Origin of the sequence: Reyranella sp. CPCC 100927 (genome assembly GCF_007859315.1) — a bacterium.
Taxonomy (GTDB): domain Bacteria; phylum Pseudomonadota; class Alphaproteobacteria; order Reyranellales; family Reyranellaceae; genus Vineibacter.
In genome coordinates, this window is sequence record NZ_VOHA01000018.1 from 1 (window position 1) to 57,671 (window position 57,671).

48 protein-coding genes and 1 pseudogene (1 of these 49 running past the window's edge) are annotated in these 57,671 nt (G+C 66.1%); 24 read left to right on the forward strand and 25 right to left on the reverse strand.

The features are described 5' to 3' along the window. Positions 1-235 (reverse strand): annotated as a pseudogene (locus FQU96_RS31575) (hypothetical protein); the annotation flags it as partial. 264 nt (positions 236-499) lie between these two features. Here FQU96_RS31575 and FQU96_RS31580 point away from each other — a divergent pair. Further along, entirely contained in the window at positions 500-1,186 is a 687-nt protein-coding gene (locus tag FQU96_RS31580; RefSeq protein ID WP_146545374.1) for an alpha/beta fold hydrolase, read from the forward strand. 151 nt (positions 1,187-1,337) lie between these two features. On the opposite strand, the gene FQU96_RS31585 is transcribed toward FQU96_RS31580, so the two are convergent. The 7 genes from FQU96_RS31585 to FQU96_RS31615 form a co-directional block, all read right to left on the reverse strand. Beyond that, positions 1,338-1,757: an iron-sulfur cluster assembly scaffold protein gene (locus FQU96_RS31585; protein WP_146545375.1), complete on the reverse strand. Its 420-nt coding sequence runs from the start codon at positions 1,755-1,757 to the stop codon at positions 1,338-1,340. Beyond that, a complete protein-coding gene (locus FQU96_RS31590) occupies positions 1,754-2,974 on the reverse strand; it encodes an aminotransferase class V-fold PLP-dependent enzyme (RefSeq protein ID WP_146545376.1) in 1,221 nt (406 codons plus the stop codon). The genes FQU96_RS31585 and FQU96_RS31590 overlap by 4 nt, the downstream gene beginning before the upstream one ends. Positions 2,975-3,137: 163 nt before the next feature. Then, positions 3,138-4,802: an NTP transferase domain-containing protein gene (locus FQU96_RS31595; RefSeq protein WP_146545377.1), complete on the reverse strand. Its 1,665-nt coding sequence runs from the start codon at positions 4,800-4,802 to the stop codon at positions 3,138-3,140. A 136-nt stretch (positions 4,803-4,938) separates the two neighbouring features. Beyond that, complete coding sequence (locus FQU96_RS31600) at positions 4,939-5,664, reverse strand: XdhC family protein (RefSeq protein WP_146545378.1); 726 nt, start codon at positions 5,662-5,664, stop codon at positions 4,939-4,941. Between the two features lie 6 nt (positions 5,665-5,670). After that, positions 5,671-5,997 (reverse strand): XdhC family protein, encoded by a 327-nt coding sequence (locus tag FQU96_RS31605; RefSeq protein ID WP_146545379.1) that lies wholly within the window; start codon positions 5,995-5,997, stop codon positions 5,671-5,673. A gap of 95 nt (positions 5,998-6,092) precedes the next feature. Beyond that, entirely contained in the window at positions 6,093-7,334 is a 1,242-nt protein-coding gene (locus FQU96_RS31610) for a VWA domain-containing protein (protein WP_146545380.1), read from the reverse strand. 142 nt (positions 7,335-7,476) lie between these two features. Next, the gene (locus FQU96_RS31615) at positions 7,477-8,403 is read right to left on the reverse strand and encodes a MoxR family ATPase (protein ID WP_146545381.1); all 927 of its coding nucleotides are present in this window, start codon (positions 8,401-8,403) and stop codon (positions 7,477-7,479) included. Positions 8,404-8,561: 158 nt separating this feature from the next. Between FQU96_RS31615 and FQU96_RS31620 the strand changes: the two genes are divergently transcribed. Next, the gene (locus FQU96_RS31620; RefSeq protein ID WP_370461542.1) at positions 8,562-9,305 is read left to right on the forward strand and encodes an SDR family NAD(P)-dependent oxidoreductase; all 744 of its coding nucleotides are present in this window, start codon (positions 8,562-8,564) and stop codon (positions 9,303-9,305) included. An 18-nt stretch (positions 9,306-9,323) separates the two neighbouring features. Here the strand turns inward: FQU96_RS31620 and FQU96_RS31625 are convergent, their stop codons facing one another. Then, positions 9,324-10,022 carry a TetR/AcrR family transcriptional regulator gene (locus FQU96_RS31625; protein ID WP_178130818.1) on the reverse strand — a complete coding sequence of 233 codons (699 nt, stop codon included), beginning with the start codon at positions 10,020-10,022 and terminating at the stop codon, positions 9,324-9,326. Positions 10,023-10,195: 173 nt separating this feature from the next. Between FQU96_RS31625 and FQU96_RS31630 the strand changes: the two genes are divergently transcribed. Beyond that, positions 10,196-11,353, forward strand: coding sequence for an efflux RND transporter periplasmic adaptor subunit (locus FQU96_RS31630; RefSeq protein WP_146545384.1), 1,158 nt, complete (start codon positions 10,196-10,198; stop codon positions 11,351-11,353). A 38-nt stretch (positions 11,354-11,391) separates the two neighbouring features. Next, on the forward strand, positions 11,392-14,589 hold the full coding sequence (locus tag FQU96_RS31635) for an efflux RND transporter permease subunit (RefSeq protein WP_146545385.1): 3,198 nt from the start codon (positions 11,392-11,394) through the stop codon (positions 14,587-14,589). Here FQU96_RS31635 and FQU96_RS31640 read toward each other — a convergent pair whose 3' ends face one another. After that, on the reverse strand, positions 14,590-16,527 hold the full coding sequence (locus tag FQU96_RS31640; RefSeq protein ID WP_146545386.1) for a sigma-54-dependent Fis family transcriptional regulator: 1,938 nt from the start codon (positions 16,525-16,527) through the stop codon (positions 14,590-14,592). A gap of 148 nt (positions 16,528-16,675) precedes the next feature. Beyond that, positions 16,676-16,915 carry a hypothetical protein gene (locus FQU96_RS42310; RefSeq protein ID WP_178130819.1) on the reverse strand — a complete coding sequence of 80 codons (240 nt, stop codon included), beginning with the start codon at positions 16,913-16,915 and terminating at the stop codon, positions 16,676-16,678. Here FQU96_RS42310 and FQU96_RS31645 point away from each other — a divergent pair. The 18 genes from FQU96_RS31645 to FQU96_RS31730 all read left to right on the forward strand — a co-directional run bounded on the left by FQU96_RS31645 (position 16,914) and on the right by FQU96_RS31730 (position 30,276). Beyond that, complete coding sequence (locus FQU96_RS31645; RefSeq protein WP_178130820.1) at positions 16,914-17,750, forward strand: alpha/beta hydrolase; 837 nt, start codon at positions 16,914-16,916, stop codon at positions 17,748-17,750. The genes FQU96_RS42310 and FQU96_RS31645 overlap by 2 nt on opposite strands. 152 nt (positions 17,751-17,902) lie before the next feature. Next, positions 17,903-19,192, forward strand: coding sequence for an LLM class flavin-dependent oxidoreductase (locus FQU96_RS31650; protein ID WP_146545388.1), 1,290 nt, complete (start codon positions 17,903-17,905; stop codon positions 19,190-19,192). Positions 19,193-19,340: 148 nt separating this feature from the next. Next, entirely contained in the window at positions 19,341-19,709 is a 369-nt protein-coding gene (locus tag FQU96_RS31655; RefSeq protein ID WP_146545389.1) for a YciI family protein, read from the forward strand. Beyond that, complete coding sequence (locus FQU96_RS31660; protein ID WP_146545390.1) at positions 19,706-20,983, forward strand: RNA polymerase sigma factor; 1,278 nt, start codon at positions 19,706-19,708, stop codon at positions 20,981-20,983. The genes FQU96_RS31655 and FQU96_RS31660 overlap by 4 nt, the downstream gene beginning before the upstream one ends. Positions 20,984-21,082: 99 nt before the next feature. Beyond that, positions 21,083-21,784: a thioredoxin family protein gene (locus tag FQU96_RS31665; protein ID WP_146545391.1), complete on the forward strand. Its 702-nt coding sequence runs from the start codon at positions 21,083-21,085 to the stop codon at positions 21,782-21,784. Between the two features lie 16 nt (positions 21,785-21,800). Next, entirely contained in the window at positions 21,801-22,202 is a 402-nt protein-coding gene (locus tag FQU96_RS31670; RefSeq protein WP_146545392.1) for a GFA family protein, read from the forward strand. Positions 22,203-22,216: 14 nt separating this feature from the next. Further along, the gene (locus FQU96_RS31675; protein ID WP_146545393.1) at positions 22,217-23,404 is read left to right on the forward strand and encodes a serine hydrolase; all 1,188 of its coding nucleotides are present in this window, start codon (positions 22,217-22,219) and stop codon (positions 23,402-23,404) included. Between the two features lie 37 nt (positions 23,405-23,441). Continuing rightward, on the forward strand, positions 23,442-23,807 hold the full coding sequence (locus tag FQU96_RS31680; RefSeq protein ID WP_146545394.1) for a YciI family protein: 366 nt from the start codon (positions 23,442-23,444) through the stop codon (positions 23,805-23,807). A gap of 122 nt (positions 23,808-23,929) precedes the next feature. Beyond that, entirely contained in the window at positions 23,930-24,634 is a 705-nt protein-coding gene (locus FQU96_RS31685) for a thioredoxin family protein (protein ID WP_146545395.1), read from the forward strand. A 46-nt stretch (positions 24,635-24,680) separates the two neighbouring features. After that, positions 24,681-25,040 carry a YciI family protein gene (locus FQU96_RS31690; protein WP_146545396.1) on the forward strand — a complete coding sequence of 120 codons (360 nt, stop codon included), beginning with the start codon at positions 24,681-24,683 and terminating at the stop codon, positions 25,038-25,040. An 80-nt stretch (positions 25,041-25,120) separates the two neighbouring features. Beyond that, complete coding sequence (locus tag FQU96_RS31695) at positions 25,121-26,392, forward strand: epoxide hydrolase family protein (RefSeq protein WP_218574955.1); 1,272 nt, start codon at positions 25,121-25,123, stop codon at positions 26,390-26,392. An 87-nt stretch (positions 26,393-26,479) separates the two neighbouring features. After that, positions 26,480-26,761, forward strand: a complete 282-nt coding sequence (locus FQU96_RS31700) for a DUF427 domain-containing protein (RefSeq protein WP_146545398.1) — start codon at positions 26,480-26,482, stop codon at positions 26,759-26,761. 34 nt (positions 26,762-26,795) lie between these two features. Next, positions 26,796-27,380 (forward strand): GNAT family N-acetyltransferase, encoded by a 585-nt coding sequence (locus tag FQU96_RS31705; RefSeq protein WP_370461571.1) that lies wholly within the window; start codon positions 26,796-26,798, stop codon positions 27,378-27,380. Between the two features lie 100 nt (positions 27,381-27,480). Further along, complete coding sequence (locus FQU96_RS31710) at positions 27,481-27,897, forward strand: DoxX family membrane protein (RefSeq protein WP_178130821.1); 417 nt, start codon at positions 27,481-27,483, stop codon at positions 27,895-27,897. Between the two features lie 93 nt (positions 27,898-27,990). After that, positions 27,991-28,437: a VOC family protein gene (locus FQU96_RS31715; protein WP_255468648.1), complete on the forward strand. Its 447-nt coding sequence runs from the start codon at positions 27,991-27,993 to the stop codon at positions 28,435-28,437. Further along, on the forward strand, positions 28,434-28,775 hold the full coding sequence (locus FQU96_RS31720; RefSeq protein ID WP_146545402.1) for a helix-turn-helix transcriptional regulator: 342 nt from the start codon (positions 28,434-28,436) through the stop codon (positions 28,773-28,775). The genes FQU96_RS31715 and FQU96_RS31720 overlap by 4 nt, the downstream gene beginning before the upstream one ends. Then, on the forward strand, positions 28,772-29,254 hold the full coding sequence (locus FQU96_RS31725) for an SRPBCC domain-containing protein (protein WP_146545403.1): 483 nt from the start codon (positions 28,772-28,774) through the stop codon (positions 29,252-29,254). The genes FQU96_RS31720 and FQU96_RS31725 overlap by 4 nt, the downstream gene beginning before the upstream one ends. Next, positions 29,251-30,276 carry a methyltransferase gene (locus FQU96_RS31730; protein WP_146545404.1) on the forward strand — a complete coding sequence of 342 codons (1,026 nt, stop codon included), beginning with the start codon at positions 29,251-29,253 and terminating at the stop codon, positions 30,274-30,276. The genes FQU96_RS31725 and FQU96_RS31730 overlap by 4 nt, the downstream gene beginning before the upstream one ends. A gap of 50 nt (positions 30,277-30,326) precedes the next feature. Here the strand turns inward: FQU96_RS31730 and FQU96_RS31735 are convergent, their stop codons facing one another. The 12 genes from FQU96_RS31735 to FQU96_RS31790 all read right to left on the reverse strand — a co-directional run bounded on the left by FQU96_RS31735 (position 30,327) and on the right by FQU96_RS31790 (position 53,238). After that, positions 30,327-31,121 carry a xanthine dehydrogenase family protein subunit M gene (locus FQU96_RS31735; protein WP_146545405.1) on the reverse strand — a complete coding sequence of 265 codons (795 nt, stop codon included), beginning with the start codon at positions 31,119-31,121 and terminating at the stop codon, positions 30,327-30,329. Between the two features lie 27 nt (positions 31,122-31,148). Continuing rightward, positions 31,149-33,509 carry a xanthine dehydrogenase family protein molybdopterin-binding subunit gene (locus tag FQU96_RS31740; protein ID WP_146545406.1) on the reverse strand — a complete coding sequence of 787 codons (2,361 nt, stop codon included), beginning with the start codon at positions 33,507-33,509 and terminating at the stop codon, positions 31,149-31,151. Positions 33,510-33,564: 55 nt separating this feature from the next. After that, the gene (locus FQU96_RS31745) at positions 33,565-34,044 is read right to left on the reverse strand and encodes a (2Fe-2S)-binding protein (protein ID WP_370461572.1); all 480 of its coding nucleotides are present in this window, start codon (positions 34,042-34,044) and stop codon (positions 33,565-33,567) included. A gap of 227 nt (positions 34,045-34,271) precedes the next feature. Continuing rightward, entirely contained in the window at positions 34,272-34,952 is a 681-nt protein-coding gene (locus FQU96_RS31750; RefSeq protein ID WP_146545408.1) for a carbon monoxide dehydrogenase subunit G, read from the reverse strand. Positions 34,953-35,031: 79 nt separating this feature from the next. Beyond that, positions 35,032-36,987: a hypothetical protein gene (locus tag FQU96_RS31755; protein ID WP_146545409.1), complete on the reverse strand. Its 1,956-nt coding sequence runs from the start codon at positions 36,985-36,987 to the stop codon at positions 35,032-35,034. A 121-nt stretch (positions 36,988-37,108) separates the two neighbouring features. Further along, positions 37,109-38,635 carry a M81 family metallopeptidase gene (locus FQU96_RS31760; protein ID WP_146545410.1) on the reverse strand — a complete coding sequence of 509 codons (1,527 nt, stop codon included), beginning with the start codon at positions 38,633-38,635 and terminating at the stop codon, positions 37,109-37,111. Between the two features lie 170 nt (positions 38,636-38,805). Then, entirely contained in the window at positions 38,806-39,960 is a 1,155-nt protein-coding gene (locus tag FQU96_RS31765; protein ID WP_146545411.1) for an AAA family ATPase, read from the reverse strand. 212 nt (positions 39,961-40,172) lie between these two features. After that, the gene (locus FQU96_RS31770; protein ID WP_146545412.1) at positions 40,173-41,261 is read right to left on the reverse strand and encodes a M14 family metallopeptidase; all 1,089 of its coding nucleotides are present in this window, start codon (positions 41,259-41,261) and stop codon (positions 40,173-40,175) included. Between the two features lie 530 nt (positions 41,262-41,791). After that, positions 41,792-43,168, reverse strand: coding sequence for an HlyD family type I secretion periplasmic adaptor subunit (locus tag FQU96_RS31775; RefSeq protein ID WP_146545413.1), 1,377 nt, complete (start codon positions 43,166-43,168; stop codon positions 41,792-41,794). Then, the gene (locus FQU96_RS31780) at positions 43,165-44,940 is read right to left on the reverse strand and encodes a type I secretion system permease/ATPase (RefSeq protein ID WP_146545414.1); all 1,776 of its coding nucleotides are present in this window, start codon (positions 44,938-44,940) and stop codon (positions 43,165-43,167) included. Before FQU96_RS31780 ends, FQU96_RS31775 begins: the two co-directional genes overlap by 4 nt. Positions 44,941-45,145: 205 nt before the next feature. Then, positions 45,146-45,694: a toxin-activating lysine-acyltransferase gene (locus FQU96_RS31785; protein WP_178130822.1), complete on the reverse strand. Its 549-nt coding sequence runs from the start codon at positions 45,692-45,694 to the stop codon at positions 45,146-45,148. Between the two features lie 224 nt (positions 45,695-45,918). Beyond that, a complete protein-coding gene (locus FQU96_RS31790) occupies positions 45,919-53,238 on the reverse strand; it encodes a peroxidase family protein (RefSeq protein WP_146545416.1) in 7,320 nt (2,439 codons plus the stop codon). A gap of 601 nt (positions 53,239-53,839) precedes the next feature. Between FQU96_RS31790 and FQU96_RS31795 the strand changes: the two genes are divergently transcribed. Next, the gene (locus FQU96_RS31795) at positions 53,840-55,291 is read left to right on the forward strand and encodes a GH1 family beta-glucosidase (protein ID WP_146545417.1); all 1,452 of its coding nucleotides are present in this window, start codon (positions 53,840-53,842) and stop codon (positions 55,289-55,291) included. A 162-nt stretch (positions 55,292-55,453) separates the two neighbouring features. Here FQU96_RS31795 and FQU96_RS31800 read toward each other — a convergent pair whose 3' ends face one another. After that, entirely contained in the window at positions 55,454-56,368 is a 915-nt protein-coding gene (locus FQU96_RS31800; RefSeq protein WP_178130823.1) for a DUF4375 domain-containing protein, read from the reverse strand. Positions 56,369-56,582: 214 nt separating this feature from the next. Between FQU96_RS31800 and FQU96_RS42510 the strand changes: the two genes are divergently transcribed. Beyond that, entirely contained in the window at positions 56,583-57,089 is a 507-nt protein-coding gene (locus FQU96_RS42510) for a hypothetical protein (protein ID WP_146545419.1), read from the forward strand. Positions 57,090-57,228: 139 nt separating this feature from the next. On the opposite strand, the gene FQU96_RS31810 is transcribed toward FQU96_RS42510, so the two are convergent. Beyond that, positions 57,229-57,671, reverse strand: the 3' portion of a protein-coding gene (locus FQU96_RS31810) for a hypothetical protein (RefSeq protein WP_146545420.1). Its footprint extends 106 nt past the window's final position; the window shows 443 of its 549 coding nt (coding positions 107-549); its start codon lies off the right edge, out of view; it ends in the stop codon at positions 57,229-57,231.

The following is a 57,671-nucleotide window of genomic DNA, read 5'->3' on the forward strand; positions in this document are numbered from 1 at the left end:
ACACCACCAGGCTCTTCAGCACGTCGTCCACCTGGTCCAGGTTGACGGTCAGCTTCAAGGTGGCGTCATTCTCGACCGACGCTTCGTACTCGAAATAACCCACGCCACCCGACGACAGCATCACCCGCTTCAGCGCCAGTTCCTGCGCCAGCGCCGACGTCGACGCCAGCAGCGCGGCGGTCAGACCCGCCACGGCGGCCAGCCGGCGGCGGGAGGATTTCTTTGGTTGTGACATGAACAGTCTCCCGGACCCATAAACCGAGCGGATACTCACGCCCGATCATGACCATTTCACGGCGCCCGGCAAGCGCACGTGCAGATTGCAGGACGGAAAGCAGGAAAGACGCAGGATTTTGCAGCAACGGCCCGGCGACGATATTGCCATTTGGCAATGGCCGGCAGTTCCTGGCTCAGGTCGCCCGCGCAAGCACGTCCGGCGCATTCATGCCCTGCGTACCGCCGGGCGCCACAACCGATGCGCGCCTGCTATACGGACCGAATGCGCGACCTTGTTCTATTGCCTGGCTTCATGTGCGACGCCGACCTGTGGGCCGATATGGCCGACGACCTGCAAACCCTGGGACGCCTGCACCACGGCAACGTCTATGACGACGACAGCCTGGACGGCATGGCGCGGCGGGTGCTGCGCGACGCACCCGAACGCTTCGTGCTGGTGGGTTTCTCGATGGGCGGCTTCGTCGCCCGGGCGCTGGCGTTGATGGCGCCCGAACGCGTGTCCGGTGTCGCCTTCGTCGCCTCGTCGGCGCGCGGTTACTCGGCGAACGAAAACACGGATAAGCAGGCGAAGTTCACCGTGCGGCGGTCACGCTCTGACAACGCACCGTCACTGTCGCGTGCGTTGCATCCCGATCGCGAACGCGACCCGGTGTTGCTGGAGCGCCTGCGCGCCATGTCGAGGCGACTGGGCAACGAGGTGCTGGCCCGCCAACTGGCGCTGGTGCGGCACGACGGCTATGCCGATCTCGAGCGCATCACATGTCCGGCGCTGGTGGTGGCGTGCCGACAGGACCGCATGCGGCGCTTCGAGGAGACCGAACGCATGGCGCAGCACCTGCCGCATGCCCGCTTCGCGGTGATCGAGGATTGCGGCCACATGGCGCCGCTGGAACGGCCACGCGAACTCGCCGCCCTTCTGGCCGACTGGATCGATACCGAACGCTTGTGATCTTAGAAGTGGTTGAGTTGTGGCAGGGCGATCACCGTCGTCCTGAGCGCAGCGAAGGACCTTGCGGTGCCGGTATCCACACTGTCAGCGCTGATGAGCGCCAGCATCGCGATGCTTTTGCACCATCCACCGCAAGGTCCTTCGCTTTCGCTCAGGACGACGAGGCGCTACTCAGCGCATCCTTGAGCGCCTCGAACGGCAGGATGACGCAGTCGTGGCGGCTGCGGTAAGGCCGCACCGGAGCGAAGGCAGCGAAGTCGCCTTCGCCGCCGGCGGTGCCGCCCAGGACGGCGTCGATCTCGGCGCGCAGTGCCGTCATGTCGTTCTTGGCACGGCCTTGCGCGCGCGACGTCAGCGCCACGGCGGATGCCTGGCAGAGCGCGCAGCCGCGCACCTGGTGCGCGATCTCGGCGATGCGGCCTTGATCATCCAGGCGCACATCGATGGTGACGCGATCGCCGCACAGCGGGTTGTCGCGCCGGGCCGATGCCGTCGGCGCCTCGAGCTTGCCGGCGCCGGCCCGGCTCTTGGCCAGTGCCACGATGCGGTCGTGATAGAGCGCGTCGCTCATGCGAATCTCCGCACCGCCTCGCGCACGCCGTCAAGCAGCGCGTCGACATCGGTGTTGTCGTTGTAGGGCGCGATACAGGCCCGCGTCGTGCCGGCGATGTCGAAACGGTCCATCAGCGGCTGCGCGCAATGATGGCCGGCACGCACGGCGACACCGTAGGAGTCGAGGATCTGCGCCGTATCGTGCGGATGGACGTTGTCGAGCACGAACGACACCACCGGCAAGCGCCCCTGCAGCCCGGCAGGGCCAACCAGCCGGGCGCTCTTCACGGCGGCAAGGCCGTCCATCAAGCGCTGCGTCAGGCCCATCTCGTGACTGCCTACGGCGGTCCAGTCGAGCTCCATCATCCAGCGACAGGCAGCGCCGAGGCCGATGGCGGGGCCGATCGGCGGCGTGCCGGCCTCGAAGCGCCGCGGCGGCGGTGCCCAGGTGATCGCCTCGAAGCTGACGCTGCCGATCATCGAGCCGCCGCCCATGAACGGCGGCATCGCCGCCAGCAGCTCCGGGCGGCCCCACAACGCGCCGATCCCGTTCGGGGCGTAGGCCTTGTGGCCGGCGAAAGCGTAGAAATCGACGCCCAGCGCCGGCAGATCGATCGGCCCGTGCGGTGCCCGCTGGGCGCCATCCAGCATCACCTTGGCCCCGACCGCACGGGCGGCCGAGACGATCGCGGCGACATCGGCCACGGCACCGGTGACGTTGGAAACATGCGCCACCGAGATCAGCCGCGTGCGCGCGTTGACGATGGACGACAGCGCCGACACGTCGATGCGGCCGTCGTCGGTAACCGGCAGCGGCCGCAGCTTCAGGCCGGCACGCTGCGCCAGCTGGTACCACGGCACGATGTTGGAATGGTGCTCCAGCACCGACAGCACGATCTCGTCGCCCGGCTTCAGCAGGCTGCCATAGCTCTGCGCCACCAGGTTGATCGCCGCGGTGCAGCCGCCGGTGAAGATCACCTCGTCGGCGGCAACGCCCAGGAAGCGCGCGACATCGGCACGCGCGGTCTCGTAGGACTCGGTTGCCGCTTCGGCCAGCGCGTGCACGCCGCGCAGCACGTTGGCGCGCGCCGTGGTCTCGTAGGTGCGCACGGCGTCGAGCACGGCCAGCGGCGTCTGCGCCGAGGCGCCGTTGTCGAGGTAGTGCAGTGCCTTGCCGTTGACCGGCCGCGCCAGGATCGGGAACTGCCGGCGCAAGCTCGCGACATCAAAACTCATGACGCCTCCGCAGGAATTTCGGACCGCGCGCGTCCACGCGCGCACTCGCCCGAAGCGACAGCGAAGGGCGATTTCATAGGTCGGCGCTGACGCGCAACAGGCGAAAGCAACGCTTTTGCCGGAGATGCGCGCGTGGACGCGCGCGGTCCGAAACATGAACCGCTCATGCCGCCTCGGTGGCGCGGGCGCGGAAGGCGGCGAGCGCTTCGGGCGTGTCGAGATCGATCAGGACGCTCTCGCTGCCCATGTCCACCTCGCACACCAGATCGGTGTGCTCGCCGATGAGATGACGCGCGCCGGTGTCGCCCGACACCGTCGTCATCTCGGCGAAGAAGCGGCGGTCCCACAGCACCGGATTGCCGCGCTTGCCGCGCACCGTGGGCACACAGATCGAGCGGCCTTCGACCGGGTTGAACGCCGCGATCAGCTTGTCGAGCTGCGCCGGCGCCACCGCCGGCATGTCACCCAGGCACACCAGCGCGCCATCGACGTCGGCCGGCAGCGCACCGATGCCGACGCGCAGCGAGGCGCTCAGCCCATCGGCGAAGTCCGGGTTCTCGACAAAGCGCACCTGGGCAGCCGCCGCGCCCAGCGACGCCACGGCCGCGCGGACCTCGCTCGCCATATGGCCCAGCACCACCGTCACCGATACGGCCTGCGAGGCCAGCGCCGACTGCACGACACGCGCCACCATCGGCATGCCGTCGATCTCGGCCAAGAGCTTGTTGGGTCCACCCATGCGGCTCGACCGGCCGGCGGCCAGCACCAGGGCAGCAATGCGCGGTGCACTGGGCGGCATCTCGGCGGCACTGTCCTCGGCGGCCCCCGCGCCGGCACGCGGCACGCCGCGGCTGGGCGTCTCGGCCAGCAGGCCGCCGACGCCCATGCCCATCACCTCGCCTCGTCCTACCGGCAGCCGCGCCGCCAGGCGCTGCAGCACATTGTCGAAGCCGTTGAACTTGGGCGACTTGGCGCAACCCGGCAGGCCGATCGCCGGCTTGCCGTCGAGTTCGCCCATCAGCAGCAGGTTGCCGGGATCGACCGGCATGCCGAAATGGGTGATGCGGCCACCCGCCGCTTCGATGCCGGCGGGCACCGTATCGCGACGATCGACAATGGCCGAGGCACCCGCCACCAGGAAGAGATCGCAGCCCTCGGCCTTGAGTTCGTCCAGGGCACGCGCGATCGCCGCCTCGTCATGCGCCACGCGGCGCTCACCCAGCAGAGTGCCGCCGATGCCGACCATGCGCGCGCGCGTCGTCTCGACCGCCTTGTCGAGCACCTTGCTGCGCGTCCCGGGCAGGCTGGTCTGCACCAGCCCGGCCTTCAGCGGCTGGAAAACGGCGACCGATACCAATGGCGTGCCGCCGATCAGATCAAGCGCCCGCTGCAGCGCCGCCCGGGGCGCCGCGAACGGGATGATCTTGATCGTCGCCACCATCTGCTTGGGCGTGACGGCGGCGAACGCCGGCAAGGTCGCGATGGTGATCGCCTCGTCGAGCGCGTTCAGTGCATCGATGCGCGCGACATCCACGCTCACCACGCCGGCGGCGGCGGCGAACAGGTTGGCCCGGCCGGTGAAGGGTGCCGTCGGCGTCAACCCGACACCGGCGGCGGCCAACGCGATCGCCCGTGCCGCCTCATCCTCGTGTACGTCGTCGGCGTCGAGCGTCGCGGCGACGACATGCGCGACGCCGGCGGCCTTCAGCTTGGCCACGTCGTCGGCCGACAGGCGCCGACCCTTGGCGAAGCTCACCCCGCCATCGCGATGGGCATGCGCCAGGATAGCGCCCTCGGCGGCATCGATGGCAACGTCACCGAATTTCACCGCGAACCTCGCGTGTTACCCACCCTTCGAGACGCGCGCTGCGCGCGCTCCTCAGGGTGAGGACGAAACCTCATGCTGAGGAGGCCGCGCAGCGGCCGTCTCGAAGCATGGGCAACAAACCAGGTGCCGCTGGCCATCACGCCGCCTTGACCTTGCGCTCGGCCGGTTCGTTAAGCGCGGCGCGGGCCTGGATGATTTCGGCCAGGATCGAGATCGCGATCTCGGCCGGCGACTTGGCGCCGATATTGAGCCCGACCGGACCGTGGATGCGCGCGAACTGCGCTTCGGTGATGCCGGCTTCCAGCAACCGCGCCTTGCGCTTGTCGTGCGTGCGCCGGCTGCCCAGCGAGCCGACATAGAAGGCATCGGACCGCAACGCCACATCGAGCGCCGGGTCGTCGAGCTTGGGGTCGTGGGTGAGCGTGACGACGGCCGTGGTAGCGTCGGGCTTCAGCTTCTCCATCGCCTCGTCCGGCCAGTCCTGCAGGACGGTGACGTTGGGGAAGCGATAATCGGCGGCGAACGCGCGGCGCGGGTCGATCACGATCACATCAAGGCCCGTCATCGCCGCCATCGGCACCAGCGCCTGCGCGATGTGCACGGCGCCGACCACGATCAGCCGCGGCGGCGGGATGAAGGCCTGCAGGAACACCTTGCCGACGCTGGTGTCGACCGTGTCGCTGCGGCCGCTGGTCAGCGCTTCGCGCGCCAGCGCCACGACGTCGGCATGCGTCGCCAGATCGCCCGTCGCGCTATCGGCGCTGACCAGGGCTTCGGCACCGTCGGCGATGCGCTTGGCCAGCACGATCGCGTGGCGACCATCACGGGCGGCCTGTACGGCCTTCAGTGTCTCGAGCTTCATGGCGGCTCACCCGACCCGCTCGACGAACACCTGCACCTTGCCGCCGCAGGCCAGGCCGACATCCCAGGCCTGTTCGTCGGTGACGCCGAAATCGAGCAGCCGCGGCTTGCCGTCGCGGATGGCGTCGACGGCTTCCTTGACCACGGCGCCCTCGATGCAGCCGCCCGACACCGAGCCCATCATGTTGCCGTCCTGGTCGACCACAAGCTGGCTGCCCACCGGTCGCGGCGAGGAGCCCCAGGTCAGGGTCACCGTCGCCAGCGCGACGCCGCGGCCTGCCGCCTTCCATGACGCCGCCGTGCCGAGAATGTCCTCCGCTGCTGCTGCCGTCATCTTCCTCTCCGTCCGCTGTCGTTACGTTATATATGCCAAGATATCACGCGTTCAATTGTATGCATCCAACCCCTTTCCCTACTCCGGGAAGGGTCTTAGGCCGCCCGGGCGCGCGCCTGCCAGGCGACCAGGCCATCCATGCGCCGCGCACCGGGCGCGCCCAGCGCTTCGACAAGATCGGCCAGACTGTCGAGGTTGTGCACCGGCCGGAAGTCGTCGACATGGGCGATCATGGCGCGGTTGCCCAGCGAGCGCGGCTCGTAGCCTTCATAGCGCAGCAGCGGGTTCAACCAGATCAGCCGGCGGCAGGACTTGTGCAACCGCTCCATCTGGTCGTCCAGCCCCACCGCGCCGTCGCGATCCAGCCCGTCGGTGATCAGCAGCACCACGGCGCCCTGCCCCAGCACGCGGCGCGACCACAGGCGGTTGAACTCCTCGAGCGTCGTGCCGATGCGCGTGCCGCCCGACCAATCCTCGACCTGGGCCGAGGCCTTGGCCAGCGCCACGTCGACATCCTTGTTGCGCAGCGCGCGGGAGATGTTGGTGAGCCGCGTGCCGAAGGTGAAGCACTGCACGCGATCGCGGTCGTTGGTGATGGCGTGCATGAAATGCAGGAACATCCGGCTGTACTTGCTCATCGAGCCCGAGATGTCGCACAGGATCACCAGCGGCGGCGGGCGCAGGCGCTGCACGCGGCGCGCCAGGTCGATGACGCCGTGCGGCTTCAGCGAACGGCGGAACGTGGCCCGCATATCGATCTTCGGCCCATGCGGCGACGGTGCCGTGCGGCGCGTGCGCGCCTCGCGGATCGGCAGGCTCAGGCGGCGGATCGCCCTCATCGCCTGCGCGATCTCGGCCGCCGACATCTGCTCGAAGTCCTTCTTTTGCAACAGCTCGCGGTCGGAGAACGTCAGCGTCGCTTCCATCTCGACTTCGGGCGGCGTGTCGGCGTCGTCGGGCGCCTCGCCCTGGCCCGGCTGCAGCGCCTCCTGCAGGCGGCGGCTCATCTGCTTCTTGTCCTCGGGCGCCTCGCCGGTGTCGATCTGCGGCAGCAGCATGCCCATCATCTTTTCCAGGAGCTTGGGATTGCGCCAGAAGATGTGGAAGGCCTGGTCAAAGATCTCGCGCTGGTCGCGCCGGTTCACGAACACGCTGAACAAGGTCCAGTAGAGGTCCTCGCGCCGCTGCAGGCCGGCCGCCTCGACCGCGCGCACCGCCTCGATCACCCGCCCCGGCCCGATCGGCAGCCCGGCGGCGCGCAAGGTGCGCGCGAAATTCATGATGTTGGCCACCAGCTTGCCCTCGGCCGGCGGCTTCTGGGCGGCGGTTATCGGCATCGGTTCCGCCTGCCCGAGGAAGAAGAAGATTCACCACAGAGACACGGAGGGCACAGAGGAAGACCACTTGCGCGCCTATGGCGCGCGAAACCTCTCATCTCTCTGTGTCCTCTGTGTGGTGAACTCTTCATCATGCCCACCATCACCCCGCGGCGTGGCCGACGAGCATTTCGCTCTTCACGCGCTCGAGGATCTGGGCGGCCTCGCTGCCCTGCAGGCGTTGAATGTCGTCCTGGTACTTCAGCAGCACGCCCAGGGTGTCGTTGATGGCGCGCGGGTCGAGGTCGAGCACGTTGAGTTCGCTGAGCGCCGTAGCCCAGTCGATCGACTCGGCGACACCGGGCGCCTTGAACAAGTCCAGGTGGCGCAGCTCCTGCACGAAGCCCACGACCTGGCGGGTCAGCCGGGCCGGCGCGCCGGGCGCCTTGACGGCGAGGATCTGCTGCTCGCGCGCCGCATCGGGATAGTCGACCCAGTGATAGAAGCAGCGGCGCTTGAGCGCGTCGTGGATCTCGCGCGTGCGGTTCGACGTGATCACCACGATCGGCGCCTGCGGTGCCTTCATCGTGCCGAGCTCAGGGATGGTGACCTGGAAGTCCGACAGCACCTCCAGCAGGTAGGCCTCGAACGGCTCGTCGGTGCGATCCAGTTCGTCGATCAGCAGCACCGGCGGGCCCTCGGGCTGCGGCTGCAGCGCATCCAAGAGCGGCCGGCGGATCAGGAAGCGCTCGTTGAAGACGTCGCTGCCCAGCATGTCGCGATCGACGGTACCCTGGGCTTCGGCCAGCCTGATCTCGATCATCTGGCGCGCGTAGTTCCACTCGTAGACTGCCGAGGACGCATCCAGGCCCTCGTAGCATTGCAGCCGGATCAGCCGTCGCCCGAGGGTCTGGGCCAGGACCTTGGCGATCTCGGTCTTGCCGACACCCGCCTCGCCCTCCGTGAACAGCGGCCGGCCCAGCTTGAGCGCCAGATACAGGACCGTCGCGAGGCTGCGGTCGGCAACATAGTCACCGCCGCGCAGCAGCTCGAGCGTGGCGTCAATCGAAGCAGGAATCCGGCTGGTCATTCACAGGCTCATGGTGGTGGGAAGCGGATATTAGCGGACGGACGGAACGAATAGCCATGCGGTTTTAGCGGTCCCGATGCCCTTCCGGAGCCCCTCGATGAGCCGGTAAAATCGTCGCAGCAGCGGCGCCGAACACGCGCCCGACGGGAGACATGCGCATGTATGGCGATACGTTCAAGGGCAAGGTGGCGGTGGTGACCGGCGGTGCCCGGGGGATCGGATTGGCCTGCGCGCAAAGCCTCGGCAACCTGGGCGCTTCTGTCGCGCTCTGGGACCGTGACGCGGTCGTGGCGACCGAGGCCGCCGCCGGCATGGCGCATGCCGTCGGTATCGGCATGGATGTGACGCAGGACGCCGACGTCCGGCGCGCGCTGGCCGACACCGAGAAGGCCCTGGGCCCGGTCGACATCCTGGTGGCGAGCGCCGGCATCACCGGCCCCAACAAGACCGTGGTCGACTACACTGTCGACGAGTGGAAGCAGGTGATCGACGTCAACCTGGTCGGCCTGTTCCTGTGCAATCGCGCCGTGGCGCCGGGCATGGTGGCGCGCAAGTGGGGCCGCATCGTCAACATCGCCTCGATCGCCGGCAAGGAAGGCAACCCCAACGCCTCGGCCTACTCGGCCTCCAAGGCCGGCGTGATCGGCTTCACCAAATCGCTGGGCAAGGAACTGGCCACATCGGGCGTACTGGTGAACTGCGTCTGCCCGGCCGCCATCCGCACCGACATCTTCAAGCAGATGACCGAGCAGCACATCGCCTTCATGCTGTCGAAGATCCCGATGGGCCGTTTCGCCACGGTCGAGGAGGCCGCCGCCATGGTCACGTGGCTCGCCTCGCCGCTGTGCAGCTTCAACAACGGCGCCGTGTTCGACCTCTCCGGCGGTCGCGCAACCTACTGACCCGCACGTGCCGGCGCGTCAGCGCCGGCGCTGCTTGCGGCCCGCGGGCCCGTCGCATTGCGGCGCCAGGTTGGCGCCCAGCGCCGGCAGGACCCCCTGCACGCTGACGTCCACCATGCCGCGGATCAGCGTCTCGCGGTCGGACCACGGGAAGTCCGGCTCGGCGATCAGGGCCGCCACCAGGCCATGACAGGCGAGGAAACTCAGCTCGGCGCAGGTCACGGCGGGATGCGGCAGCTTGATGCCTTCCCGGGCGATCGCCTCGTAGACCTGCACGATCTTGCTGAACACCATGCCGCCCTTGGCGCCGGGCTGCGAGAGGTCGCTGGGATCGGTACGATGTCCGGTGAAGCGGATCGGTTCGGGCGTCGTCGCCGTCTCCAGGAACATGATCCGGTATTCGTCGGGATTCTCCAGCGCGAAGCGAATGTAGGCCTCACCCATGCGCCGCAGGCGCTGGCAGGCCGGCAGGGGTTCGCGTTCGATCTCCTCGACGCGTGCCAGCAGGCGGCTGAAGATGCGATCGCACAACTCGATCAGGATCGCATCCTTGTCCTTGAAATAGAGATACAAGGCCGGCGCCGAGACCCCCACCCGATCAGCCAGGCGCCGCATCGTCGTGGCGCGCACCCCCTCCTCCAAAAACAGCGCCTTGGCGGCTGCAATAATCTCCTCGCGTCGCGTATGGCCTTCGCCGCGCGGTTTACGGGCCGGCATCTTTGTCGCAGTCGCCTTCCTGGAAAATCCCATCGTCCCTCTTGACGCGCCCGTCATCGCTTGTATGTAATCATCGTTAAGTTAACGCTGTTAAGTTCAATTTCCAAGGCCGTCAACCGCAAGCTTACGCTTGGCGGCCGCGCTGCGCCACGCGCGAACCGAGGAGAGCCCCGATGCGCCGTCGACGGACCCTTCTGGTAGTGGGTGCGGCGATCGTCGTCCTGGCCGGCGGTGGCGCCGGCGCGGTGATGTGGCGATCGGCTGCTCCCGCCAAGGCGCCGGCGGCGGCGGCCACCGCCGCGGTGACGCCGCGGCCGGCCCGGGTGCAGGAAGTCGTGCTGCAACCCGCCACGCAGCGCATGACCCTGGCCGGCGTGGTGGCGCCGCGCATCGAGACCAATCTCGGCTTTCGCGTGAACGGCAAGATCATCGCCCGCGAGGTCGATGTCGGCTCCCGGGTCGTGGCCGGCCAGGTACTGGCGCGGCTGGACCCCAATGACCTGCAGCTGGCGCGCGACAACGCGGCGGCGGCGCTGTCGGCCACCGAGGCCGAGGAGGCCCGGGCACGCGCCGACCTGGAGCGCTATGCCGGCTTGCGCGGGTCGGCGGCTTACGTAGCGCAAACCTATGATCAGCGCCTGTCGACCGCGAATGCCGCCAGGGCACGGCTCGATCAGGCGCGCGCGCAACTGGCCACGGCCGAGAACAATCTCAGCTACGCCGCCCTGATGGCCGATGCGCCGGGAGTCATCACCGGACTCACCATGGAAGTCGGCCAGGTGGTGTCGGCGGGCCAGCAGGTGGCACGACTGGCGCGCACGGAAGAACTCGAAATCCAGGTCAACATTCCCGAGCAGCGCCTGGGCTTCGTCGGCGCGGCCAGCGACGTCGCGTTCGACCTCTGGGCCCAACCCGGGCACAGCTTCAAGGCGCGCCTGCGGGAACTGGCGCCGGCGGCCGATCCCGCCACACGCACCTACGCCGCCCGCTTCAGCCTGATCGAGCGGCCACCGGTTGCAGCCCTGGGCATGACGGCCAGCCTGATCGTGGAACGCCGTTCGGATGACAAGGTCGCCGAACTGCCCATGACGGCGATCTTCCAGCAAGGCCCCAACCCCGCCGTGTGGGTGGTCGACCGCGCCAGCAACACCGTCGCCCTGCGCCCGGTCCGCGTCCTGCGCTGGCGCGACGATACCGCGGTGATCTCGGCCGGCCTGTCGGACGGCGACCTGGTGGTCACCGCCGGCGTGCACAAGCTCGAGGCCGGCCAGCGCGTCACCCCCCGGCCCGCCGCCAACACCAGCCTTGCCACGAGCGCCGCCGACGGCTGACGCACCGCCTTCACCGAAGGCGACGTTAGAGGAACGCCATGACCGACCGCTTCAATCTCAGCCGTTGGGCACTGGAGCACCGTGCGCTCACCGTGTTCTTCATGGTGGCGCTCAGCATCGCCGGCGTCTTCTCCTACTTCAGCCTGGGACGCGCCGAGGATCCGCCGTTCACCATCAAGCAGATGATCGTGTCGGCGCAGTGGCCGGGCGCCACGGCGCCGGAGATGCAGCTGCAGGTCACCGACAAGCTCGAGACCAAGCTGCAGGAACTGCCCTACTTCGACAACGTCACCAGTTACACCAAGCCGGGCGAGACGGTGATCTTCGTGCAGGTGCGCGATGACGTGCCGCCCAAGCTGGTACCCGACCTGTGGTACCAGGTGCGCAAGAAGATCGGCGACATCCGCAACACATTGCCATCCGGCGTCCTTGGACCGTCGTTCAACGACGAGTTCGGCGACACCTATTCGCTGATCTGGGCTTTCGAGTCCGACGGCTTCAGCGACGCCGAGCTGAAGGAGATGGTGAAGGCGGCCCGGCTGCGGCTCCTGCGGGTGCGCGACGTCGTGAAGGCCGACATCTTCGGTGCCCAGGACGAGCGCATCTACCTGGAATTCTCGCACGCCAAGCTCGCCATGCTGGGCCTGAGCGTGCAGCAGTTGCTCGACGTCGTGCAGAAGCAGAACAACGTGGTGCCCGCCGGCGTGGTCGAGGGCACCTCTTCGCGCGTGGCGGTGCGTGTCGATGGCGCGCCGGCAACACCGGAGGCGCTGGCCCGCATCCCGATCGACGCCGGCGGCCGCACGCTCACCCTGGCCGACGTCGCCGAGGTCAAGCGCGGCTATGTCGATCCACGTGCCTTCTCGATGCGCTACATGGGCAAGCCGGTCCTGGGGCTGGGCATCGTGATGGCGAGCGGCGGCGACATCACCACCTTGGGCAAGGCGCTCGATGCGGAGATGGCACGCATCCAGGCCGACCTGCCGATCGGCGTCACGGTGCACAAGGTCGCCAACCAGCCGGCGGTGGTCGACAACTCGTTCTCGGAGTTCGCAACGTCGCTGGCCGAGGCGCTGGCGATCGTGCTGGCGGTGAGCTTCCTCAGCCTGGGTCTGCGCACCGGCATCGTCGTTGCGCTGTCGGTGCCCCTGGTGCTGGCCATCACGTTCACCGCGATGGAAATGATGGGCATCAATTTCCATCGCATCTCGCTGGGTGCCCTGATCATTGCGCTGGGCCTGCTGGTCGACGATGCCATCATCGCCGTCGAGATGATGCTGGTGAAGCTGGAAGAAGGCAAAAGCCGCTTCGAGGCCGCGACGTTCGCCTACACGTCGACGGCGTTTCCCATGCTGACCGGCACCCTGGTGACAGCCGCCGGCTTCGTGCCGGTGGGGTTCGCCAAGTCGAGCGCCGGCGAGTACACCAACGCCATCTTCTGGGTGACCGCGATCGCGCTGGTCGTGTCATGGTTCGTGGCGGTGCTGTTCACGCCGCTGATCGGCTACCGGCTGCTGCCGGCGCCCAAGCACCACCAACCGAACGGCAAGACTGCCCCACACGGTAATCCTGTCATCCCGGGCGCAGCGCGGGATCCAGGGTCGGCGCCGCTGCGCGGGAAGGAAACACACCATAACCCCTACGACACGCGGCTCTATCGCGCCTTCCGTCACGTCGTCGCCTGGTGCCTCACCCATCGCTGGTTCACCATCGGCACCACGGTCGCGGCGTTTGTCGGCGCGCTGTTCGCCTTCCAGTTCGTGCAGAAGCAGTTCTTCCCGCTGGCCAACCGGCCAGAGCTGATCATCGACCTGAAGCTGGCGCAGCAATCATCGTATGCCGCCACCGATGCCGAAGTGCGCCGCTTCGAGGACTGGCTGGCGCGCAACGACAAGGTCTCGACCTACGTGTCGTACATCGGCGCCGGCTCGCCGCGCTTCTACCTGCCGACCATCCCCGAGCTGCGCAACAGCAACTTCGGCCAGGTCGTGCTGGTCACCAAGAGCATCGAGGCGCGCGAGGCGCTGGTCAAGGAACTGGACGCATTGTTCGCCAGCGATTTCGAGGCGGTGCGCGCTCGTGTCCAGCGGCTGCAGAACGGACCGCCGACCGCTTATCCGGTGATGTTCCGCGTGCTGGGGCCCGATCCACAGGAGATCCGTCGCATCGCCGACCAGGTGCGGACGGTCTTCAAGGCCAATCCCAGCACCCGTGACATCAACTTCGACTGGTTCGAACTCGGCAAATCGGTGCGCCTGCAGGTCGACCACGCCAAGGCCCGCGCCTTGGGCGTCAATCCGCAGGACCTGTCGATGGCGCTGAACACGCTGCTGTCAGGCATCACGGTCACTCAGTACCGCGAAGGCGACGAGTCGATCGACGTCGTGGCACGCGCCGTCGCCGCCGAGCGCCTGAGCCTCGAGGGCCTGGACAGCGTCACGGTGCGTGGCGCCAACGGACCGGTGCCGCTGTCGCAGGTCGCGCGCCTGCAGCCGCAACTGGAGGAACCGATCCTGTGGCGCCGCAGCAAGGAGACGCTGATGACGGTGCGCGCCATGGTGATCGACGGCGTGCAGGGCCCTGACGTCACGGCGCAGATCGACCAAGCCCTGGCACCGATACGCGCCGCATTGCCGGTCGGCTATCGCATCGACGTCGGCGGCGATCAGGAGGAAAGTGCCAAGAGCCAGCGCTCGATCTTCGTGCTGATGCCGCTGATGCTGCTGCTGATGCTGACCTTCCTGATGCTGCAGCTGCAGAGCTTCTCGCGGGTGACGCTGGTGCTCCTGACGGCGCCGTTGGGCATGATCGGCGTGGCGCTGTTCCTGCTCGCCTTCGATGCCGCCTTCGGCTTCGTCTCGCTGCTGGGCGTGATCGCGCTGTCGGGCATGATCATGCGCAACTCGGTGATCCTGGTCGACCAGATCGACCAGGACATCGCGGCCGGCCGCGCCGCCTGGGACGCCATCGTCGAGGCCACCGTGCGCCGCGCGCGGCCCATCCTGCTGACCGCCGCCGCCGCCATCTTCGCCATGGTGCCGCTGTCGCGCTCGGTATTCTGGGGGCCGATGGCGATCGCGCTGATGGGCGGCCTGCTGGTCGCCACCGCGCTCACCCTGCTGTTCCTGCCGGCGCTCTATGCGGCCTGGTTCAAGGTCCGCAAGCCACAGGCACAATCGGCGGTGCCGCGCACGATCGATGACAGGTTGCCGACAACCGCCGTCGCGGCCGAATAGCTATTCGAGGCGCCGCCGTCTGCCGTACGCCGACAAGCGGCGATAGAGGGTCGCGCGCGAAATGCCCAGCGTGCGTGCCGCTTGGCTGACGTTTCCCCCTTCCCTGCCCAGCGCCGCCAGCACCAGCTGCTGCTCGGCCGATTTGAGCGTCACGGGCGCCGGCGATGCCCCGCCCTGCGCGGCCGCGACGTCGAGGATCGTTGTCGGGAGGTGGCGCAGTTGCATGACGCCATCGTTGGCCAGCAACGTCATGCGCTCCAGCGCATTGCGCAGCTCACGCACGTTGCCGGGCCAACGGTGGCTGCGGAAGGCCTCCAGCACCTCATCGTCAACGCGGATCGGCCGGTCGCCGTCGCGATGGATCCGCCGCAGCAACGCCGCGACGAGATGCGGGATATCGTCCAGCCGCTCACGCAACGGCGGCAGAACCAGGCTCGCAACATCGAGGCGATAGCACAGATCGGCACGCACGCGGCCGTCGGCGATGGCCTGCGCCAACGGACGGTTGCTGGCCGCGATCACGCGCACGTCGACCCGCCGCGGCATGCTCTCGCCAAGCCGCCACACCACATCCTCCTCGAGAACCCGCAGCAGGTACGGCTGCAGGTCCAGCGGCATATCGCCGATCTCGTCGAGGAACAGGGTGCCGCCGTGCGCGTGCTCGAACTTGCCCTTAGCGCCGCCGCGCCGCGCGCCGGTGAAAGCGCCATCGGCGTAGCCGAACAACTCGCTCGCCAGAATGTCCTTGGGCAGCGCAGCGCAATTGAGGGCAATGAACGGCCCGGCCGCGCGGGGACTGGCCGCATGAATGGCCTGCGCCAGGACGTCCTTCCCGGTGCCCGTCTCGCCTTCCAGCAGGACCGGTACAGTCTGGCGGGCGAAGGCTTCAGCTTGCCGCAGCAGCGGCTCCAGAGACGGTGATGCCTCGGCCATCGCCCGGAATGCGCCCCCAAGAGTCGATGTCCGTGTCGACGCCGGCCTGGGTTGAGGCAGCGGCACGGCGATCACGGCGCCGATGCAGCGGCCTTCGGATTGCACCGGCGTCAACCAGTCAGGATGCAGCCAGTCCGGCAGACCGCGCGGCCACGCGATGGTCTGCGCCTGCAGGCCCGCGATTTCCGACGGCGATGCGATCGATGGATCAAAGCCCAGCATGGCGACGATGCGGCGGATGTCAGGCGCTGCTTTGACCACGCGCCCACGCGCATCGCACAGGATGATGGCGCGCCCGGGTCGCGCCTGCTGATAAAAGGCCTCGATCAGCTGGCATCGATCGGCGGTCTCCTGCGCCTGGATATGGGCCTGGATGCGGTTGACCAGCGTCGCCACCAGCGGTCCCGCATTCATGACCATCATGTGATTGGGTCCCGTCACGTCGACGACGCCCAGAATGCGCCGGTCAACCGGGTCGCGGATCAGGCCGGCGTTGCAGCTCCACGGCTTGCCCGCCTCGCAGAAATGCTCCTGGGCATGGATCTGGACCGGTCGTCCCAAGGTCAGGGCGGTGCCGACGGCATTGGTGCCGCCAAGATCCTCGCCCCAACATGCGCCCGGCACGATGCGGTTCGCCGTCATCTGATCGGCCAGCGACGGATCGCCGTGCGCCGTCAGCAAGGTGCCGCGCGCATCGCTGGTGACAAGGACCATCCCCGTGCCGGCCAGCTGCGCGATCGCTGGTGCGATGCACGCACTGATCGCGGTGTAGAGCGCGCCGTTCTGGTCATAGAACTGGACCAATGCATCGCCGTCGACGATGAGCGGCGCCGCGCTGCGGCGCGGATCAACGCCTTGGCGCACACAACGTGCCCACGACTGCAGGACAACGTTGCGCACATCGCGCGCTTCGATCGGACAATCGCTGAGAAAACGTTCCCAGGCCCGTCCGACGTCGCGGAAATAGGCGCGCGTATAGAGATCCTGTCGCGGAACGTCTCGCATGACTGCGTTTCCCCCGTCGACCTGATTGCGATGCACCGGCTCGTCCGCACGCACAGACGCTGCCCGGACTCCGCAGCCACTGCCAGCAGACGACGGCGAAAGAATAACCGTAACACAAAGTGCCCGGCGGTAAATGGCCCGGCCTGTCTCACATTGCGACAGTTGTGACAGCAGACCTGTCGCGTTGTGGCACAGCCACGGCCAACAGATCGCGCGTTTCGCTGCATTCACGCATGGCACGAACCTTGCCGTACGGCTTCACAAACGACAGCGCGCCGTGCGCGCTGTCACCAACAAACGGAGGACTGCCCATGCCGAGCCCGCAATCGGCTGCGTTGAAATCCTTGTACGCGAGTTGGTCGGCTGCCTTGGCCGAGAACCCGACCATGCCGCTGGACGACCTGCGGCGCATGTTCGACCACTGGGGCGATGTCACCGGCGAACCCGGCGGCGTCGACTACATCGAAGTCGATGCCGGCGGCATTCCCGCGATGTGGGCTGTCCCCAAGAACTGTGACCCGGACCGGGTCGTGCAGTGCACGCATGGTGGCGGCTACGTCACCGGATCGATGTACACGCACCGCAAAGTGTACGGACATTTCGCCAAGGCGATCGGCTGCCGCGCGCTTATTCCCGACTACCGGCGCGCGCCCGAGCATGTCCATCCGGCGCCCGTCGACGATGCGACGCGCAGCTATCGCTGGCTGCTGGATCAGGGCATCAGGCCGCAGCATGTCGCCTTCACGGGCGACTCGGCCGGCGGCGCGCTCGCCGTCACGACGCTGTTGCGCGCACGCGAGCAGCGCCTGCCCTCGCCGGCCGCAACCATGCCCCTGTCGCCCTGGCTCGACATGGAGGCGGCGGCGCCGACCTTCAGTTCGAACCGCGACCGGGATGCATTGGTCCAGCGCGAGATCGTGTTGGGCATGGCGAGTACCTTCCTGGGCGAAGGCGGCAATCCCAAGGACAGTCTGGCCAATCCGCTGCTGGCAGACCTGCGCGGCCTGCCGCCCATGTACATCCAAGTCGGCGGCGACGAAACACTGCTCGACGACAGCCGCGCGCTGGCCGACAAGGCACGCCGCGCCGGCGTCGACGTCACGCTCGAGATCGAGCCCGAGATGCAGCACGTCTACCACTTCCTCGCCGGCCGCGCGCCGGAAGCAGACGCCGCCATTGGCCGCCTCGCCACCTGGGTCCGCCCCAAGCTTGGGCTGGGTTGATTTTCCCTTCCCCACGCAAGCGTGGGGAAGGTGGCCGAAGGCCGGATGGGGAGTCGACGTGATCTCAGTTACCAAGATCACCACGGCTCCCCTCCGCCCCTTCGGGGCACCTCCCCAACTTCGTTGGGGAGGAACATGAAGGAGGGAACGCCATGAAGTTCATGCTCTTCGTCTTGCCGACGGTACCCGCTTCGCTGGAGGATCGCGAACGGCTGCGGCCGATCGGGCGCAACAACGAGCGCTACCAGCAGATGCTGGACGAACTGCGCAAGCTTGCCATGTTCGCCGACGACGCCGGTTTCGATGTGTTCGCAACCACGGAGCATCATTTCCATTCCGAAGGCTACGAGACGTCGGTGGCGCCGCTGCTGCTCTATGCCGACCTCGCCGCACGCACCAAACGCATCAAGTTCTCGCCGCTGGGACTGGTGCTGCCGTCCTGGGATCCGATCCGCGCTGCTGAAGAGCTGGCCGTTCTCGATCACCTGACCAAGGGCCGGATGTATGCCGGCTTCGCGCGCGGCTACCAGGATCGCTGGGTGAACGTGCTGGGGCAGCAGTACCACGTCACCGGCGCGCCGATGGACGGTTCCTCGATCGACAACCACAACCGCAAGGTCTACGAAGAGAATCTCAAGGTCATCCGCAAGGCGTGGACCGAGGAGTCGTTCGACTACGATGGCGAATACTACAAGGTGCCCTATCCCTACAAAGAAGGCATCACGCGCTGGCCGGTCCATGAATGGACGCGCAAGTTCGGTGCGCCGGGCGAGATCGACGACAACGGTGTGATCCGCAAGATCTCTGTCGTGCCGCGACCCTATCAGGAACCGCACCCGCCGCTGTTCCAGCCCTTCTCGGTCAGCGAGAACACCATCCGCTACACGGCGCAGTCGAGCATCGTTCCCTGGATCCTGGTCTCCCATCCGCCCGACTTCCAGCGCCTGTGCGGGGTCTATCGCGACGTAGCCGGCCAGGCCGGGCGCAAGCTGGGACTGGGCGAGGGAGTCGGCGCTTTCCGCGCCGTCCATTTCGGCAAGACCGAGGCCGAGGCCGTCGACCTGCTGCGCCGCACGAACTTCGCCGGCTTCAACCACTATTTCGGCGGCTTCGGGTTCTGGGAGGCCTTCCGCACGCCCGAGGACCTCGCCAAATACCCAGCCAACCCGTTCACACCCCTGCCACCGTCGGAGTGGACGCTGGAGCGCATGCGCAAGGTCAAGTACGCGTTGGCCGGGACCGTGGACCAGGTGAAGGCTGAGATCGAGGCGCTGCACAAGGTCGGTGGCGATGGCGACCTCGAATGGTTCGGCTGGTTCTTCGACCAGGGCTTCATGTCGTGGGACGAGGAAATGCGCCAGATCGAGATGTTCGCCAAGCACATCATCCCGGCCTTCCGCTCCACCTCGAGTCCGCCGACGCGGGCCAAGGAGAAGGTGTAGAAACAGAGCCGAGTTGTCGCAGCGGGACGCGCCACGGGGTGGCGCGTCCTTTTTTTTGAGCGCGACCGCCCGCCGCCGCTTTTTTCCACAGTCTTTGTCGGAGTCCGGCATGCGCTGTCGTCCTTGAGACAACGACGATGGGACAGCCATGCTCTATGCCATCTTTTGCTACAATTCCGAGGCGGATGTCGGTGCCATGACACAGGAGGAGGATGCCGCGCTGACGGCCAAGCTGCGCATCGTCGAGGACAGGCTGGTCGCCGGCGGAACACTGGGCCCCTCCGCACGCCTGCAACCGACGACCGCCGCCAAGACCCTGCGCTTCGGCCCCCGGTTTCAGCTGGTCGACGGCCCCTTCGCCGAAACCAAGGAGCAGCTTCTGGGTTTCTATATCGTAAACTGCGCGACGTTCGAGGACGCCGTCGACGCGGCCCGGGTGCTGGCCCTTCCCCGCACCTCGGGTGCGCTCGAGATCCGGCCGATCGAGTCGTTCTCCCTGGGGAGCAGCCTGCCGTGACCGATCTTGCCTGGATCGATGCCGCCCTGACATCCGCGCGTCCGCAAGCGATCGGCGCCTTGTTGCGCTACTTCCGCGATCTCGACGCGGCGGAAGAGGCCTACCAGGAGGCCTGCCTGCGGGCGCTGAAGACCTGGCCCGTCAAAGGCCCGCCACGTGACCCGACCGCCTGGCTGATCTTCGTCGGGCGCAACGTCACGCTCGACGAGGTCCGCCGCCGCAGCAAGCAGCAGGCCCTGCCGCCCGACGAGATCATATCGGACCTCGAGGATACCGAGACCGACGTCGCCGACCGGCTCGACGCCTCGCACTACCGTGACGACGTGCTGCGCCTGCTGTTCATCTGCTGCCATCCGGATCTGCCGGCGACCCAGCAAATCCCGCTGGCGCTGCGCATCGTGTCCGGCCTGTCGGTCAAGGAGATCGCACGCGCCTTCCTGGTGAGCGAAAGCGCCATGGAACAGCGCATCACCCGCGCCAAGCGGCGGGTCGAGGCGGCCGACGTTCCGTTCGAGACCCCTGGTGCACCGGAACGGGCCGAGCGGCTCACCGCGGTCGCCACCATGATCTACCTGCTGTTCAACGAAGGCTATTCGGCAAGCGGCGGCGATGTGCATGTCCGCGTGCCGCTGTGCGAGGAAGCGATCCGGCTGGCCCGGCTGCTGTTGCGGCTGTTCCCGGCCGAATGCGAGGTCATGGGCCTCACTGCGCTGCTTCTGTTGCAGCACGCGCGTACGGCGGCCCGCCTCGACGCCGATGGCGCCATCGTGCTGCTGGAGGATCAGGACCGCCGCCGTTGGAACAAGGGCCTGATCGCCGAAGGGCTTGTGCTAGTCGACAAGGCGCTGCGGCATCGGCGCCCCGGCCCCTATCAGGTACAAGCCGCGATCGCGGCAGTGCATTCCCGTGCCGTCCGACCGGAGGATACCGACTGGGCGGAGATCGACCAGCTCTATGCGGCGCTGGAGACCATGCAGCCCTCGCCGGTGATCACGCTGAACCGCGCCGTGGCCGTCGCCAAGGTCCGTGGGCCGGCAGCGGCACTGGACTTGATCGAGCCGCTGGCCGTGCGACTGGATGGCTATTTCCACTTTTTCGGCGTCAAGGGTGCGCTGCTGATCCAGCTGGATCGTGCCGAAGAGGCCCGGGTCGCCTTCGACCGCGCGATCGCGCTTGCCCGCACCGCCGCGGAGGCGGCCCATATCCGGCTTCACATTGATCGGCTGATCAAGGACCACCAGAAAAAAACCAAGGATAACAAGGCCTCGGCGTAGCCTGGGGTTACCCGGAAAAAAGCGAAGCCATTGTCGGTTTGCCGCCCTGCCGTTCGTCCTCTGGGCGACGCATCTGGACGACGCCAACGGAGGATCGCCATGGATCAGCCTCGTATCGTGTCTCGGGAGGAGTGGACCCGTGAGCGCAAGGCGCATCTGGCCAAGGAGAAAGAATTTACCCGGCTGCGCGACCAGCTGAGCGCCCAGCGTCGTGAGCTGCCCTGGGTCAAGGTCGACACCACCTACGTATTCGACACCCCGAAAGGGAAACAGACGCTGGCCGACCTGTTCGATGGCCGCAGCCAGCTGATCGTCTACCATTTCATGCTCGGGCCCGATGACACGGAAGGCTGCCCCGGTTGCTCCTTCCTGGTCGACCACGTCGACGGTGCCAACCTGCATCTGGCACACCATGACGTGACGTTCGTTGCCGTATCGCGGGCGCCGTTGGCCAAGCTCAAGGCGTACAAGAAGCGCATGGGCTGGCACTTCCCGTGGGTATCGTCCGGCAACACCACCTTCAACTACGACTACAACGTGTCCTTCACCCAGGAGGACGTGGCAAAAGGCGCGGCCACCTATAACTATGAAAAGCTCGATGAGGCGATCGACGATCTGCCCGGCATCAGCGTCTTCTACAAGGATGCCAACGGCGACATCTTCCATACCTATTCCAGCTACGCCCGCGGCGGCGACATCCTGATCGGCGCCTACAACTACCTCGACCTCACGCCGAAGGGCCGCAACGAATCGAGCACCATGGACTGGGTACGCCGGCACGACCGGTACGACACGCCGTAGGATCGAAGAGGAACCGATGAAGACCTATCGCGGCAGCTGCCATTGCGGCGCTGTTCAGTTCGAGTGCGACCTCGACTTGGCCGAAGGCACAAGCAAGTGCGACTGCTCGGCCTGCACCAAGGGGCGGTTCTGGAAGGCGATCGCCAAGGCCGACGGCCTGCGTCTGCGGCGGGGTGAGGATGCGTTGACAGACTATCGTTTCGGCAGCGGGACCATCCACCATCTCTTTTGCCGGACCTGTGGCGTGAAGGTGTTCGGCCGCGGTCATATGGAGGCACTGGGCGGCACCTTCTTCGCCATCAACCTCGCCTGCCTGGATGACGTGACGCCAGCGGAACTGTTGCAGGCCCCGATCGCCTATCAGGATGGCCGCAATAACAATTGGTCGTCGCCGCCCGCCGAAACGCGGCATCTCTGACAGGGACGCCGGCGATGACGCGATCACGGGGTTTCTCTCCCGCCCGGCTTGCCCGCATGACCGATGTCATGCGCCGGCAGGTCGAGCGCGGCATGATGGCCGGCGCGGTCATCGCGCTGGCGCGCCGCGACGACGTCCATGTCGAGGCGATCGGCCTGCGAGATCGCGATACGGGCGCACCGATGCAGCGCGACACGATCTTCCGGATCGCGTCGATGACCAAACCTATCGCTGCGGCCGCCGCCATGCTGCTGGTCGAGGAGACGACGCTGCGGTTGGATGATCCGGTCGACCCGTTGCTGCCGGAACTTGCCGATCGCCGTGTATTGAAAAGGCTCGACGGCCCCCTCGACGATACCGTGCCGGCCAATCGGCCGATCACATTGCGTGACCTGCTGACCATGTGCGCGGGCTTCGGCCTTATCATGGAGCCATCGGGCGACTATCCAGTCCAGAAGGCAGTGAACGCCGCCCGGATCGGCGTTGGGGTGAACCCGCCGCCTCACGCACCCGATGCGCTGATGAAGCACTACAACGCCCTGCCCCTGATGCATCAGCCGGGCGAGAAATGGCTGTACCACAGCAGCTACGACGTCCTGAGCGTGCTGGTGGCACGCGCCGCCGGCATGCCGTTCGAGGCTTTCCTGGCGGAACGGATGTTGATGCCGCTCGGCATGAAGGATACGGCATTCAACGTTCCCGACGCCAAACGCGACCGCCTGGCGACCGGTTACGAACACGATGGTCCAGCCGATCGACTCGTGGTCAGCAGCGAAGCCGACGTGGCGGGCATCGCCAGCGGCAGCGCCGGCCTGGTTTCAACGGTCGATGACTACCTCGCCTTTGGCCGCATGATGCTGCGCAGTGGTCGTCATGGAGCGCAGCGCATTCTGGCACGACCAACCGTGGAGGTGATGACGACCGACCAGGTGACGCCGGCACAGAAGGCGGCTTCGCCCTTCGTTCCCGGCTTCTGGGACAATCGCGGTTGGGGCTTCGGTGTCTCCATGACGACGCGCCGCGACAGCATCGCCGCATCGCCGGGCCGCTACGGCTGGGATGGTGGATTTGGGACGTCCTGGTGGTGCGATCCACACGAGGACTTGGTTGCCATCCTGCTGACCCAGCGCCTGTTCGACCCAGTCGTCGATGGCATCTTCTCGGATTTCGCAACACTGGTCTATCAAGCGATCGACGATTGATTGTACAAGCAGGCGGCACCAACCGAACCGAGGCCATATGCTTTACGCCATCTTCATCTACGGTCCCGAGGCCGAAGTCGCGTCCTGGAACGAGAAGCAGCATGCCGACGTTGTCACCGAGCACACGGTCCTGCGGGAGAAGCTGACCGCGCAGGGCAAAGTCGGCCCCGTGGTGCGCCTGATGCCCACCACGACCGCAGTCACGGTGCGCAAAGGCAACGAACCGGTTGTCATCGACGGCCCGTTTGCCGAAACCAAGGAGCAGCTGCTGGGCCTCTATACGGTCGACTGTGCCACGCTGGACGAAGCGATCGACATTGCGAAGGCCATGCCGTGGGGCACTTTCGAGATTCGCCCGGTCTTCCGGTTCTTCCCGGGAGCCGCCTTGCCGGAACAAGCCTGAAAATCAAATCGGCTGCAGAAAATATCACCGTCGCTGTCGGCACGTCATCGCGTCGTTCGTCCTGTGAGTAGCCGCCACGATCCTGGTGCTCGGGGTGGCAACCCAGGCGGCAGGAGCGTGCGATGGACGGTTCGAGAGTGGTATCCCCCAACGACTGGCTGGCGGCACGCCGGCAGCTCCTGGAACGCGAGAGAGAGCTCATCCGGCTACGCGATGAGGTGAGCACAGCGCGGCGGAACCTGCCGCGCGTGCGGGTCACCAAGCCCTATGTCTTCGACGGGCCCAACGGCAGGGAAACCCTGGCGGATCTCTTCGGCAAGCGCCGCCAACTGATCATCTACCACTTCATGTTCGGGCCGGGCTGGAAAGAAGGCTGCGTGGGATGTTCGTTCCTGGCCGATCATATCGACGGCCTGCGCGTGCACATTGCCCACCGCGATATCTCCCTGGTGGTCGTCGCACGTGCCCCGATGCCTCAGATCGAAGCCTTCCAGGAGCGAATGGGTTGGCGCTTCAGGTGGGTGTCGTCATCCGGCAGCGACTTCAACTACGACTATCACGTCTCGTTCACGCGCAACGACATGATCGCGGGCCTCGTCTACTACAACTACGAAATCCGCGAGTTCATGAGCGAGGACCTGCCCGGCGTCAGCGTTTTCTACAAGGATGACGCCGGCGGCATCTTCCACACCTACTCCGCCTATGGCCGCGATGCGGAGTCCCTGTGCGGCGCCTACAGCTACATCGACCTGACGCCGCTGGGCCGCCAGGAGGAAGAAGGCCATTGGCAGGCGTGGGTGCGTCACCACGATCGGTATATCGACTAGGCGTTCCCGAAACCGTCGCGCTGGCCACATGCCGCAAGGACGTCCCATGAAATACCTGTGCCTCGTCTACCTTGACGAGACGAAACTCGATACGCTCTCTCGCAGCGAGTCAGCGACCCTGGTCAAGGAGTCCGTCGGATACGACGACGTACTGCGCCAGAGCAACCATCTCATCGTTGCGCATGCTCTCAAGCCGACCAAGTCCGCCCGAACCGTGCGGGTCCGAAAGGGTCGCGTGCTCAAGACCGACGGTCCCTTCGCGGAGACCAAGGAACAACTCATCGGTTTCCTGCTGATCACCGCCAAGGACATGGACGACGCTGTTGCCGTCGCCGCCAAGATTCCATTGGCCCACATGGGAAGCATCGAGGTGAGACCGATCCAAACGGCCGGCGATTCATCCTGAACCGGTCCGTCGTTTTGTCGATCCGCCCCGATGTCATTCGTCCTCGGATGGAATCCCTGACGGAGGCCCCGAGCAGTATCATGACGAACGAACACAATGCACAGCACTGCAGCGACATCAAATTGCGGCGGCGCACCATGCTGCTCGCCGGCAGTGCGGCGACGGTCATCGCGGGCGTGCGCGCTTCACACCAGGCCGTCGCACAAGCGGGCCCCGGTCCGATCACCGCCTTCACGTGGCGGGCACCGCAAAGCGCCCTTGATGACCTGAAACGGCGTCTCGACCAGGTGCGCTGGCCAGAGCACGAAACCGTGACCGATTGGTCGCAGGGCGTCCCGCTCGCCCGACTCCGCGCCCTGGTCGAGCACTGGCGCACCACGTATGACTGGCGCCGCTGCGAGGCGGCTCTCAACGGCCTGGGGCAGTACAAGACCCTGATCGACGGGCTCGACATCCACTTCCTGCATGTGCGCTCACCGCACGCCAACGCCCTGCCAATCATCCTCACTCACGGTTGGCCGGGGTCGGTGATCGAGTTCCTCAAGGCCATCCCGCTGCTGACCAACCCCACGGCGCACGGTGGGCGCGCCGAAGACGCCTTCCATGTCGTGGTGCCGTCGCTGCCGGGATTCGGTTTCTCCGGCAAGCCGGCAGAACGCGGTTGGAACGCCGAGCGGATCGCCCGAGCCTGGGCCGAACTGATGCGGCGCCTGGGTTATAGCCGCTATGTCGCCCAAGGTGGTGACTGGGGTGCCTTTGTGACCACCGCCCTGGCGCTGCAGCGTCCGGCAGGACTCGCCGCCATCCATCTCAATATGCCGCTGGTGCTGCCGCAGCCGCTACCGACGACCGGGTCATCCCCAGTCGAGACGCGTGCGATCGCGGAGCTGACACGCTTCCTGCAGGACGGCGCAGGGTATTTCCAGATCCAGGCGACCCGCCCGCAGACGATCGGCTATGCGCTGGTGGATTCCCCGGTGGGCCTTGCGGCCTGGATCTATGAAAAATTCCATGCCTGGACCGATAACAAGGGCGATCCGGAGACGGCGCTGACCCGCGACGAGATGTTGGACGACATCACGCTCTACTGGTTGACGGAGACAGCCGCTTCATCGGCGCGCATCTATTTCGAGCAGGCCGCCACCGGCATCTTCGGCGTGGTCGTCGACTTCCCGGTGGGCTGCAGTGTCTTTCCGCGCGAGATCGTGACGGCGCCGCGGAGTTGGGCCGAACGCGTCTACCCCAAGCTGATCCATTGGAATGAGCTCGACCGCGGCGGTCATTTCGCGGCGTTCGAGCAGCCCGTGCTGTTCGCACAGGAATTGCGCACGTGTTTCCGCTCCTTGCGCTGATAACGCTTGACCTGACGGGGCACTTCCGCCGGTGCCCCGCAGTTCCTATGTTTCCGGTGACCAGGAGACAGCAATGGAGGATTCGCCATGAAAGCGATTTGGCGTGGCCAAGTCATCGCCGACAGCGACCAGACCCTCGAGGTCGACGGCTACCGGTACTTTCCGCGCGACGCGGTGCGCATGGATCTGCTGCGGTCGACGCCCAAGACCGAGAACGATCTGAAGTGCCCGCATGGCGTGCAGTTCTACGACGTCGCCGACGGTGCCGCCAGCAGCCCACGGGCTGCGTGGTCTTACGAGGCGCCGCGGGCCGCCATGAAACCGGTCGATCATTGGATCGGCTTTTGGGAAGACGTCGAGATCAGTTGATCACGGTCGGCCTGCGCCGACGTCGGATGGAGGGATCATGACGTCTGTCGTATCAAACATTGCACCCGCCGACGCCGAGCGCGCGTTTCAGGTCGTTCTGCGCGCGTTCGAGCGCGATCCCATGGCCCGCTGGTCGTTTCCCGACGCGCAAACCTATCACGATCACTTCCCCGTCGTGATCCGGGCGCTCGGGGGCCGATCCTTCGCCCAGGGTGGCGCCCATGAAGTCGACGGGTACGCCGGCGTCGCCTTGTGGCTACCGCCCGGTGTCGAGCCGGATCACGAGACCCTTGAGGCCCTCATGACCACCAGTGACCCGACACCGCTTCAGCGCGAGGTCGCTGCCGTCGTGGAGCAGATGGCGCATTACCATCCCCCCGAGCCGCATTGGTTTCTGCCGTTCATCGCCGTCGACCCGGCGCATCAGCACAAGGGGCATGGATCGACACTACTGGCGCATGCACTGCGCCAGTGCGACCGCGACCACCTGCCGGCCTATCTGGAGTCGAGCAACCTCGCCAACATTCCGCTGTACCAGCGCCATGGCTTCGAGGTTCTGGGCACCATCCAGGTCGGGTCCTCGCCACCGCTGACCCCCATGCTCCGCAAGGCCCGCTGACAGCGAGCGCGCCATCGCGATCACGTGAACCGGCGTCACTGGACCCGGTTCGTCTTACAGGCAGACAAATCGCCAACCATCGTCGCAACGGAGGTTGATGATGGACGAAGCCCTGGCACGTGCCCTGTCGCGGGCGCTTCTGGTGCTGCGCATCACCCTGGGCGTTTTCCTGCTCCAATGGGGCGTGGAGAAGTTCGTGGTGCCGCAGAATACCACCGCGATCTGGGGTTACTTCTATGGCCTCAACGTCTCGCAGAGCGTGGGGTACGTGTTTGGCGTCGCCGAGATCGCCATTGCGCTCTGCCTCTTCCTCGGCCTGTTTCGCACGATCGCCTATGGCGCTGCGGTGGCCCTGCACACGCTCAGCGTGGTCGTGTCCTGGCGCCAGCTCATCAATCCATGGGCGGATGATTTCAGCCATCTGTTCATCGCCGGCGTGCCCGTTCTGGGCGCGATGATCGCCCTCTTTCTGCTGCGGCACTGGGATCGCGGCGTCATGGCGCAGAAACCGGCGTAGCGAAACGCAGCCCACATAATCATTTTCGTAATTGACAATGATTTCCAATTATGGAAATCATATGCCATCGCCAATGTCTTCATGAGGCCTGCCATGACCATCACGATCGTGCCCGCCTTGAGCTATGCCGATCCCAACGCTGCCGTCGCTTTTCTCGAGGCGGCGTTCGGCTTCGAACCCGGGCTCAGCGTCACCGACTCCGAAGGGCGCGTGCAGCACGCCGAGCTCACCTACGGCAACGGCCGGATCATGCTGGGGATAGCGGACTGGGCTGACTGGGCGAAAAGCCCCAAGGCGGTGTCGGGCGCCAACACGCAATGCGTTCATGTCGAGGTGGGCGACGTCGACAAGCATTGCGCGCGAGCGCGCGCCGCGGGCGCCGAGATCCTGGCCGAGCCGACCGACCAGTTCTACGGCCACCGCACCTATCGCGCCCGCGATTGCGAAGGCCATGTGTGGACGTTCGCGCAGCCGGTGCGTGAGGTCTCGCCGGCAGAAATGGAAGCCGCCACCGGCCTCAAGGTCAGGGAACGGCCGTGACATCACCGGACATCGACCGGACGCTGGCGGCACTGGCCGATCCGGTACGCCGGCAGACCATCGACATGCTGCGCCGCGGGCCGCGACGGCCCGCCGAACTGGCTGCCGCGTTCGACGTGAGCGGACCAGTGATGAGCAAGCACCTGCGCGTGCTGCGCAAGGGCCGGCTGATCGAGGAAGTGGCGGTCGAAGACGACGCGCGCATGCGGCTCTACCGCCTGCGGCCGGAGCCGTTCGAGGGCCTGGGTGAGTGGCTCGAGCAGGTGCAGGCCTTCTGGAACGATCAGCTCGGCGCCTTCAAGGATCATGTCGCACGCAAGCAGCGGGGCGGCCGGTGAGCGCCAAGGTGATGGTGGCGGTCACGGTCGCAGCCGATCCCGTCACGGCATTCGAGATCTTCACGCAGGAGGTCGATGCGTGGTGGCGGCATGGGCCGAAGTACCGCTTCCGCGGCAAGAGGTCCGGCATCATGCGGTTCGAGCCCGGCGTCGGCGGCCGGCTGGTCGAAGTCTACGACGCGGCAGCCGGCGATCTATTCGAGGTCGGCAAGATCCTGACGTGGGAACCGGGCGCGCGCCTCGCCTTCGAGTGGAAAGGCCCGAACTATCGCCCCGGCCAGGTGACCATGGTCGAGGTCCGCTTCATCGCGACGCAGGACGGCACGCGGGTCGTCGTCGAGCACAGTGGCTGGGAGAGCCTGCCGGCTGGGCACCCGGCGCGCCACGGCATGAACGAGGTGCCGTTCCTTCACAGCATGGCCGGCTGGTGGCGCGAACAGCTCGCCAGCGTGAAGGCACACGACCGGAGGACTCCATGACACCCCAGGAACTGCCACCGCCCATCATCCTCTTCCGCATGGTGACCGGCTACTACGTGTCGCGCGCGGTTCACCTCGCGGCCGAGCTTGGCATCGCCGACCTGCTGGGCCAGGGGCCGCTGCACTACGAAGCACTGGCGAGCCGTACCGCAACGCATCCGTCCTCGCTCAATCGCGTGTTGCGCCTGCTGGCGGGCGCCGGCGTGCTGAGCGAGGAGGATGGCGGCCGCTTTGCCCTGACACCCGTCGGCGCCTGCCTGCGCCGCGACGTGCCCGGCTCCATGCATGCGGCCGCATTGCTCTTCGGCGGCAACACGCAGCAGGCCTGGGGCGAGCTCCTGCACAGTGTGCGAACCGGCGAGCCGGCATACCGCCGCGTCTTCGGCGCCGATGCCTTCACCCATCTGGAGCAGCATCCCAACGACGCCAGGACCTTCGACCTCGCCATGGCCGGCTTCACGCGGATGATCGCCGGTGCCGTCGCCGCCAGCTACGACTTCTCCCCGTTCGCCACCGTGATGGACGTCGGCGGCGGCAACGGCATGCTGCTGGAGGGTGTTCTGACGGCGCATCCCACACTGCGCGGCATCGTGTTCGACCTGCCGCACGTCGTGGAGCATGCCCGCGCCCGCCTCGTCGAGACAAGCCTCGCCGATCGCTGCACGGCAGCTGCCGGCGACTTTTTCGCTGACGTGCCCGCGGGCGCCGACGCCTACATGCTGAAGCACGTCATCCACGACTGGAACGACAAGCGCGCCACGGCGATCCTCAAGAACTGCCATCGCGCCATGACGCCCGACGGCAAACTGCTGCTGGTCGAAGGCGTCTACCCGCCGCGCATCGACGGCTCGGACACGGCCTTCTCGGCGGCGGCCAACGACGTGAACATGCTGGTCTGCACCGGCGGCCGGCAGCGCTCGGAACAGGCATTCCGCGACCTCTACAACGCCGCGGGTTTCCGGCTGACGCGCATCGTGCCGACGCCGGCCCGGGTCTGCGTCATCGAAGGCGTGAAGGCCTGAACGACGAAGGGCGGCCGCGGGCCGCCCTTCTCGATGGGATAATGGTCCGATCAGCCGGCCGCGGCGACGGCGCGCTTGGCCATCACGGTGACCAGGTGGGCGCGGTATTCCGGGCTGCCATGGATGTCGCCGTTGAGCCCGTCGGCCGGCACCTTGATGCCGGCGACGGCGTCGGGCGACCAGGTCTTGGCCAGCGCGTCTTCCATCGCCTTGACGCGGAAGGCGCACGCACCGGCGCCGGTCACCGCCACGCGCGGGCCCGACGCGGTCTGCGCGACGAACACGCCGACCATGGCGTAGCGCGAAGCCGGGTTGGGGAACTTCATGTAGGCGGCCTTGGTGGCCGTCGGGAAGCTGATCGACGTGATCATCTCGCCTTCCTTCAAGGCCGTCTCGAACAGGCCCTTGAAGAAGTCGTCAGCCGCGATCTTGCGTTCGTTGGTGGTGATGGTGGCGCCCAGCGCCAGCACCGCCGCCGGATAGTCGGCCGCCGGGTCACTGTTGGCGACCGAGCCGCCGATGGTGCCGCGGTTGCGCACCTGGCCATCGCCGATGTTGGCGGCGAGCTTGGCCAGCGCCGGGATCGCCTTGGCGACGTCGGCCGAGGCCGCGACCTCGGCGTGCTTGGTCATCGCGCCGATGGTGACGGTGTTGCCGTCGACCTTGATGCCGCGCAGATCGGCGATCGCACCGAGGTCGACCACGTCCGACGGTTGCGCCAGGCGCTGCTTCAGAGTCGGGATCAAGGTCATGCCGCCGGCCATGAGCTTGCCGTCCGACGCCTTCTTCACTGTCGCTATGGCGTCAGCGACCGACTTCGGCTTGTGATACGCGAAATCGTACATTGCTGCTTCCTCCTGAACCCTGAGCGCTCAGTGCGCGTGAATGGCTTCCCACACCGCACGCGGCGTGGCGGGCATCTCGATCCGATCCTGGGCGCCGACCTGGGCCAGCGCGTCACGGACGGCGTTCATCACCGCGGCGGGTGCTGCGATGGCGCCGGCCTCGCCGCAGCCCTTCACACCCAGCGGGTTGTGCGGGCACGGCGTCACCTGGTAGCCGAGCTTGAACGACGGCAGGTTGTCGGCGCGCGGCATGGTGTAGTCCATGTACGAGCCGCTCAGCAGCTGGCCTGAGTCCTTGTCATAGACCGCGTTCTCCAGCAGCGCCTGGCCGACGCCCTGGGCGATGCCGCCATGGACCTGGCCTTCGACCACCATCGGGTTGACGATGTTGCCGAAGTCGTCGACCGCCACGAAGTTCACGATGTCGACGACACCGGTGTCGGTATCGATCTCGACCTCGCAGATCTGCGTACCCGACGGATAGGTGAAGTTCGACGGGTCATAGAACGCGTTCTCGTCCATGCCCGGCTCGAGCTTGTCGGACGGATAGTTGTGCGGCACGTAGGCCGCGAACACCGCCTGGCCCAGCGGCACCGCCTTGTCGGTACCGGCCACCTTGAAGGTGCCGTCCTCGAACACGATGTCGGCCTCCGACGCCTCCATCAGATGGGCGGCGATCGTCTTGCCCTTGGCGATGATCTTGTCGGCCGCCTTCATGATCGCCGAACCGCCCACCGGCAGCGAACGCGAGCCGTAGGTGCCCATGCCGAACGGCACCTGGGAGGTGTCGCCGTGCACGACCTCGATCTGGTCCATCGGGATGCCGAGCTTGTCCGACACGATCTGCGCGAACGTCGTCTCGTGGCTCTGGCCGTGGCTGTGCGAGCCGGTGAGGATCTGCAGGTTGCCGGTCGGGTTGAAGCGCAGCTCGGCGCTCTCCCACAGGCCGACACCGGCGCCCAGCGAACCGACCACCGCTGATGGCGCGATGCCGCAGGCCTCGATGTAGGAGCAGATGCCGACGCCCCGCAGCTTGCCGCTGGCCTTCGCTGTCGCCTTGCGGCCGGCGGCCCCGGCGTAGTCGGCGAGCTGCATCGCCTGGTCGAGGATCGGCGCATAGTTGCCCGAGTCGTAGGTCAACGCCACCGGTGTCTGGTACGGGAAGGCGGTGGGCTCGATGTAGTTGCGCCGGCGCAGCTCCGCCGCATCGATCTTCATCTCGTGCGCCGCCTTGCTGACGATCGACTCCACGAGGTACGTCGCCTCGGGCCGGCCGGCACCGCGATAGGCGTCGACCGGTGCGGTATGCGTGAACGCCGCGCGCACGTTGCAGTAGATCAGCGGCGTCGTGTACTGCCCCGCCAGCAGGGTCGCGTACAGATAGGTCGGCACCGCGGTCGCGAAGGTCGACAGGTAGGCGCCGAGGTTGGCGACCGTGTCGACCTTGAAGGCCAGGAACTTGCCGTCCTTGTCCATCGCCAGCTCGGCGTGGGTCACGTGGTCGCGGCCATGCGCGTCGGTCATGAACGATTCGCTGCGCTCGGCCGTCCATTTGATCGAACGCTGGATCTTGCCGGCCGCCCACACGACCAGGGTCTCGTCGGCATAGATGAAGATCTTGGAGCCGAAGCCGCCGCCGACATCCGGCGCCACCACGCGCAGCTTGTGCTCGGGGATGCCCAGCACGAAGGCCGACAGCACCAGGCGCGCCACGTGCGGGTTCTGGCTGGTGGTGTAGAGCGTGTACTGGCCCGTGCCACGGTCGTACTCGGCCGCCGCCGCGCGCGGCTCCATGGCGTTCGGGATCAGGCGGTTGTTGACCAGGGCCAGCTTGGTGACGTGCGCCGCCTTGGCAAACGCCGCATCGACCGCCGCCTTGTCGCCCAGCTCCCAGTCGTAGCAGAGGTTGCCGGGCACATCGGCGTGCACCTGCGGCGCGCCCGCTTCCAGCGTCTTCACGGGATCGATGCTGGCCGTCTGGACGTCGTAGTCCACCGCGATCTTCTCGGCCGCGTCCTTGGCCTGGGCGTAGGTGTCGGCGATCACCATGGCGACGGTGTCGCCGACATAGCGCACCGTATCGAGCGCGATGGCCGGATGCGCCGGCGCCCTGTGCGGCTGGCCGTGCTTGTCCTTGACCACCCAGCCGCAGATCAGGCTGCCGACCTTGGAGTCGGCGACGTCCTTGCCCGTGAAGATCTCGACCACGCCGGGGGCCGCCTTGGCGGCCGTGGTGTCGATGCTCTTGATCCTGGCGTGCGCGTGGGGCGAGCGCAGGAAATAGGCGTGCGTGCAGCGTGCCAGTTGCAGGTCGTCGACATACCGGCCGGCGCCGGTCAGGAACCGCCGGTCTTCCGTGCGCTTGATGCGCTCACCGATCTTGGCCATCGTGCCCTCCCTCGAGGAACCGTCGTCCGCTTGCTTCTCTTGTTTCGGACAGGACTCAGACGCCGGCGGCTTTCATGGCCGAGGCGCCGGCGACAATCGCCTTCACGATGTTGTGGTAGCCGGTGCAGCGGCAGATGTTGCCTTCCAGGCCGTGCCGCACGATCTCTTCGGTGACGTTGTAGTTGTGGCGCTTCACCAGATCGATGGCGCTCATCACCATGCCCGGCGTACAGAAGCCGCACTGCAGGCCGTGGTTCTCGCGGAACGCCTCCTGCATGGGGTGCAGTTCCTCGGCGCTCTTGGCCAGGCCCTCAATGGTGGTGACCTTGCCGCCCTCGGCCTGCACCGCCAGCAAGGTGCACGACTTCACCGACACGCCGTCGACGTGCACGACGCAAGCGCCGCACTGGCTGGTGTCGCACCCGACATGCGTGCCGGTCAGGCCAAGATGCTCGCGCAGGAACTGGACCAGCAGCGTGCGCGCTTCAACGTTGCCGGAGACGGTCTTACCGTTCACGGACATGGACACGGACATCGTCATTTCGCAGTGCTCCCTACCGCCACATATGGTGAAGGCGGCCGTCCTGACGACGTGCCGCGCGTCCGCAAGTGGCTCACAGCATGGCAATTTGCAGCAGTATGGGTCAAGGGGATTGGCACACGGCGGGTGAGGTCTCCCCGCTCGATGCGCCTCGTCCTTGGCCCCTCACCCTCCGACGCATCGCGTGGGCCCCTCCCTCTCCCGCTGGCGGGAGAGGGATTCTAGCGGATGGCGAAGTAGGCGATGACCAGGATCGCCACGCCGGCACCGATCAGCAGCCAGTGCTTGTAGCCGCGCTCGGCCGAATCGGTGGCGGGCCGGGCCGATGAGCCGGTGCTGTTGACACCGCTGCCCGCGCTGGTGCTGGCCGCGGCGGGTGCTGCAGCCGGCGCGGCGGGCTCGGGCGCCGGTGGCGGCGATGCATCGCCGGCTTCCGCCGTGTCGGCTGCCGGCGCGCCGCCGCCACCCACGACCTCGGAGAACTTGCTGAAGAACTCGTCGGCCAGCTTCTTGGCCGTGCCGTCGATCAGCCGGGCGCCGATCTGCGCGATCTTGCCGCCGACCTGGGCGTCGGCCGTGTAGTTCAGCACCGTGCCGCCACCGTCGGCCTCGGTCAGCTTCACCACGGCGCCGCCCTTGGCGAAGCCCGCGGCGCCGCCCTGCCCTTCGCCCGAGATCCGGTAGCCGTTGGGCGGGTCCATGTCGGACAGGGTGACCTTGCCGCCGAACTTGGCACTGACCGGCCCGATCTTCATGCGCACGGTGGCCTTCAGCTCATTGTCGCCTGACTTCTCCAGCGTCTCGCAGCCCGGAATGCATTGCTGCAGCACCGCCGGATCGTTGAGCGCTTCCCACACCTTTTCACGTGACGCCGGGATTCGGTATTCGCCGGAAAATTCCATGTTCAGTCCTTTCGCAACGACCCTACTGGCGTCGGCCTAGCGGACGGTCAAACCGGTCGGACGGCGGGCCGGTGGGGCCTCACCACTTCCCGGTAAAGGATTCCGGCGGTGGCTCGGCCAGCGGCTGGCGCAGGGAGACGTAGATCGTAGCGATATAGGGCACCGCCATCAGCAATGCCATGGCCGAAAACCAGTTGGCTTGCACATTGGTGAACAAAGCCCGGATCACCCATTTGCCGCCATCCGGCGCCGGCCAACCTGAAGCCAGGCGGGCGGCGTCGCCGTGGAGCTTGATGGCCCCCTCGGTCAGGCTGAGCGCGATGGCACCGCCCACCAGCAGGGCCGTCAGCAGCAGCTCGGGCCACAGCGGCGCGAAGCGGCTGTGGACCTTCTCCATGTGCACGTAGCCCTTGCCGCCGTCGTAGCCCAGCAGGCGCCCGAACGACAGCGCCTTGGCGACCGACTGCACACGCGGCACGTGGCCCGTGCGCAGCAGCGAGGCGAGCTTCCATACCATCAGCACGACGCTGGGCACGGCGAAGTCCATGATCGGGAAGTCGCGGTAGCGGCCATCGATGGCGATGATGCGTGCGGTATCGCCGATGCGGATGACGCCGATGTACCAGTCCACGGTCAACACGATCAGGTGGAAGACGCAGAGCACCGTGAACGCCAGGTACATCACCTGCAGCAACAGGTCGGGACGTTCCGGGATCCGTGCCCGCGGCAGGCCGCGCCAGGCGCTCCACGCCTCGCGCACCCGGGCGCCGTACAGCGACGCATCCGCCATGCGGTTGGTCAGGCTGTCGCCGATGCCGCGCAACAACGGATAGGCGAACAGCACGCCCATCACGACGTAGAACACGACACCGACGGCCCGCATGGCATAGAAGGCATGCTCGTAGTTCAGCCATGTCGCCTGAACCAGGCAGGTCACGACAGCCTGGGCGAAGAGACCGAAGGCGACGATGGCCACCGCTCCCGGGCGGCGGCGCGAGATGGCGAAGCCCAGCGCCAGCAGCACGCCACCGACGCTCGAGACAGCGAACAAGGCCCGCCAGGCGGGCTCGGCACTGACCTTGGCGCCGATCTCGAACTTCTGGTGCCGCGCGCCGTCATACAGGCCCCAGGCACCGCCGACGGTGCCTTCCTGGTGGCTCTTCCAGCCCTGGTCGAACGCCTCGACCAGGTTGTATTCGAGCTTGGCGGTCTCGGCGAGCCGCTTGAAGAGCGCGTAGTAGCGGGCCTGCTCGACCAGCCCCGGCCGCGCATCGGCGCGCATGCGCCCGGCGCTGGGCCAGCCGGTCTCGCCGATCACCACCCGCTTGTCGGGGAAGGCGCGCTTCACGCGCTCGACCACGTCCATGATGTGGGTCTTGATGGCGAGCTTGTCGTAGGCCGGATCGCCATTGGGATCGATGCGATCCATGCCGATCGGCTCATCCTCCCAGTAGGGCAGGATGTGGATGGTGATGATGTCGACTTCCTGCGCCACCTGCGGGTTGCGCAGCCAGTACTCCCACACCTCGGCGTAGGTCACCGGCTGCTTCACCTGGCGCTTGACCTGGCGGATGTAGCGGATGAGCTGGTCGGCGTTGAGGTCCTTGCGCAGCAGCACTTCGTTGCCGACGATGACGCGATCGACGTTGTCGGCATAGCGGTTGGCATGCTCGATCAGCGCCGAGATCTGCTCCAGGTTCTCGCGCTCGACACTGTTGAGCCAGGCACCGTGCCAGACCTTCAGGCCGTACTTGCCGGCCAGCCGCGGCACCGCCTCCATGCCCTCCAGGCTGGTATAGGTGCGCACCGATTGGGCGCGGCCCTGCATCAGCTTCAGGTCGGCCTCGATCTGGGCGGCGTTGGGGAATTCCCGCGTGAGCGGGCTCTGGCCCGGGCGATAGGGCGCGAAGGACAGGCCCTGGACCGGCCCCGGATGCCACGCGATCGCGCGCGGTTCGTTGGGGATACTCCACCACAACCAGTTGAGGGCCGTCACGACGACGAGAACGAGAATGGCGGCCAGTGCACGCTTCATGGTTCGTTTTAGCAGCCCTGGCCGCGAGGTCGATGGGGAAAAGTGACGGCCCGGGAGCGCGGGCGTCCCGCCCGCTCATGAGCGGGCCGGACGCCCGCGCTCCCAGGACATAAAACACCCCTCACGCTGGCGCCCACGTCGTCTCCTCGTCGAGCGGATAGACGGGGCGCGGCAGGCGGCGCCAGGGGAAGGTCGCGAGGTTGGGCGACGTGAGCCCCGGGCAGTCGACCTCGTAGGTCCGCTCGGCCGGCACGTAGCCGTCGAAGCCGGCGCGGAAATGGCCGCGGCTCTTGACGACAATCGTGCGCGCCAGTGCGGGATCCAGGCCGAACTGCTCGAACTGCATGGGATCCAGGCACTGCTGGCGGTGGGTGATCACCACCAGCTTGATGCCGTCGAGATCGAGCAGCGCCGAGGGCCCCATCTCGCAGGCCATGCCGCGGGCCAGTCCGCGGCGACCGACATAGCGGCCGTCCGACAGCGCGGCGACCGTGGCATCGCATTCCCAGGCCTGCGAAAACGCGTCCTGCTCGCGCGTATTGAAGCGGGCATGAAACGGCGCACCGCGGCCCAGGCGATGCGCTTCCTCGGCCACCGCCGCGTCGTTGAACACGCCGCAGATCACGCCCTTGGCGCCGGCGTCCTTCAGCGCCTTCAAGAGCTGCACCGTGTTGCCGCGGCCGCCGCCACCGGGATTGTCGGCGACATCGGCGAGGATGATCGGCGGCAGGCCCGGATCGTTGCCGACGGCGACCGCCATGCGCACGGCATCCTCCAGCGACGTCATGCGCCGCTTGAAGCGCTCGCGCATGTCCCAGGCGCGACTGCTGATGTCGCGGGCCAGGGCCTCCGCCGCAGCCAGATCGCGATCGCGCGTGGTGACGATGGTGGTGAGGCCATTCTTCGGGGTGTCGCTGTAGGAGAACCCGGCCATCACCGACACATTCATGACCTTGCCACCGACCTTCGAGAGGCCGTAGTTCATGACGTCGGCATACGGGCCGGTCGCGGTGAGCAGCGAGATCTGCGGCGCCACCAGCGGAATCTTCACCATCGCCGTGGCCGTGCGCACGCCGCCCAGCAGTTCGCGCATGTGCTGCGCCGCCTCGACGCCACGCTCGCGGATATCGGTGTGCGGGTTGCAGCGGTAGCCCACGAACACCGAGATGGTGTCGACCATGCGCGGCGAGACGTTGGCGTGCAGGTCGAAGGTGCCGATCACCGGCATGTCGGGCCCGACGATGCCGCGGATCATCTCGTAGAGATCGCCGTCGGGATCATCGCTCTGGGTCGACAATGCAGCGCCGTGTGAAGAGACATAGACGCCGTCGAACGGTCCCTGCTTGCGCAGGCCATCCTCGAACTCGGCCAGCAGTTCACGGAAATAGCCGTGCTCGACCGGCCCGCCGGGCTGCGCCGAGGCGATGCGCAGCGGCACCGGCGTCCAGGCGCCCGTGCGATCCATCTCGGTCACGAAGCCCGGCATGTCGGGCATCAGGCACGGCGCCGGCTTGCGTGCCTCGACCAGCAGCGCGTTGCCGCGCATGTCAACGTCGTTGGCGAAGTCCTCGCGCGTGCTGACCGGCGCGAAGCGGTTGCACTCGATGGCGAAGCCCAGCAGGGCAATGCGCGGGGATGTGGCGGTCATGGGATGCTCCTTCTTCTTATTACCTTCCCCCGCTTGCGGGGGAAGGTGGCGCGTCGCGCCGGATAGGGGGGGTCCAACGGAAATGGTGTTCGTCATCCACGTCAACGCTGTTGCAACACCCCCCATCCGCCCTTCGGGCACCTTCCCCCGCAAGCGGGGAAGGTAATCAGTTAGCGTGTCGGCCATGTCCATAGCGGTGGTTCGTCATCGACGATGATGGTCTCGCCCAGCTGCTTGTCCAGCACGATACGCCGCGCGTTGCGCTGGCCGTCGAGTTCGCTTACCAGCGGCTGGGCATGCGAGACGACGATGACCTGCGTGCGTCGCGCCGCCTGGATGATCAGCCGCGCCAGCGGCGCCAGGAGGTCGGGATGCAGGCTGGTCTCCGGTTCGTTCAGCACCATCAGTGCCGGCGGCCGCGGCGAGAGAAGTGCGGCGATCAGCAGCAGGTAGCGCAAGGTGCCGTCGGACAGCTCCGCCGCCTTCAGCGGGCGCAGCAGGCCGCGCTGGTGCATCTCGAGCTCGAAGTAACCATCGACGGCGGCGACCTCGACCGCGGCACCGGGAAAGGCATCGGCGATTGCCGCGTCGAGCGCTTCGGCATCGCCGGTCTCGCGGATGGTCTGCACCGCGGCCGCCAGATCGGTGCCATCACCGCTCAGCACCGGCGTGTAGGTGCCGACCTGGGGTCGCCGCGCCGGCGCCTCGTTGTCGCTGCGGAAATGGTCGTAGAAGCGCCAGTCGCGCATGCGCTCGCGCAGCACCAGCAGTTCCACTGCCTCGCGCGGATCGCTGCAGTGGGTCATCATGCTGTCGAATGTCGCGAGGTTGGTGAAAACCTGGCGCCATTCGCCGCCGTCGTCGCGGATACGCACACCAGGCCCGTTGCGCACGGCGAAGGCGTTGGCGCGACCCAGCACCTCGCCGGTCCACACGCTCTCGGCCTTGATCACCGGATCGCGCGTGAACGCCGACCGGGACGGGATCGGCAGGCCGAGGTCGATGGCATAGCCGTAGTCCTCGCCCGAGAAACCCAGGCGCACGCTGATCGGGTTCTTGCGCACGGTGCCCTGCACCGGCTGCTCGCCGCGCTTCATCGCGCGCGAGAAGGATTCCGGCCCCGCCCACAGGGTGGACGGCAGGCCGCCTTCCCGGGCCAGCGACTGCACCACCCTGCCCTGCGCCACGTCGGCCAGCAACCGCAGGGCGCGATAGAGGCTGGACTTGCCGCTGCCGTTGGCGCCGGTGACCACCGTCAGCGGCTCCAGCATCAGGCGCACGTCGCGCAGCGAGCGATACCCGGCAATGGCCAGACGCGTGATCATGGGATGCTCGGACTAAATCCTCCTCCCCAGCTTTGCTGGAGAGGTGCCCCGATACGACGTTTCGACGCCAAGCGTCGAAACGTCGGTGGGAGGAGGGGAGCCGACGCGGTCTTAATTACTGAAACCACGTCGGCTCCCCCTCCGGCTCAGGTACTTCGACGCAAAGCGTCGAAGTACCGAAACGGCCACCTCCCCCACTGCGTGGGGGAGGGTTACGCCTTCGCGTTCAAACCCTCGATGGCCTGGCGCACGGTCTGGTGGCCGCGGAACAGGATCATCTCCTTCCACTCGTCGGTGTCGGGATAGAACTGCTTGCGCATGGCGGCGCGGATCGGCTTGGCCTCGGCGCCCAGCGGATCACCGTACTTGTGCAGCCAATGATCGCCGCGAAAGGCGCGGCGGCCGCTTTCGCGGTCGTAGGTGCCGAACTCCAAGGTGGCCATCGTCACGCGGGCATTGGGCAAGGCGCGGTTGTAGCCATAGTGGCCCAGGCCGTCGCGGGCCTGCGAGGATGTCTGGCCGCGCTTGGACTCCGTCACCGACTCGCCCCAGAACGCGCGCACGCGCTGGGAGCCGCCGGTATCCGGGTCATAGTGCGTGATCAGCTCGCCATAGCCGAACGGGCCCAGGCCGGTGTGAAAATCGATCACGGCAATGTCGCTGCGGCGCGCCAGGTGGCGCTCGATGATGGCGTGCGTCGTGCGGTTCGACCACGACGGACCACCGCCGCCGAAGAAGAAGCCGTCGGCGTGGGTGTACTGCCCGCCCGACATGGCGCGGTTGAAGTCGACGTCGCCGACCTGGGTGCGGTAGGCCCTGAGCCTGGCTTCGGCGGCTTCGAACGCCGGCCCGCTCAGCGCCGACGGCACCAGAGCGTCGGCGATCTCGAGGTAGCCCGGATTGTCGGGATAGGGTTTGCCGTGATCGACATAGTTGCGGTTAAGGTCGTTGCCCTCCTCTGTCACCCGGCGCAGCCAGGCGAAGCCGTAGGGATTGATGGCGTGGATGAAGAGCGCCGCGGTGTCGCGCCGCAAAGCCGCCACGCCCTTGCGGGCCAACCAGTCGACCTGGAAGCCCGAGCCGCAGAAGCCCTCGACGCCGTGAGTGGACGAGACCGCCACCACCACCTTGCTGGCATCGTCCGGCCCCAGCCACGCCACGTCGGTCGACAGCGCCTCGCCGCCCGGCCCGCGCGCCGCGGTGTCGTAGCGGGACATCGTGGCACCGGCGATGCGGGCGGCGGCGAGGAACTTCTCGCGCGCCTCGCTGTAGTCGGCGGCAAAGGTTGGGTATGCGGACATCGACAAACTCCGGTGGCGGGGCCTGGGCCCGAGACTAGGACGGCCGGGCGGCGCGAAGAAGAGCCGCCGGCGAGGAGACCCGACATGCAGCACGCCGCCACGCGCATTGGCAGAAAGGGCAGATACGGCCAGAAAGTCGATTTATAATTTGATTACAAGGTCTTGGACGATATTGCTCGGCGCGGCCAGGTGGCGGCAGAAAGAGGCTCGTAAAGGCCAGAAAGTCATGCGCTCACGGTGGCACCTGATATGGATGTGCAAGGCGACGGCACCCGTGGATCGCGCCCGCCAGATCGGTGTGTCCTCCTGCGAGGCATATATATTGTTCTCGTTCCCGAAACAACCGGAACGAAACAAAACATTTCAGATGAGTCCGGGTGCCGCCGCACCGGATCCAATCAGATTTCTGAGATGTGCCACGGAAGGCATGCACGAAGCTCCGCGCAGAGGCTGGCGACCGCTTTGCGAATAGGCAGCGCCCATTGTCTCGATGGCAGAGTTACTTCGCTAACCCTGCCGGCGTATCGGCCCTACTGCTCGCGGAAGGCGCGCACGAAGCTGTCGCGCAAGGGCTGCAGCAGGTACTCGAAGAAGGTGCGCTCGCCGACCAGGATGACGCCCTCGACCGGCATGCCGGGCGTCAGATGGACGCCGTTGAGGCGCGCCAGCTCTTTTTCGTCGAACACGATATGCGCGCGGTAGTAGGACCGTTGCGTCCTCTCTTCGAGCACCGCATCGGCGGACACGAACGTGACCTTGCCGCTGATGAAGGGCACCAGGCGCTGCTTGAAGGCCGGCAGCCGGATCTCGGCCGACAGGCCGCTGTGGACGACGTCGATGTCGCCCGGCCCGACCTGGACCTCGGCCACGAGGCGATCATCCACCGGCACGATATCGAGGATCGCGTCGCCCGGCTTGACGACACCACCGACCGTGAGGATGCGCGAGTTCAGCACCGCGCCGGCGACCGGCGCGACGATCTCGCGGCGCACGGCGATGTCAGCAGCCTGCTTCTCGCGCTCTTGCGCGTCGATCACCTTCTGCCGCACGTCCGTGAGTTCGCCGGAGACATCCTGTGTCTGCTGATCACGCAGCGATCTCATCTGCGCCAGGTTCTCGGCGATGCTCGCCTGACTGCGCTTGACCTGCGATTCGAGGTCGCTGCGATTGCCGATCAGCGACGCTTCCTGCCGCTGCAAGCCCAGCAGGCGCGCCTTCTTCTCGAGCCCCAGCCGCACGACTTCGGCAACGATGACGATCTCGCTGCGCAGCAGCGTGATCTGTTCGTCATGCGACTTCATCTGCGATTCGGCGCTCGTGATCGTGGCGTTGAGCTGTACGATTTTCTCGGCAATGACGCGCATCTGGCTGTCGAGCGCGGTGCGCCGGCTGATGAACAGGGCCGTCTGCGCAGCGATCGCGTCGGCAACGCGCGGATCCTGTTTGGCCTCGATGATCTCAGGTGGCCAAGCGATCTCGCGCAGCCCGGCGAACTCGCTGTTCAGGCGAGCGTACTGCGCCATCAAGGTGACGCGCTGCGACTTGGCCGATGCGTGCTGCGCCATGCTGGCGACATCGTCGAGACGGGCCAGGACCTGTCCCGCCGTCACCTTGTCACCGTCGCGCACGAGGATCTCGCGCACGATGCCGCCCTCCAGATGCTGCACGGTGCGACGGCTGCCTTCGACCTTGATGACCCCCGGCGCCAGAGCAGCCGACGACAGCGGCGCAACCACGCCCCACACGCCGAACGTGCCGCAGAACAGCGCGATGGCGAGCAGGCCGATCGCCATCGGCACGAAAATGCGCGGGCCGTCCCTGAAACCGACCTTCGTCTTGGTCGGCGCCGGCGGCCTGACGGGCAGATAGTCCGTGATCGGGATGACGGATTGGGTTCGCGGAGTCATGACACGCCTTGTCCCAGCCGCCCGACGAAAGCGTTGCTGTTGTCGGCGGCAGCCGCCGCGGCCGCAGCCGGCGTTTGCATCACCGGTTTGATCAGCCGCTTCAACACGTCATCGCGCGGCCCGAGCACGTCGATCGCGCCATCGCGCAACACCATCACCTTGTCGACCGCATGCACGATGGCGGGGCGGTGCGTGATCAGGATCACGGTGCTCCGCATCGCCTTCAGTTGCTCCAGAGCGCGGATCAGCGACTGCTCGCCGTCGGTGTCCATATTGGCGTTGGGTTCGTCGAGCACGATGAACTTGGGCTTGCCGAACAGCGCCCGCGCCAGGCCGATGAGCTGCCGCTGGCCGCCGGACAACATGGCGCCGCCCTCGCCGATCTCAGTCTTGTAGCCTGCCGGCAGCTTCAGGATCATCTCGTGACAGCCGGCGAGCTGGGCCGCGGCGATCACGTCGTTCGGGTCGGCATTGTCGAGCCGCGCGATGTTGGTGAAGACGGAGCCGTCGAACAGCTCGACGTCCTGCGGCAGGTAGCCGAGATGCCGGCCGAGATCCTCGCGCGGCCACCCGAACATGCTTGCGCCGTCGAGGCGAACCGAGCCGACCGTCGGCTCCAGCGCGCCGATGACCAGGCGCACCAGCGTCGTCTTGCCCGCGGCCGACGGTCCGAGCAGGGCCAGTGACTCACCGGGTTCGAGGCTGAACGACACGCTCTTGATCATCGAGACCCGGCTGCCGGGGAACGTGTAGTTCAAGCGGTCGACCGCCAGCCGCCCCTTCGGCTCCGGCAACGGAATGCCCGCTGGACGCAGGCGCGGCTGGGACAGGTGGGCATTCAGGCGTTGATAGGACTGGCGGGCGGATACCACCTGCCGCCACGTGCCGATCATCTGCTCGACCGGCTGCAACGCGCGGCCCATGATGATGGACGACGCCACCATCGCACCGCCTGTGATCTCGTTCTGCAGGGCCAGGAAGGCGCCGACACCCAGGCAGGCAACCTGAATGGCCACCCGCACGAATTTGCTCAGGGCCAGCACGACGCCGGTGGTGTCCGATGCCTTGAGCTGGTCGGCGGCCACCCGCGCACCCTGCTCTTCCCAACGGCGGCGCACGGCCGATGCCATGCCCATGCTGTCGATGACCTCGGCATTGCGCGACACCGCCTCGGTGTGGCGGCTCAGGCTCATCGAGTCGGCGTTGGCGCGCTTCAGATACTTGGCAGTCAACGCGTTGTTGAGCAGTGTGACGCCAAACAGCAGAGCCGAGCCACACAACGCGATCCAGCCGATCAGGGGGTGGAACATGAAACACAGGCCGAGATACAGCGGCACCCACGGAATGTCGTAGACCGACATCATGGCCGGGCTGCCGAGGAAGTTGCGCCATGTCGAGAGGTCGCGCAGGCCTTCCATGGTGTAGCGGCTACCCCGGAGTTGCGCTTCCAGTCCGCGTTCGAAGGTTTCCGGTCCGACCGCCTGCTCGAGCCAGGCACTGGTGCGGCTCATGACGACCGTACGGACGCCGTCGAGCACGCCCTGAAAGCCCAGCGCCAGCGCCACGATCAGGCTGAGGTAGAGCAGCGTATCGACGCTGCGCGACGCCAGGACGCGATCGTAGAGTTGCATCATGTACAGCGACGTCGTCAGCGTCAGCACGTTGACGAACAGGCTGAAGACCCCGACACCGGCAAGGTGACGGTGACTGTAGCGCAGCGCGCGCTGCAGCACCGTCGAGTCTTGCTCTGCCTGATTTGACCGGCCGAACATGCTCTTATCGCCTGACAGGTCCGAGAAACGCCCTGCAGCTTGTGTCTATGCACATGGCATGACGGCCGGTCATTTTCTTCCCCCCAACTTTCCGTAAAGCCTCTCGCGTCAGCGCCATGCAAACGAACGCCGCGCGCCCCATCTTTTTTGCTTCCGCAGTCCGTTTTGTTGTTTATTCGCCAGATCGTTTGTTTCTTCACGATGCTTACGACGGCGCTGCCCCACCATACGTCCTGATCGTCACCTTGCCGTCCTTGCCGCGCACGCGCATCTTGACCAGCCGATCCTTGAAATCCTTGGCCGCGAGCTGATCGAGGAACGTCGGGATGGCGCGACGATCGCCGGCCGCGGCCATGATCCAGACGTTCTCGCCCGACGTCCAATCGGCCGGACGGAGCTTCGGCGCCTCGGTCTGCGTGTCGGAAAGCGTCTTGTCGAGGCGATCCGAAACGCGCGCCCAGAGCACTACGGCAACAGGCATTAGCCTGCTCGCTGACGTGCCCGCTTCGCCGACACGCGAGGCGGGCACGGCGGCGTGGGCCACGCCGTACTGGCGAACCACAAGGGGCGGGATCACCAGCCACTCGAGGTCGGCAAGCGTCGCGTTGCGGAAACCCTTGTCGCGCATCAGCACGGCCACAACCTGAGCAAATGACTCCGCGAAAACGTTCCGGGAAGCGCCCTTCGGGCTGTCGGTCGCGCTCGCGAGGGTGGAGCGTTGTCCGACCGACCCGTTCGTGCCGGCACTCGTCATTGATTGGTTCAGCATGACCTTCCTCATCTCGATGGGCCATGGCCCGCGACGTCAGCCGAGCCAGCGGACGTCGTGAATGGATGTGCGCTCATGGATTGGGATGAATGAACACCGGAGTGACTGGTGAGCGCGCCGGCTGCGCGGTCGGGACGCGGGCCACGCGCCGACCGGCAGTCGGCCCCGACACCAACCTGCCTGCGCAGGTCAGTGCCGGATCGTAACGGTCAAAGCAGGAAATCGGTCTGCAGGAGCGGCGCCGCGTAGTTGTGCAGCCTGACTTCGAAGTCGGCCGCATTGCCGTTCGAACCACCGACATTGGCCTGGACCAACGTGCCACCCTCGCTGTCGAGCGCGTAGCGGACCTGCCCGGCAGCCGTGAATGCCGCCGTGCCGATGAACGTGAAGTCCTGGTTGCCGCCGACACCCGCGTTGGCATCGATCGACACGAGATCGAAGACATCCTGGCCCCTGGCGAAATCGAGAACGACGTCTCGATTCCCAGTCCCGATACCCGAGTCACCGATTGCGTCGAACTCGAAGCGATCGCCGCCGGCACCGCCGAAGAGGACGTCGGCCCCTGCATTGCCGCGCAGAACGTCGGCACCGTCGAAGCCCAGCACAAGATCTGCGCCCGACCCGCCGACAAGGGACGGATTGTTGCCGATGGTGCCGGCGACCAGGTTGAAGGTCTGCGCGCCGAACTTCATTGCTTCTATGCCGCCCAGGACGTCCATGCCGTCGGGGCCGGTTATAATCACGTACGAGCCCTTGGAGTAGAATTGATGGCTCGTAACCGGGCCCGAGAAGACGGCCGTATCGTTGCCGGAGCCGCCGTCGATCGTGTCGTTGCCCTCACCACCTTCGAGCAGGTCCTTGTCGCCCCGCCCAGAGAGTGTGTCGGCACCGGCGCCGCCCTTGAGCGTATCCCGACCGTTGGTACCGGTGAGATTCTGCGAGGGCTCGGGTTGATCACCGGGCTCGCCGGGCCCGGCGAACGCACCGTTGACCACGTCCTGCGGCCGCAGCGCTCCGACCAGCGTGTCGCTGCCGCCATTGGAGGTGAAGTTGATGCTGTGCTCCGAGGTCAACCCTGCGATGTTGACGGTGTCATCGCCGCCGTTGCCGACCATGGTCACGGTGTTGGGCCGCAGGCTGGTGCCGGAGAAGTCGCCGACCACCGTGAAGGTGTCGCCTGCCGCCGTGCCTCCCGCGGCCGTGGGATCAACGCCGTTGATGCGGATTTCCTCGATTTCCCGCAATTCGGCGATGATGTTGGCGGCGCCCGTCCCGTTGCGCGTGACAACGATTTCGGTGCCGGCATTGAAGCCCGCCGTGCTGTTGCCGGGAAGCGCATCCCACGCCGCCCGGGTATAGACGTAGTATTGCTCGGCGCCGGCGGTGCCATTGATGACGAAGATATCGCCCGCGGCGCCTTCCGTGCCGCCGTTGATGACGTCGCGTCCATCGGGTCCGGCGGCATTCCAGATGAAAGTATCGCTGCCGTCGTTGCCGTTGAGCGTGTCGTTGCCCGTACCGCCGATGATCGTGTCGTCACCGGCATTGCCGTTGACTGTATCGGCGCCGCCCAGGGCATCGATCGTGTCGTTGCCGGCCGTGCCGTTGTGTGTCTGGCCAGTGTTGTTGCCGGTGATCACATTGCCGGCCGTTGCCAGGAGGAAGTCGCTGATGTCGATGGCGGCGTTGTTGGATCCGTTGATGCGGATCGTTCCCTGCACCGCCGACGCAGGACCGTTCTCCCGGATCGTGATCAGCGTGTTGGCGGCACCGCCGATCGTCGACTCGAACACCCGGCTGGTAAAGTTCGCCGCCGTAACGCCAAGGCCGCGGAGATCGATCAGATCCTGGGTTGCCGCCGTGCCGCCCGCCGAGTCGAAGCTGTTGATGACGTCGTCGCCAAAGCCGGTGGCATTGTACACGATGGTGTTGAAGCCGCCGCCGACGTCGACCAGGTCATTGCCGGCGCCGCCAATGATCGTGTCATTGTCGTCACCACCGTTGAGCGTGTCGACGCCCTCGCCGCCATCCAGCAGGTCGTTGCCGTCGAAACCGCTCAGCGTGTCGCTGCCGCCGGCGCCGAAGAGCTGGTTGGCCGCGTCGTTGCCCTGGATGACGTTGTTGAGCGTGTTGCCGGTGCCGTCGGTCGCCGTTCCCGTGAGATCAAGGTTTTCGACACCGGTGCCCAGCGTGTAGTTGATCGACGACACGACCCGGTCGATCCCGGTCGAGTCGGCCGCGGTCTCGTTCACGACATCGCCGGCATCATCGACGACGTAGACGTCGTTGTCGGCGCCGCCTGCCATGCTGTCGGCCCCAAGGCCGCCATCGAGCGTGTCAGCGCCGGCCAGTCCCACCAGCGTGTCGTTCAGATCACCGCCGGTGATGACGTTGCCGAGCGTGTTGCCGGTGCCGGCGAAGGCCGACGCGTCGATGCCTGTGTAGGTCAGGTTCTCGACGTTGGCCCCCAGGGTGTACGCCGCGAGTTCGGTCAGCACCTCATCGGTGCCGGTGCCGGCCCCGGCGGCCTCCACGATCACGTCGGCGATATCATCGACGACATAATCGTCATTGCCGGCGCCACCGACCATCGTGTCGAGATCGGCACCGCCGTCCAGCGTGTCGTTGCCCGCGCCGCCGACCAGCAGGTCGTCGCCGTCACCGCCGTTGAGGGTGTCGTCGTCGTCGTGGCCGAACAGCAGGTCGTTGCCGGTGTTGCCGTTCAACGTATCCTCGCCGGTGGTCCCCACGAGAATGGTGTTCACCAGCGGCACCGTGGCGTCACGCGTGCCGTTGTCGTCCGTGCTCAAGGCATAGTCGTCGTCGAGCAGGTAGCCGTTGAACGTGGCGCCGTTGAAGTTCACGAACTCGACCGCTTCGCCCGCCGTGTCGAAGTGATCGTTGACGGTGACCTGCTGGCCGTTGAACTGGATCACCAGGTTGTCGTTGCCACCGCCAGTGGTGACTTCGAAGAAGTTGAGGGCGGTGAGCGTGGCCGGCGCAACGCCGGCGGTGATCGATATGCGATCGGTACCGCTGGTTTCTTGGATCGTGTCCGTCCCGTCGCCGGGAGAGAACGAGTAGGTGTCGTCCCCTGCCCCGCCGTTGAGCGTGTCGTTGCCGGTGCCGCCGACCAGGATGTCGTTGCCGCCCAGGCCGTTCAGCGTATCGTTGCCGCCAAGACCCAGGATGAGGTCGTCACCGGCAGTGCCGTTGAGGGTCTCCCCTGCCCCGGTTCCCACGACGAGGCCGACGGTGCCGTCGAGGAACTGCAGGCGTTCGATGTTGCGCAACCGGTCCGATCCGTCGAGCGAATCCTCGACGATGTGGGTCACGGTGACCTCGCCGGCAGCCGTGGTGCCGAAGGCATACTCCGACCGGTTGCCCTGGTACCGGGCAATGTCAATATCGCCGGCCGTCGTGTCGATCTTGATGTCGCGGACGATCGAGAGCTGGGCTGGATTGATCTCGCCCGAGAACATCCGGTCCGCCAGCGTCGTCATGCTGGCATGGGTCTCGATCGGCGCGCCCACGCGCTGGCCGTTGACATCCAGATTGAAGACGCCGATGCGGACGTCGAGCCACCGGTCGCCATCGATGATGTCATCGCCGGCGCGGCCCATGATCGTGTCGCTGCCGTCGCCGCCGAGGATGATCTCGCCGGCGTTGTAGACGACCGTGCCCGCCGCGAGCGCGGCGACCTGCGCGTCGGTGAGACCCAGGACCTGGGCCAGGCCCGCGATCCGTTGGATCCCCTCCCTGGTAAGCGCGCTGCCGGTATAGCCTTCCGTACCGCCCAGCGTGGCCGACACGCGTTCTTCTGCCAAAGTGTCGGCGCCGACCAGGATGTCGTTGAACCTGGTGCCGGACAGGCCCTCGACCGATTCATAGGCGTCGAGCGTGCCGTTCGGGGGTGGCGTCGGGTTCTCGTCGAACACGATGCCGCGGGTCAGATCGGCGTCAACGGCAAGGGTGTTGTCCTTGTACGTCGCCCAGTCCCAGCCGGACATGCCGGCCATCTTGCCGCGTCCGGGGCTGCCGACCATGATGTCGTCGCCGCCTTCGGCGATGAACTCGTCGAAGCCGCCGTCGCCCAGGAAGACGTCGTGTCCCACGACGCCGTCGCGGGCGAAGATCTCGTCGAAATTGTCACCCGGTGCGCCATCGAAGGTGCCGGTTTCGATCCAGTCGTCACCCTCGTTGCCCAGGATACGCTCGGCGTTCTTGTTGCCGTAGATGAAGTCGTTTCCTTCACCGGCGAAGACCTCCGACCCCATGTCGGTGCCGAGGAAGATGAAGTCCTGCCCGGCGCCGCCCATGACCAGGTCGAGGCCGGGGCCGGCATGCACGACGTCGTTGCCATCGCCCGCCTTGATGTTGTCGTCGCCGCCGGTGTCACGGATGATGTCGTCGCCGGCGCCGCCATTGATGATGTCGTTGCCGAAGCCGCCCTCGAGCCGGTCGTTGCCGCCGTCGCCGTACAACGTGTCGTCGCCGATGCTGGCGATGAGGATATCGGCCGCGTCGGTACCACCCAGGACCACGTGCTCGTCGCCGGTGTAGCGCAGGTAGTTCGTGTCGGTACCCGGCGTGGCCGGATTGTTGCGGATGACAAGAGGCGTCAGGAGACTGCCGCCGAGCGGATCATCGGTGGCAAGGCGATTGTCGGCGGACTCGTCGACCGCGGTCGTCGGGTCATCTTCGAGAATCCCGTCGCGACCGGGAATGACGCTGGGGTTGAATTGCTTGGTCCGATCGACCTCCAGGATCAGGCCGGGTGTCGAGAACACATCCGACGGCAGATGGGTGGCGTCGGTATTGCGCATGATCATGGCGGCGAAGGAGTTGTTCTCCATCTCGCCGAACAGATGCAGGCCGTCGAGCCGCTGCAGGTAGTAGAAGCGGTCGCCGTTCTGCAGCTTCTCCATCTGCATTTCGAAGACGAAGTTGAAGGTCGACCCCAGCATGCCGCCGAAAGGCATGATCCTTTCGGCAAGGCCGCCGATCCAGAGATCGACGTTGTTGAGGCCACCCAGTGCATTGGCCGCGTTGTAGGCGCCGGTGCCGTTGAGGAAGTCGACCGCGTCGGCCGGGACCACGAAGGCTGGATCGTCGGCAAAGATGCCCACCGGGACACCCGTGATGAGCGTCAGCGCCGCGTCGCGCTTGCCCTCGAGGGTCGTCTGGCCGGTGATCAGCGGATGCGTGCCATACGCCGCGATGAAGTTGATGATCGACGCTTCGTTCTTGAGGTTGCCGGCGAATTCGACCCAGCTCTCGTAAGGCTTGAGGATCGAGTCGTTGTTGGTCGCCGCGTAGAATGCCGCCCTGGCGTCGTTGAGCGAGGGCACGCCGGTGTCGCGGCCGCGCGCCAAGTTGATGGTCGCGAGGTCGAGCGGCAGCCCCAGCAGGTTGTTGCGCAGGGCACTGGTGACGAACTCGTCGATCTCGTTGCCGACCTGGCGGGTCATGCCGCGGATGATCGAGCCGGCCATCTGGTCGTCGGGCAGCTCAGCGAACTCGAGCGGATTGAGGAAGCCTTCGATCAGGCCGATGTGCTCGGCGTTGAAGTCCGGGTCGTACCGGTCGATCGACTCGGTCAGCATCGAGTGACCGAAGCGATACACGACGTGCGCGAACTCGGCGACGATGGTCGGGTCGATGGTCACGTCGAAGCCGTCGGGAACGACGAAGACGTTGATGTTCGGCTGGATCTTGCGGGCGAACTCCTCGAACACGAGATGCTGATACTGCATCTCGGTACCGAACTTTGCCGCCTGGAAGAGGCGTTCGCCGTTCCAGTCGAGCGTGGCGACCTGCGCCGGAGTCGGCAGAGCGGCAAGCGGCACGTCCAGCCATTCGTTGATGAAGGCGAGATCGTTGGTGGCCAGCACCACCGACTTCGTGTGCTCCAGCAGCCGATTGTGTTCGGCATGGAATACGTGGTGGACAGCGGTCAGCCCGATGTTCTCGTTGCCGCGCCCGTCGCCGGTGACGTAATGGGCATCCAGCAGCTCGTTGTCGTACTCGGTGCTGCCGTTGCCGGGGTTGCCGAGACCGATCTCGGTGTCACCATCGGCGATCTTGCCGACAGGCACCGCCGTGTGGGCGATATCATCGAGGAAAGCATGACCCGTCCGCTCGGCGAGATGCGTGACGGTCGGCGGTCCCGACGGATTGGGCGTCACGGTCACCATGCTCAGCGGCGCGTCCGGGGTGCCGGACGCGAGCGTCGGCGGCGGCCCCACCATCACGACTTGCGGGAAGCCGGTCACCGGATTGGGGATGAAGTTACCATACTCATCCGTCGCCAGCAGCGGCAGGTTGCCGACGTGATAGTCGGTCAAGTCGATGCCCAGCATCTCCCTGGCCTGGGCCTTGACTTCGCCCCAGGTCGGCAATCCGCCATTGGCGCCGTCAAGCAGGGCCCCGGTTGCTTCCGGCCGACCGCTGGCATTCAACGCGTATTCGCGCAGGAACACCTGGTGCGAGGCGTGTGAAGTGTAGGTCTGGTTCTGGTCGACGAACGACGTCGTCGTATTGACGGGACGCACATCGTCGTCGGTGCCCATCACCCCGTCGATTCCTGGCGACACCGTCGCCCGCGTCAGCACCATGAAGTTGGTCGGGCTGGTCGGGTCGTAGAGCGGATCGTCCGTTTGCAGCGGGATGAACACGGTGCCGCTGCCGCCCTTCGAAACCAGGTCGAGGCCGTGATCGAAGAACTGACCGAACAGCGTGAACCAGGAATTGAATGACGCCGACAGGCCCTCGTCCGGCGCGCTGTTGGGCAGATGGATGTTGATGCCTTCCATCTCGATGCCGTTGGCCTCGAGCAGGTCATCAAGAGGACCACGCGCTGCGGTGAGAGCTCCATCGGCGGTGTCGAACGCGTCCTGCGTCAGCGCCGCGGCCGCTGTCGCCGCGTCGAGTGCCACCTGCGTTTCGGGCGTCGGATTCGTATCGTGCGCCTGCTGCGCCGACTCGAGCGTGCGCTGCGCCTCGACGTTGGCCCGGTGCGTGTCCTGGACGTCCTCGAACAGCGGCTTAACGAGCTGATATTCCGCCTTGATGGTCAGTGCCGTCGCCAGCTCATTGCCGGGCGCGGCGCCGGCGCGCTGGAGCGCGACCATGATCGCGGCGGGATTATCCAACGTCTGGTCGACGATCAGGTTCGAAATCGTACGAACACTCGAGTCGACGACAATCGAGTTCGGATTGTTCGACGGATTATAGTTCGGTGCCGTGGGAATTGGCGGCTGCGGACCCGGACCATCCATGTCCAGCGGCGTCCCCTGCGCTGGTCGGAAATCCGTGCCGAGAGGCTCGGGAAACGGGTTGTCGGCGGAGCCCCATTCCGGATGCAGAAGGTTGTTGTACTCGCCGTTTACGGTCCGCAACCCCCAGGAGATATTGTAGGCGGGAATGAGACCGCCGGGACCGAACAAGGGCTGGCCGTTAGCGTGCGCTTCAGAGATCTTGATTTGCTCAAGAATGAAGTCCAGGTCGGACCTGATGTAGGTTACCATGTTGTAACACCCCCCAATAAACCCAATGACTTCTCTTTGTTATGCAAAAGGTGCCTTGTGGTCAGACTACTGTCAATTGATTTTGGCTAAAACTTGCGCATTTTCAAAGACTTAAACTTAACAATTAACATTAACAAAAATTGTAAGTGCCGTGAATCCAAGTAATGATTCGTGAAAAACTATAGCGCCAAAATTTTTTATTTACGTCATCTGGCGATGGCGATGTGCCCACGTCCGCTACAGGTCGCGCCAGTGAGCGGCCGCGACCATCTGCCCGTCCGGACAACTGCTTGCTGATCGTGATACTCGCCGAAGTTGGATCGACTACATCCCTAGTTTCGGTGGCTTATCTGTTCGGGCCTTTTTGAAGAAACGCAGGAAATGTCGCTCTTTTATTTGCCACAGAGTTGTATTCGCTGAAGATCAGTGGCGACCCTGTAACTTGGTATCTCTTGCTCGTTGCCGGCAAGGTGAAACAGGAAACGGCCTCGTGCCGCCACGCCGTCGGCGGCGACATCAGGATGAGCGCCGCAGTTCACCGCGGTGGCAGTCCTCTCGCTTGCCGATAGAATGACGCCGTCGGCCATGGCGAGGACGAGTTATGAGTGCACTGACGCGGCGCGGTTTTGCCAGGATGGCTGGGACGACAGCGGTCTGCGTTTCCGCGACAGCGGGTGACGCCGCGGCCCAGCCGACCACGGACATTGCCCAGCGGTTCCCCCAGGACTTCCTGTGGGGCACGGCGACGGCATCGTACCAGATCGAGGGTGCCGTCACCGAAGACGGCCGCGGTCTCTCGATCTGGGATACGTTCTCCCGCACGCCCGGGAAGGTCCGCAACAACGACACCGGCGATGTCGCCACAGGCCACTATCACCGCTTCAAGGACGATGTGCGGCTGATGGCGGCGCTGGGGGTGAAGGCCTACCGGTTCTCGATCGCCTGGCCGCGCGTCTTCCCACAGGGCACCGGCGCCGCCCATCCCAAGGGGCTCGATTTCTATAACCGGCTGATCGACGAGCTGTTGGCGCACGGCATCGCGCCCTGGGCCACGCTCTACCACTGGGACCTGCCGCAGGCGCTGCAGGACCGCGGCGGCTGGGAGTCGCGCGACACCGCGCGCGCCTTCGCCGACTACGCCGGCCATGTCGCGGCACGCATCGGCGATCGCGTGAAGCACCTCTTCACCCACAACGAGATCTCGGCGTTCATCGAGCTGGGCTACGGCCAGGGCATCCACGCCCCCGGACTCAAACTGCCACCGAAGCGCCTGAACCAGGCCCGCCACCACGCCGTGCTGGGCCATGGGCTGGCCGTGCAGGCGATCCGCGCCGCGGCGCAACCAGGCACCCGGGTCGGGCCGGCCGAGAACATCAATGTCTGCGTGCCGGTGATCGAGACCGAAGAGCACATCCGCGCCGCCGAGCGCGCCACCCGCGAACTCAACGCCGGCTACCTGACGGTGATGCTGGAGGGCCGCTATACCGAGGCGTTCCTGGCCTGGACCGGCGCCGATGCGCCCTCCTTCACGGCCGAAGACCTGGCCGCGATCGCAAGCCCGGTGGATTTCGTCGGCATCAACATCTACGCGCCGCACAACTACGTGCGGGCGGCACCGGACACGCCGTCAGGCTTTGCTCTGGTGCCGATCACCGCCACCTTCCCGCACATGCAGACGCCGTGGCTGAAGGTCGGCCCCGAGGCGCTCTACTGGGGACCGCGCCACGTCGCCAAGCTGTGGAACGTCAAGGACATCTACATCACCGAGAACGGCTGCGCCGGCACCGACACACCGGCCGCCGACGGCATCGTCTACGACACCGACCGCGTGATGTTCCTGCGCAACTACCTCACCCAGCTGCAACGCGCGACAGCGGCCGGCGTACCAGTGCGCGGCTACTTCCTGTGGAGCCTGCTGGACAATTTCGAATGGGCCGACGGGTATGCCAGCCGCTTCGGGCTACACTACGTCGACTACGTGACCCAGAAGCGCACACCGAAGCTGAGCGCAGGGTTGTACCGTGAGATCATCGCTCGGAATGCGCTGGCGTAGGGAATGTGCTGCGTCACCTCTCGCTCAAACAGATGCATGTACCTGCTCATCACGACAGGAGCTATTGGACGCGTGTCACCCGTTCACCACGCGTCAAAAGCCTGGAGCCGCCCCCATCCTGGCGCTACGCGTCGGACACTCGCGAATGAACAGCACTTGGGTCTATTTCGGAAGCACTCCTTCGCGCCGTGCCAATTCGATAAGCGATGGGCGGATGGCATCGAGGTCCATGTTTTCGCCAAGCTTGGCCAGGCGATTGTCCCATTCAATGCTGCCGTCACGAAAATATGAGTTCCGGCGCATGCTGGTGTCGCGCGGATACGGTGCGGAGAACATTGATATGCCGTGCTCTACGATCATTGCTTGAGCGGTCAGGCCAAGCGCGCGCAACCCCGCCGCTACCTCTGGTGCAAGATCACCCGAGGCGTTGAAGAATGCTCGATGAAGGCCGCCGTTGAAGATCTGGCATTCGAAGTAGCTCACTGCGTGGATGGTCCTGAGCGACTTGGGAAGATGGGTACGAGCCTCGTCGCTCATCGTGGCCAACCGCTCGACGAGCCAATCCAGTCGATCGTCGTCGTCGAGTTCGGCGCGAACCCGTACTGCCCACGCGGCTAGCGTCGGCGTGTGTGCAACATAGGCCACGATCGCGTCGGCGAACTCTTCGCCAGACCCGAAGGCGGCATCGAGCGCGGCGAAGTCGGCATTTTCGCTGGAAGCAAGAGCGACAGCCGCCCGGAGCGCCTCAGCCTGGCGTGTGAAGCCAGCCTCCGAAAGCGCCCCGAGAATCGGTTCAACCTTCGCGAAGATATCGACTTGCTCGAACATCTCCGCCATCCGTCGGCGCTCATCCTCGGTCACGCCTGGCGCACTTGCCATGGGTTCGAATGATTGCCGGCAGGAGCGACCGACCTCGACGAAGCCACTGATACGACCGCTCATCATGTTGCCCTGGAGCGTGTTCAGCCAATAGAGCGTTGTCAGCTCTGCCCGTTCTCCCGCGTCAGGATCGGCCCTCAGTCCCGCCGCGATGACATACGACTGGGACATCGTAGCGATTTCGGTGGGGATGATCATCGGCTGGCTTTCATCTGGCCTGTATCCGGCGTGTTCCGTCCATAGATCTTCCCATCGCATATCTATGGCCGTTTCGTGTTCACGAACCAGTCGGGAGTGAACAGCGCTTGAGCCTTCTGCTTGGACGGTCTTGCAGGATCGGCGCCAGCAAATCGTAGTTACAAGTCGATCGCTTCTGCGAAGAACTCGCCGGTGACCGACGGATGTGTCGCAAGTGCCTGTTGAAAACACGACCGCCACGAGAAGGCGGTTGTCACACGGCGGCACTTCCACCCTGCCGTTCGTGCTCTCATCGGTTCCGGCGAACGCGACATTCAGCGCAATATCGCCGACCTGCGATCAAGTCGGGCCGGCCGATGTAGGCCTGCAGGCCATGTTCGTCCATGTAGGGGCTGATCGCGCCGGTCAGGTCGACTGCCGAATCGGGTGCGTCGCCGCCCAGCGCCCAGTAAACTGCTGCCGCACGCCGCAGCGTGTTAGGAATCATTCAAATGCCATGATGAGATTGCCGCCTTGCCCGCCGTTCCTGCCCGCATCCTGCCGACGATCGTCATCTCGCAGTTCGCCGCGACATCGCTGTGGTTCGCCGGCAATCGTTTCGATCGCGCTGCTGGGCCGGCTGATCGAAACCGCCGGGCCGCAATATGTATTCCTGATGCTGATGCCCGGGCCGGTGCTCGGGCTGGCGGCGTTGCGGCGGCTAGCCGCGAAGCCGGCGTGAGGGACGCGGCGGCATCGCGCCACCATGGCCGAGGATCCAGTCGCACTGGCAAGCCCTGCGGATTTCGTCGGCATCACCATCGACACCCCGCACAACGACGTGCTGGCGGCGCCCGACAGATCCTCTGGCTTCGCGCGGGTCACTGACACTGTGCTGCGATGCGTGCTTGCTGCCAGGCGTTGTGCATCGATTGGCTCAGCTTCCCCTGATTCAGAAGAGACGTGAATGAGGCCTGCACGGTGGCAGCAACAGGCCCGATGGCGTTGAGTTGTACAAGGGTTCGATCAATCGAAAGATTGCAAAGCGCGTGGGGATTTGCCGGTTGCGTCACAATCAGGAGGGAATTGGGTTGTCCCTGCTGACCCCATCGACCGGTCAGAAAGCTGTGTGCCTCACAAGCACCCTGTTTTACCGTCAGGTGGAGGTCCGTCGGGGTTCTCTGCGGCGTTGACGGTTTGAAGGTCATGTGAAAATCGACAAGACGAGGGTGAAAACTGCAAACCAGATGATTTTGAATGTAGTTGTGTTGGAAAGTAGGTTCGTTGAGCGCGTAGCACACGTTGTTGGCGAGGGCGCTCGCAT

Coding starts and splice junctions, on each gene's coding strand:
- FQU96_RS31580 (WP_146545374.1), top strand. CDS start 500: ATGCGCGACCTTGTTCTATTGCCTGGCTTCATGTGCGACGCCGACCTG.
- FQU96_RS31585 (WP_146545375.1), bottom strand. CDS start 1,757: ATGAGCGACGCGCTCTATCACGACCGCATCGTGGCACTGGCCAAGAGC.
- FQU96_RS31590 (WP_146545376.1), bottom strand. CDS start 2,974: ATGAGTTTTGATGTCGCGAGCTTGCGCCGGCAGTTCCCGATCCTGGCG.
- FQU96_RS31600 (WP_146545378.1), bottom strand. CDS start 5,664: ATGAAGCTCGAGACACTGAAGGCCGTACAGGCCGCCCGTGATGGTCGC.
- FQU96_RS31605 (WP_146545379.1), bottom strand. CDS start 5,997: ATGACGGCAGCAGCAGCGGAGGACATTCTCGGCACGGCGGCGTCATGG.
- FQU96_RS31610 (WP_146545380.1), bottom strand. CDS start 7,334: ATGCCGATAACCGCCGCCCAGAAGCCGCCGGCCGAGGGCAAGCTGGTG.
- FQU96_RS31615 (WP_146545381.1), bottom strand. CDS start 8,403: ATGACCAGCCGGATTCCTGCTTCGATTGACGCCACGCTCGAGCTGCTG.
- FQU96_RS31620 (WP_370461542.1), top strand. CDS start 8,562: ATGTATGGCGATACGTTCAAGGGCAAGGTGGCGGTGGTGACCGGCGGT.
- FQU96_RS31625 (WP_178130818.1), bottom strand. CDS start 10,022: ATGCCGGCCCGTAAACCGCGCGGCGAAGGCCATACGCGACGCGAGGAG.
- FQU96_RS31630 (WP_146545384.1), top strand. CDS start 10,196: ATGCGCCGTCGACGGACCCTTCTGGTAGTGGGTGCGGCGATCGTCGTC.
- FQU96_RS31635 (WP_146545385.1), top strand. CDS start 11,392: ATGACCGACCGCTTCAATCTCAGCCGTTGGGCACTGGAGCACCGTGCG.
- FQU96_RS31640 (WP_146545386.1), bottom strand. CDS start 16,527: ATGCGAGACGTTCCGCGACAGGATCTCTATACGCGCGCCTATTTCCGC.
- FQU96_RS31645 (WP_178130820.1), top strand. CDS start 16,914: ATGCCGCTGGACGACCTGCGGCGCATGTTCGACCACTGGGGCGATGTC.
- FQU96_RS42310 (WP_178130819.1), bottom strand. CDS start 16,915: ATGGTCGGGTTCTCGGCCAAGGCAGCCGACCAACTCGCGTACAAGGAT.
- FQU96_RS31650 (WP_146545388.1), top strand. CDS start 17,903: ATGAAGTTCATGCTCTTCGTCTTGCCGACGGTACCCGCTTCGCTGGAG.
- FQU96_RS31655 (WP_146545389.1), top strand. CDS start 19,341: ATGCTCTATGCCATCTTTTGCTACAATTCCGAGGCGGATGTCGGTGCC.
- FQU96_RS31665 (WP_146545391.1), top strand. CDS start 21,083: ATGGATCAGCCTCGTATCGTGTCTCGGGAGGAGTGGACCCGTGAGCGC.
- FQU96_RS31670 (WP_146545392.1), top strand. CDS start 21,801: ATGAAGACCTATCGCGGCAGCTGCCATTGCGGCGCTGTTCAGTTCGAG.
- FQU96_RS31675 (WP_146545393.1), top strand. CDS start 22,217: ATGACGCGATCACGGGGTTTCTCTCCCGCCCGGCTTGCCCGCATGACC.
- FQU96_RS31680 (WP_146545394.1), top strand. CDS start 23,442: ATGCTTTACGCCATCTTCATCTACGGTCCCGAGGCCGAAGTCGCGTCC.
- FQU96_RS31685 (WP_146545395.1), top strand. CDS start 23,930: ATGGACGGTTCGAGAGTGGTATCCCCCAACGACTGGCTGGCGGCACGC.
- FQU96_RS31690 (WP_146545396.1), top strand. CDS start 24,681: ATGAAATACCTGTGCCTCGTCTACCTTGACGAGACGAAACTCGATACG.
- FQU96_RS31695 (WP_218574955.1), top strand. CDS start 25,121: ATGACGAACGAACACAATGCACAGCACTGCAGCGACATCAAATTGCGG.
- FQU96_RS31700 (WP_146545398.1), top strand. CDS start 26,480: ATGAAAGCGATTTGGCGTGGCCAAGTCATCGCCGACAGCGACCAGACC.
- FQU96_RS31710 (WP_178130821.1), top strand. CDS start 27,481: ATGGACGAAGCCCTGGCACGTGCCCTGTCGCGGGCGCTTCTGGTGCTG.
- FQU96_RS31715 (WP_255468648.1), top strand. CDS start 27,991: ATGACCATCACGATCGTGCCCGCCTTGAGCTATGCCGATCCCAACGCT.
- FQU96_RS31730 (WP_146545404.1), top strand. CDS start 29,251: ATGACACCCCAGGAACTGCCACCGCCCATCATCCTCTTCCGCATGGTG.
- FQU96_RS31735 (WP_146545405.1), bottom strand. CDS start 31,121: ATGTACGATTTCGCGTATCACAAGCCGAAGTCGGTCGCTGACGCCATA.
- FQU96_RS31740 (WP_146545406.1), bottom strand. CDS start 33,509: ATGGCCAAGATCGGTGAGCGCATCAAGCGCACGGAAGACCGGCGGTTC.
- FQU96_RS31745 (WP_370461572.1), bottom strand. CDS start 34,044: ATGTCCGTGTCCATGTCCGTGAACGGTAAGACCGTCTCCGGCAACGTT.
- FQU96_RS31750 (WP_146545408.1), bottom strand. CDS start 34,952: ATGGAATTTTCCGGCGAATACCGAATCCCGGCGTCACGTGAAAAGGTG.
- FQU96_RS31755 (WP_146545409.1), bottom strand. CDS start 36,987: ATGAAGCGTGCACTGGCCGCCATTCTCGTTCTCGTCGTCGTGACGGCC.
- FQU96_RS31760 (WP_146545410.1), bottom strand. CDS start 38,635: ATGACCGCCACATCCCCGCGCATTGCCCTGCTGGGCTTCGCCATCGAG.
- FQU96_RS31765 (WP_146545411.1), bottom strand. CDS start 39,960: ATGATCACGCGTCTGGCCATTGCCGGGTATCGCTCGCTGCGCGACGTG.
- FQU96_RS31770 (WP_146545412.1), bottom strand. CDS start 41,261: ATGTCCGCATACCCAACCTTTGCCGCCGACTACAGCGAGGCGCGCGAG.
- FQU96_RS31775 (WP_146545413.1), bottom strand. CDS start 43,168: ATGACTCCGCGAACCCAATCCGTCATCCCGATCACGGACTATCTGCCC.
- FQU96_RS31780 (WP_146545414.1), bottom strand. CDS start 44,940: ATGTTCGGCCGGTCAAATCAGGCAGAGCAAGACTCGACGGTGCTGCAG.
- FQU96_RS31785 (WP_178130822.1), bottom strand. CDS start 45,694: ATGACGAGTGCCGGCACGAACGGGTCGGTCGGACAACGCTCCACCCTC.
- FQU96_RS31790 (WP_146545416.1), bottom strand. CDS start 53,238: ATGGTAACCTACATCAGGTCCGACCTGGACTTCATTCTTGAGCAAATC.
- FQU96_RS31795 (WP_146545417.1), top strand. CDS start 53,840: ATGAGTGCACTGACGCGGCGCGGTTTTGCCAGGATGGCTGGGACGACA.
- FQU96_RS31800 (WP_178130823.1), bottom strand. CDS start 56,368: ATGATCATCCCCACCGAAATCGCTACGATGTCCCAGTCGTATGTCATC.